Source organism: Bacillus sp. NS1, from assembly GCF_058248265.1.
In genome coordinates this window covers 1-55,312 of record NZ_JBZAZF010000008.1, presented here as the reverse complement: position 1 = coordinate 55,312, position 55,312 = coordinate 1, and the positions used below count along the sequence as shown (strand labels likewise).

59 protein-coding genes, 2 tRNA genes and 1 rRNA gene are annotated in these 55,312 nt (G+C 42.5%); 61 read left to right on the top strand and 1 reads right to left on the bottom strand.

What is annotated here, in order from left to right; translation table 11 throughout:
- The 14 genes from rrf to rsmI all read left to right on the top strand — a co-directional run.
- Window positions 1-75, top strand: a 5S ribosomal RNA gene (gene rrf / locus AC4CV5_RS20115); the annotation flags it as partial.
- A 179-nt stretch (window positions 76-254) separates the two neighbouring features.
- Complete coding sequence (gene csfB / locus AC4CV5_RS20110) at window positions 255-449, top strand: anti-sigma-G factor (RefSeq protein WP_166854546.1); 195 nt, start codon at window positions 255-257, stop codon at window positions 447-449.
- Between the two features lie 132 nt (window positions 450-581).
- Entirely contained in the window at window positions 582-1,196 is a 615-nt protein-coding gene (locus AC4CV5_RS20105; RefSeq protein ID WP_166854545.1) for a 5-bromo-4-chloroindolyl phosphate hydrolysis family protein, read from the top strand.
- An 18-nt stretch (window positions 1,197-1,214) separates the two neighbouring features.
- Window positions 1,215-2,372 carry a toxic anion resistance protein gene (locus AC4CV5_RS20100; protein ID WP_490923708.1) on the top strand — a complete coding sequence of 386 codons (1,158 nt, stop codon included), beginning with the start codon at window positions 1,215-1,217 and terminating at the stop codon, window positions 2,370-2,372.
- A gap of 81 nt (window positions 2,373-2,453) precedes the next feature.
- Window positions 2,454-3,896, top strand: a complete 1,443-nt coding sequence (locus AC4CV5_RS20095) for an aminotransferase class I/II-fold pyridoxal phosphate-dependent enzyme (protein ID WP_490923707.1) — start codon at window positions 2,454-2,456, stop codon at window positions 3,894-3,896.
- Window positions 3,893-4,531: a dTMP kinase gene (tmk, locus tag AC4CV5_RS20090; protein ID WP_166854542.1), complete on the top strand. Its 639-nt coding sequence runs from the start codon at window positions 3,893-3,895 to the stop codon at window positions 4,529-4,531. The genes AC4CV5_RS20095 and tmk overlap by 4 nt, the downstream gene beginning before the upstream one ends.
- A gap of 74 nt (window positions 4,532-4,605) precedes the next feature.
- The gene (gene darA / locus AC4CV5_RS20085) at window positions 4,606-4,935 is read left to right on the top strand and encodes a cyclic di-AMP receptor DarA (protein WP_003218295.1); all 330 of its coding nucleotides are present in this window, start codon (window positions 4,606-4,608) and stop codon (window positions 4,933-4,935) included.
- Window positions 4,936-4,947: 12 nt separating this feature from the next.
- Window positions 4,948-5,388, top strand: a complete 441-nt coding sequence (locus AC4CV5_RS20080) for a YaaR family protein (protein WP_166854541.1) — start codon at window positions 4,948-4,950, stop codon at window positions 5,386-5,388.
- Between the two features lie 11 nt (window positions 5,389-5,399).
- A complete protein-coding gene (holB, locus tag AC4CV5_RS20075) occupies window positions 5,400-6,389 on the top strand; it encodes a DNA polymerase III subunit delta' (protein WP_166854540.1) in 990 nt (329 codons plus the stop codon).
- A gap of 2 nt (window positions 6,390-6,391) precedes the next feature.
- Window positions 6,392-7,219 (top strand): competence/sporulation regulator complex protein RicT, encoded by an 828-nt coding sequence (gene ricT / locus AC4CV5_RS20070; RefSeq protein WP_490923706.1) that lies wholly within the window; start codon window positions 6,392-6,394, stop codon window positions 7,217-7,219.
- 14 nt (window positions 7,220-7,233) lie between these two features.
- Window positions 7,234-7,593, top strand: coding sequence for a DNA replication initiation control protein YabA (gene yabA, locus AC4CV5_RS20065; protein ID WP_003218308.1), 360 nt, complete (start codon window positions 7,234-7,236; stop codon window positions 7,591-7,593).
- A gap of 58 nt (window positions 7,594-7,651) precedes the next feature.
- Complete coding sequence (locus AC4CV5_RS20060) at window positions 7,652-8,395, top strand: tRNA1(Val) (adenine(37)-N6)-methyltransferase (protein ID WP_490923705.1); 744 nt, start codon at window positions 7,652-7,654, stop codon at window positions 8,393-8,395.
- Window positions 8,382-8,681: a GIY-YIG nuclease family protein gene (locus AC4CV5_RS20055; protein WP_166854539.1), complete on the top strand. Its 300-nt coding sequence runs from the start codon at window positions 8,382-8,384 to the stop codon at window positions 8,679-8,681. Before AC4CV5_RS20060 ends, AC4CV5_RS20055 begins: the two co-directional genes overlap by 14 nt.
- The gene (gene rsmI / locus AC4CV5_RS20050; RefSeq protein ID WP_166854538.1) at window positions 8,656-9,534 is read left to right on the top strand and encodes a 16S rRNA (cytidine(1402)-2'-O)-methyltransferase; all 879 of its coding nucleotides are present in this window, start codon (window positions 8,656-8,658) and stop codon (window positions 9,532-9,534) included. The genes AC4CV5_RS20055 and rsmI overlap by 26 nt, the downstream gene beginning before the upstream one ends.
- A gap of 48 nt (window positions 9,535-9,582) precedes the next feature.
- Here rsmI and abrB read toward each other — a convergent pair whose 3' ends face one another.
- Complete coding sequence (gene abrB, locus AC4CV5_RS20045) at window positions 9,583-9,873, bottom strand: transition state genes transcriptional regulator AbrB (RefSeq protein WP_003226760.1); 291 nt, start codon at window positions 9,871-9,873, stop codon at window positions 9,583-9,585.
- Between the two features lie 493 nt (window positions 9,874-10,366).
- Between abrB and metG the strand changes: the two genes are divergently transcribed.
- The 47 genes from metG (at window position 10,367) to lysS (ending at window position 54,967) form a co-directional block, all read left to right on the top strand.
- Window positions 10,367-12,361, top strand: a complete 1,995-nt coding sequence (metG, locus tag AC4CV5_RS20040) for a methionine--tRNA ligase (protein WP_166854537.1) — start codon at window positions 10,367-10,369, stop codon at window positions 12,359-12,361.
- 78 nt (window positions 12,362-12,439) lie between these two features.
- Window positions 12,440-13,207, top strand: coding sequence for a TatD family hydrolase (locus tag AC4CV5_RS20035; protein ID WP_166854536.1), 768 nt, complete (start codon window positions 12,440-12,442; stop codon window positions 13,205-13,207).
- A gap of 155 nt (window positions 13,208-13,362) precedes the next feature.
- Window positions 13,363-14,676, top strand: coding sequence for a ubiquitin-like domain-containing protein (locus AC4CV5_RS20030; protein WP_166854535.1), 1,314 nt, complete (start codon window positions 13,363-13,365; stop codon window positions 14,674-14,676).
- Window positions 14,677-14,820: 144 nt separating this feature from the next.
- Complete coding sequence (gene rnmV, locus AC4CV5_RS20025; protein WP_166854534.1) at window positions 14,821-15,381, top strand: ribonuclease M5; 561 nt, start codon at window positions 14,821-14,823, stop codon at window positions 15,379-15,381.
- Complete coding sequence (gene rsmA / locus AC4CV5_RS20020) at window positions 15,374-16,252, top strand: 16S rRNA (adenine(1518)-N(6)/adenine(1519)-N(6))-dimethyltransferase RsmA (protein ID WP_166854533.1); 879 nt, start codon at window positions 15,374-15,376, stop codon at window positions 16,250-16,252. Before rnmV ends, rsmA begins: the two co-directional genes overlap by 8 nt.
- A gap of 161 nt (window positions 16,253-16,413) precedes the next feature.
- Complete coding sequence (gene prtG, locus AC4CV5_RS20015) at window positions 16,414-17,286, top strand: sporulation-specific protease PrtG (RefSeq protein WP_166854532.1); 873 nt, start codon at window positions 16,414-16,416, stop codon at window positions 17,284-17,286.
- Window positions 17,287-17,496: 210 nt separating this feature from the next.
- The gene (veg, locus tag AC4CV5_RS20010; RefSeq protein ID WP_003218330.1) at window positions 17,497-17,757 is read left to right on the top strand and encodes a biofilm formation stimulator Veg; all 261 of its coding nucleotides are present in this window, start codon (window positions 17,497-17,499) and stop codon (window positions 17,755-17,757) included.
- 162 nt (window positions 17,758-17,919) lie between these two features.
- Entirely contained in the window at window positions 17,920-18,105 is a 186-nt protein-coding gene (locus AC4CV5_RS20005; RefSeq protein ID WP_003218333.1) for a small, acid-soluble spore protein, alpha/beta type, read from the top strand.
- Window positions 18,106-18,251: 146 nt separating this feature from the next.
- Complete coding sequence (gene ispE / locus AC4CV5_RS20000) at window positions 18,252-19,121, top strand: 4-(cytidine 5'-diphospho)-2-C-methyl-D-erythritol kinase (RefSeq protein ID WP_166854750.1); 870 nt, start codon at window positions 18,252-18,254, stop codon at window positions 19,119-19,121.
- A gap of 55 nt (window positions 19,122-19,176) precedes the next feature.
- Window positions 19,177-20,034: a pur operon repressor gene (gene purR, locus AC4CV5_RS19995; RefSeq protein ID WP_003218342.1), complete on the top strand. Its 858-nt coding sequence runs from the start codon at window positions 19,177-19,179 to the stop codon at window positions 20,032-20,034.
- Complete coding sequence (gene ridA, locus AC4CV5_RS19990) at window positions 20,031-20,408, top strand: 2-iminobutanoate/2-iminopropanoate deaminase (RefSeq protein WP_003218344.1); 378 nt, start codon at window positions 20,031-20,033, stop codon at window positions 20,406-20,408. Before purR ends, ridA begins: the two co-directional genes overlap by 4 nt.
- 195 nt (window positions 20,409-20,603) lie before the next feature.
- Window positions 20,604-20,897 carry a septation regulator SpoVG gene (gene spoVG, locus AC4CV5_RS19985; protein ID WP_003218346.1) on the top strand — a complete coding sequence of 98 codons (294 nt, stop codon included), beginning with the start codon at window positions 20,604-20,606 and terminating at the stop codon, window positions 20,895-20,897.
- Between the two features lie 192 nt (window positions 20,898-21,089).
- Complete coding sequence (gene glmU, locus AC4CV5_RS19980; protein ID WP_222143872.1) at window positions 21,090-22,460, top strand: bifunctional UDP-N-acetylglucosamine diphosphorylase/glucosamine-1-phosphate N-acetyltransferase GlmU; 1,371 nt, start codon at window positions 21,090-21,092, stop codon at window positions 22,458-22,460.
- A gap of 22 nt (window positions 22,461-22,482) precedes the next feature.
- Complete coding sequence (locus tag AC4CV5_RS19975) at window positions 22,483-23,436, top strand: ribose-phosphate diphosphokinase (protein WP_003218353.1); 954 nt, start codon at window positions 22,483-22,485, stop codon at window positions 23,434-23,436.
- A gap of 84 nt (window positions 23,437-23,520) precedes the next feature.
- The gene (locus tag AC4CV5_RS19970) at window positions 23,521-24,138 is read left to right on the top strand and encodes a 50S ribosomal protein L25/general stress protein Ctc (protein WP_014112303.1); all 618 of its coding nucleotides are present in this window, start codon (window positions 23,521-23,523) and stop codon (window positions 24,136-24,138) included.
- Window positions 24,139-24,245: 107 nt separating this feature from the next.
- Window positions 24,246-24,812, top strand: coding sequence for an aminoacyl-tRNA hydrolase (gene pth, locus AC4CV5_RS19965; protein WP_490923704.1), 567 nt, complete (start codon window positions 24,246-24,248; stop codon window positions 24,810-24,812).
- A gap of 59 nt (window positions 24,813-24,871) precedes the next feature.
- Window positions 24,872-25,102 (top strand): anti-sigma-F factor Fin, encoded by a 231-nt coding sequence (gene fin / locus AC4CV5_RS19960; RefSeq protein WP_166854530.1) that lies wholly within the window; start codon window positions 24,872-24,874, stop codon window positions 25,100-25,102.
- A gap of 69 nt (window positions 25,103-25,171) precedes the next feature.
- Window positions 25,172-28,705 (top strand): transcription-repair coupling factor, encoded by a 3,534-nt coding sequence (gene mfd, locus AC4CV5_RS19955; protein WP_166854529.1) that lies wholly within the window; start codon window positions 25,172-25,174, stop codon window positions 28,703-28,705.
- A gap of 135 nt (window positions 28,706-28,840) precedes the next feature.
- Complete coding sequence (spoVT, locus tag AC4CV5_RS19950; RefSeq protein WP_166854528.1) at window positions 28,841-29,377, top strand: stage V sporulation protein T; 537 nt, start codon at window positions 28,841-28,843, stop codon at window positions 29,375-29,377.
- Window positions 29,378-29,558: 181 nt separating this feature from the next.
- Window positions 29,559-31,157, top strand: coding sequence for a putative polysaccharide biosynthesis protein (locus tag AC4CV5_RS19945; RefSeq protein ID WP_166854527.1), 1,599 nt, complete (start codon window positions 29,559-29,561; stop codon window positions 31,155-31,157).
- Complete coding sequence (yabN, locus tag AC4CV5_RS19940; protein WP_373924409.1) at window positions 31,147-32,616, top strand: bifunctional methyltransferase/pyrophosphohydrolase YabN; 1,470 nt, start codon at window positions 31,147-31,149, stop codon at window positions 32,614-32,616. Before AC4CV5_RS19945 ends, yabN begins: the two co-directional genes overlap by 11 nt.
- Before the next feature lie 2 nt (window positions 32,617-32,618).
- Window positions 32,619-32,879: an RNA-binding S4 domain-containing protein gene (locus tag AC4CV5_RS19935; protein ID WP_003218370.1), complete on the top strand. Its 261-nt coding sequence runs from the start codon at window positions 32,619-32,621 to the stop codon at window positions 32,877-32,879.
- A gap of 78 nt (window positions 32,880-32,957) precedes the next feature.
- The gene (gene yabP, locus AC4CV5_RS19930; RefSeq protein ID WP_003226714.1) at window positions 32,958-33,260 is read left to right on the top strand and encodes a sporulation protein YabP; all 303 of its coding nucleotides are present in this window, start codon (window positions 32,958-32,960) and stop codon (window positions 33,258-33,260) included.
- Entirely contained in the window at window positions 33,257-33,892 is a 636-nt protein-coding gene (yabQ, locus tag AC4CV5_RS19925) for a spore cortex biosynthesis protein YabQ (RefSeq protein ID WP_166854525.1), read from the top strand. The genes yabP and yabQ overlap by 4 nt, the downstream gene beginning before the upstream one ends.
- A 17-nt stretch (window positions 33,893-33,909) precedes the next feature.
- Window positions 33,910-34,287, top strand: a complete 378-nt coding sequence (divIC, locus tag AC4CV5_RS19920) for a cell division protein DivIC (protein WP_166854524.1) — start codon at window positions 33,910-33,912, stop codon at window positions 34,285-34,287.
- A gap of 80 nt (window positions 34,288-34,367) precedes the next feature.
- Window positions 34,368-34,754, top strand: coding sequence for a S1 domain-containing RNA-binding protein (locus tag AC4CV5_RS19915; protein WP_003218379.1), 387 nt, complete (start codon window positions 34,368-34,370; stop codon window positions 34,752-34,754).
- Between the two features lie 166 nt (window positions 34,755-34,920).
- Window positions 34,921-34,997 (top strand) — tRNA-Met (locus AC4CV5_RS19910).
- A 9-nt stretch (window positions 34,998-35,006) separates the two neighbouring features.
- Window positions 35,007-35,078: transfer RNA gene (locus AC4CV5_RS19905), tRNA-Glu, on the top strand.
- Window positions 35,079-35,277: 199 nt separating this feature from the next.
- On the top strand, window positions 35,278-37,761 hold the full coding sequence (gene spoIIE / locus AC4CV5_RS19900) for a stage II sporulation protein E (protein ID WP_490923703.1): 2,484 nt from the start codon (window positions 35,278-35,280) through the stop codon (window positions 37,759-37,761).
- An 84-nt stretch (window positions 37,762-37,845) separates the two neighbouring features.
- Window positions 37,846-38,583, top strand: coding sequence for a vWA domain-containing protein (locus AC4CV5_RS19895; protein WP_061187557.1), 738 nt, complete (start codon window positions 37,846-37,848; stop codon window positions 38,581-38,583).
- Window positions 38,549-39,565, top strand: coding sequence for a serine/threonine protein kinase PrkT (prkT, locus tag AC4CV5_RS19890; RefSeq protein ID WP_222143868.1), 1,017 nt, complete (start codon window positions 38,549-38,551; stop codon window positions 39,563-39,565). The genes AC4CV5_RS19895 and prkT overlap by 35 nt, the downstream gene beginning before the upstream one ends.
- A gap of 103 nt (window positions 39,566-39,668) precedes the next feature.
- The gene (gene tilS, locus AC4CV5_RS19885; RefSeq protein ID WP_490923701.1) at window positions 39,669-41,087 is read left to right on the top strand and encodes a tRNA lysidine(34) synthetase TilS; all 1,419 of its coding nucleotides are present in this window, start codon (window positions 39,669-39,671) and stop codon (window positions 41,085-41,087) included.
- Window positions 41,084-41,626 (top strand): hypoxanthine phosphoribosyltransferase, encoded by a 543-nt coding sequence (gene hpt, locus AC4CV5_RS19880; RefSeq protein WP_019713025.1) that lies wholly within the window; start codon window positions 41,084-41,086, stop codon window positions 41,624-41,626. Before tilS ends, hpt begins: the two co-directional genes overlap by 4 nt.
- A gap of 97 nt (window positions 41,627-41,723) precedes the next feature.
- On the top strand, window positions 41,724-43,637 hold the full coding sequence (ftsH, locus tag AC4CV5_RS19875) for an ATP-dependent zinc metalloprotease FtsH (RefSeq protein ID WP_003242099.1): 1,914 nt from the start codon (window positions 41,724-41,726) through the stop codon (window positions 43,635-43,637).
- A 192-nt stretch (window positions 43,638-43,829) separates the two neighbouring features.
- Window positions 43,830-44,606, top strand: coding sequence for a type III pantothenate kinase (locus tag AC4CV5_RS19870; RefSeq protein ID WP_003218395.1), 777 nt, complete (start codon window positions 43,830-43,832; stop codon window positions 44,604-44,606).
- Between the two features lie 11 nt (window positions 44,607-44,617).
- Window positions 44,618-45,493 (top strand): redox-regulated molecular chaperone HslO, encoded by an 876-nt coding sequence (hslO, locus tag AC4CV5_RS19865; RefSeq protein ID WP_166854519.1) that lies wholly within the window; start codon window positions 44,618-44,620, stop codon window positions 45,491-45,493.
- Between the two features lie 49 nt (window positions 45,494-45,542).
- Window positions 45,543-46,436: a peptidyl-prolyl cis-trans isomerase gene (locus AC4CV5_RS19860; protein ID WP_490923700.1), complete on the top strand. Its 894-nt coding sequence runs from the start codon at window positions 45,543-45,545 to the stop codon at window positions 46,434-46,436.
- A 75-nt stretch (window positions 46,437-46,511) separates the two neighbouring features.
- Window positions 46,512-47,438 carry a cysteine synthase A gene (cysK, locus tag AC4CV5_RS19855; protein ID WP_326222787.1) on the top strand — a complete coding sequence of 309 codons (927 nt, stop codon included), beginning with the start codon at window positions 46,512-46,514 and terminating at the stop codon, window positions 47,436-47,438.
- A gap of 166 nt (window positions 47,439-47,604) precedes the next feature.
- Window positions 47,605-49,017: an anthranilate synthase component I family protein gene (locus AC4CV5_RS19850; RefSeq protein ID WP_456520659.1), complete on the top strand. Its 1,413-nt coding sequence runs from the start codon at window positions 47,605-47,607 to the stop codon at window positions 49,015-49,017.
- Between the two features lie 13 nt (window positions 49,018-49,030).
- The gene (gene pabA, locus AC4CV5_RS19845) at window positions 49,031-49,615 is read left to right on the top strand and encodes an aminodeoxychorismate/anthranilate synthase component II (RefSeq protein ID WP_166854515.1); all 585 of its coding nucleotides are present in this window, start codon (window positions 49,031-49,033) and stop codon (window positions 49,613-49,615) included.
- Window positions 49,615-50,496, top strand: coding sequence for an aminodeoxychorismate lyase (pabC, locus tag AC4CV5_RS19840; protein WP_373924419.1), 882 nt, complete (start codon window positions 49,615-49,617; stop codon window positions 50,494-50,496). The genes pabA and pabC overlap by 1 nt, the downstream gene beginning before the upstream one ends.
- Entirely contained in the window at window positions 50,478-51,335 is an 858-nt protein-coding gene (folP, locus tag AC4CV5_RS19835; RefSeq protein ID WP_166854514.1) for a dihydropteroate synthase, read from the top strand. The genes pabC and folP overlap by 19 nt, the downstream gene beginning before the upstream one ends.
- Window positions 51,328-51,690, top strand: a complete 363-nt coding sequence (gene folB / locus AC4CV5_RS19830) for a dihydroneopterin aldolase (protein WP_166854513.1) — start codon at window positions 51,328-51,330, stop codon at window positions 51,688-51,690. The genes folP and folB overlap by 8 nt, the downstream gene beginning before the upstream one ends.
- The gene (gene folK / locus AC4CV5_RS19825) at window positions 51,687-52,190 is read left to right on the top strand and encodes a 2-amino-4-hydroxy-6-hydroxymethyldihydropteridine diphosphokinase (RefSeq protein WP_490923698.1); all 504 of its coding nucleotides are present in this window, start codon (window positions 51,687-51,689) and stop codon (window positions 52,188-52,190) included. Before folB ends, folK begins: the two co-directional genes overlap by 4 nt.
- A complete protein-coding gene (locus AC4CV5_RS19820) occupies window positions 52,142-52,360 on the top strand; it encodes a helix-turn-helix domain-containing protein (protein ID WP_490923696.1) in 219 nt (72 codons plus the stop codon). Before folK ends, AC4CV5_RS19820 begins: the two co-directional genes overlap by 49 nt.
- A gap of 13 nt (window positions 52,361-52,373) precedes the next feature.
- Window positions 52,374-53,375 carry a tRNA dihydrouridine synthase DusB gene (gene dusB, locus AC4CV5_RS19815; RefSeq protein WP_166854510.1) on the top strand — a complete coding sequence of 334 codons (1,002 nt, stop codon included), beginning with the start codon at window positions 52,374-52,376 and terminating at the stop codon, window positions 53,373-53,375.
- A 92-nt stretch (window positions 53,376-53,467) separates the two neighbouring features.
- Window positions 53,468-54,967 carry a lysine--tRNA ligase gene (gene lysS / locus AC4CV5_RS19810; protein ID WP_014112326.1) on the top strand — a complete coding sequence of 500 codons (1,500 nt, stop codon included), beginning with the start codon at window positions 53,468-53,470 and terminating at the stop codon, window positions 54,965-54,967.
- Window positions 54,968-55,312: the final 345 nt, after the last annotated feature.

The window sequence follows — 55,312 nt, the reverse complement described above, 5'->3', positions numbered from 1 at the left end:
GAACACGGAAGTTAAGCTCTTCAGCGCCGATGGTAGTCGGGGGTTTCCCCCTGTGAGAGTAGGACGCCGCCAAGCAAGGTTAAAACCCAGCTCAATGAGCTGGGTTTTTTGTTTATTCAAGATCGATAAAATCAAACAAATACAAACACCGACAGCTTATATAGCCCATATACTGATTTCAAGTTTCGAAAAGATCTAAATAGTGTATACAATATCCGGTTTAAGGGAAGGCTAATTGTACGGAGGTGGGGACGATGGACGAAACTGTTAAATCTAATCATACATGTGTGATTTGTGATCAAGAGAAGAATAGAGGCATTCATCTTTATACGAAATTCATATGCTTAGATTGTGAGAGAAAAGTAATTTCTACATCAACTTCTGATCCTGACTATGCCTTTTACGTAAAAAAACTAAAGAGCATTCATACACCGCCATTATATTCTTAGACCTGAAAAGGTCTTTTTTTGTACTCTTTCATAAGGAATGGGTTAATAAAAAGAAGATGAAACTTGTTTAGGGATAGAACGTAGTAGATAATAATAGTAAAACTGAGCATATACACAGGAGTCGATTAACTCATGCAGAGATTTTTTCACTTTTTGATATGGAGTTTAACAAGCAGTGCGACTTTTGTTTTTATAGGGATATTGAGCTTTTTCGGTTTAAATCAGTCGCTTTTCCTATCTTTTGTTTATGGGCTCGCTTCAGGGGCAGTCGTATATACAGCTGGCATTTGGAATGCGAGACGGTTGTTTCTTAAAAGGCATGAACTGACAGGAAGAGAATATGCCTACATTAAGAAAAACCTCGAGGAAGCAAGGCAGAAAATCATACGCCTTCGAAAAGCTTTGTTTCAGGCAAAAAGCATTCAAATGTTTAAACAAAATGCAGAAATGCTGAGACTTGTCAGAAGGATTTATATCCTCACAAAAAAAGAGCCTAAACGGTTTTATCAGGCTGAGCGCTTTTTTTACCAAACTCTCGATTCAGTTGTTGAATTGACAGAGAAGTATGCCTTTTTATCATCTCATCCGAAAAAAAGCAAAGAATTGTCGTTGTCGTTGAGTGAGGCGCGTATCACACTTGCGGAATTGACAAAGCGATTAGAGGAAGATTTAACTCAAGTAATGGGTGATGAAATTGACGAACTGCAATTTGAATTAGATGCAGCAAAGCATTCATTAAAGAAATAATGGAAGAGGGTAAGAGCGATGAATCGAGATCAAAGCGACCTTCATATAGATGAATTATTGGCGGACCCTTTTGGTGATATAGAGATATCTAGGGCGGAGGATATAAAAGCAGAGAACAAGCAAGTACGCCTTGTTGATGTTCTTCCCGAGGAAAACAAGGAAAAAGCAATTCAGCTCGCTGGGCAGATCGATCATAAAAATATGCAAAGTATTGTCTTATACGGTTCACAAGCCCAATCTAAACTGCTGAATTTTTCTCATACTATGATTGATCATGTTCAAAAGAAGGATGTCGGAGAGATTGGCGAAATCCTTGGAGAGCTGATGAAAAAGCTGGATCAAGTAAATCCTGATGATCTTCAGTCTAAGAAAAAGGGTTTTTTGGCACGCATGTTTGGAAGAGTATCGAATTCTCTTCAGGAGGTGCTGTCTAAATATCAAAAGACCAGTGTACAGATAGACAGAATCAGTTTGAAGCTGGAGCACTCTAAAAATGCTTTAATCAGTGACAATAAGCTGTTAGAGCAGTTATATGAAAAAAACAAAGAGTACTTCGCCGCGCTGAATGTTTACATTGCTGCAGGAGAACTGAAGCTCGAGGAATTAAAAACAAAAACGATTCCTGAACTGAAGCAAATGGCCGAATCAAGTGCACATAACCAAATGGCCGTTCAGGAAGTAAACGATTTGCTTCAATTTGCGGACCGGTTAGATAAAAGGTTGCACGATTTGCTTCTGAGCAGGCAAATTACAATCCAAAGCGCTCCGCAAATCAGGCTGATCCAGAATACAAACCAAGCGTTAGCTGAAAAAATTCAGTCATCCATTGTGACAGCAATTCCGCTTTGGAAAAACCAAGTAGCAATTGCGCTGACGCTTTTAAGGCAGCGCAATGCAGTGGATGCGCAACAGAAAGTATCTGATACAACCAACGAGCTATTGTTGAAAAACGCGGAGCTTTTGAAAACCAATACGATTGAAACCGTGCGGGCGAATGAACGAGGCCTTGTTGATATCGATACTTTAAAGAAGGTGCAGGAAAGCTTAATCAGCACGCTTGAAGAAACGCTGACCATACAAGAAGAAGGACGAATCAAACGCCGTCAAGCAGAAGAAGAGCTCATGATGATGGAAGGCGATCTGAAGCAAAAGCTGCTTACAATAAAGGAAAGATAGTTACCAGTAAGTCTAGCTTTAAGTTCTGTCAGAGGCACGATATAATAAAGTATAAGAAGACACATTCAAAGGATTGTTTTAATGAACACACCTTTATATAAAGCATTGATTCAACATGCGAGAAGAAATTCTCATTCATTTCATGTTCCGGGACATCACAATGGAGATGTCTTTTTTGATGACGCTAAGTCGATATTCGATCCGCTTCTCACCATTGATGTAACTGAACTGGCAGGACTGGACGATCTCCATCATCCTTCTGGGGTGATTAAGGAAGCTCAAGAGCTTGTCAGTCAATTATATGGATCGGCGGAAAGTTTTTTTCTGGTGAATGGTACGACTGTCGGGAACTTAGCAATGATTTTATCTGTTTGTGAACCGGGTGATACAGTTCTGGTTCAAAGAAACTGTCATAAATCTGTATTTCATGCAGTTGATTTGGCTGGTGCTGAGCCTGTTTATCTCGCACCTGACATTGATGAAGCGATGCATGTGCCTACGCATGTTCCGCTTATTACAATTAAAAAAGCTTTGGCAGCATATCCAGATGCAAAAGGCTTAGTGCTGACCAATCCGACATATTACGGGCATAGTGCTGATTTGACCGAAATCATTTCAGAGGCCCATCATTACGGGATTCCTGTTTTGGTGGATGAAGCGCATGGCGCACATTTTGTTTTAGGGGAGCCTTTTCCGGTCTCAGCTTTAAAAATGGGGGCAGATATTGTTGTTCAGTCGGCTCATAAAACGCTGCCTGCCATGACGATGGGTTCTTATTTACATCTCAACAGCAGCTGCAGAATTGATCGGAATCGGGTGGCAGAGTATTTAAACCGATTACAAAGCAGCAGCCCGTCTTATCCGATTATGGCTTCATTAGACATTGCCCGCGCATATGTACAGCATATTATAGAAGAACAAAAGCTTTCTGACATTCTGCAGCAGATCCAATCACTTAAACAAACGTTTGATTCACTTTCAAATGCAGAAGCAGTCACACCGGCAGATCCACGGATGATAACAGATCCGCTGAAGCTCACAATTCGTTCAAAACGAGGCCATTCTGGGTATACGCTGCAAAGCATATTAGAGCGTGCCAACATGTTCACTGAGCTTGCTGATGAAAATCAAGTACTGCTCGTTCTCCCATTGGGAGGAAAACGCAGAATAAACGCTGAAACGATTAAAAACATTGATGAAGAGATTGAAAAAGCGCCCCCAGATCAGATGTTTGTTTTTGCAGAATGGAGAGCGCAGCCCATTACTGTCTTGCCTTATCAAAAAAAAGTCTTACAAACGTTCAAGAAAGAATATGTGAACTTTGATGAAGCAGCAGGCCGGCTGAATGCAGAGGATATCATCCCTTATCCTCCGGGTATCCCCATGATCATGGCGGGAGAAAGAATTACAAAAGAAAGTGTGCAAAAGCTCAGCCGCTTGATCAGCATGAAAACGCATGTTCAAGGGAATATGAAAATCAAAGAGAAACAACTACTTGTTTATATAGAAGAGGAGAAATCATGAGCGGTTTATTTATTACATTCGAAGGTCCTGAAGGTGCGGGGAAAACGACAGTTCTGCAGGAAATCAAAAACATACTGACAGCAGAAGGCCTTCAGGTTACAGCAACTCGAGAGCCAGGCGGCATAGATATTGCGGAACAAATTCGAGAGGTCATTTTGAATGAGAACAATACTTTAATGGATCCAAAAACAGAGGCTCTTTTATATGCGGCTGCAAGACGTCAGCATTTAGTTGAAAAAGTAAAACCTGCTTTAGAACAGGGGCATGTTGTTCTTTGTGACAGATTCATAGACAGTTCGCTTGCATACCAAGGATACGCAAGAGGACTTGGGATTGATGAGGTACTGTCAATTAATGAGTTTGCCATCGGAGATATGATGCCCCATGTGACGGTTTATTTTTCAATTGACCCGGAAGAAGGACTGAAACGTATTCACGCAAACGGTTCGCGGGAGAAAAACAGGCTTGATTTAGAAAAATTAAGCTTCCATACAAAGGTACGGGAAGGTTACCAAGAACTGATGAAGCGATTCCCAAAAAGATTTCACTCAGTTGATGCCAGCCAACCCAAAGACCTCGTCGTTCAGGACGTCCTAAAAGTGATCAATGAAGCGTTGAAAAAAATTCAATTGTGACCTGTTTCCCAATAGTTGATATAATAATGTAAACGAGATCATTGTTGTTTCCAATCTAAAGGAGGCCTTCACAGATGAAATTGATAGTGGCAGTTGTACAAGATCAGGACAGCAACCGGCTTTTGAAAACCTTAACGGATCACAACTTTAGAGTTACAAAGCTTGCGACGACGGGAGGATTTCTTAAATCAGGCAATACAACATTTATGATTGGTGTCGAGGATATACGCGTCGATAAGGCATTGAGTCTCATTAAAGAAAACGGACAGAAACGTGATCAGATGATTGCCCCTGTATCTCCAATGGGCGGAAATGCTGATTCATATGTCCCTTATCCAGTCGAAGTTGAAGTTGGCGGAGCGACAGTATTTGTCCTTCCAGTCGATGAATTTCATCAATTTTAAGGATTTGAAACTGTGAAAATTAATAAAGATATACGTACATTTATAGATAATAAGCAGCTTCCTTCTGTGAAAACATCTGAGATCACAGCGTCGTTTAAAACATCAATGGAAAACCAAAGCAGCAAATTGAAATTTGATCAGCTTACCAGGCTCTTATCGGATATAGAAGCGTTTGGAAAAAGACTGACGAAATCCCGAAATTTTAAAGACTTAGCGAGATTTAAAGGACTTGTGAAACGTTTTGTCAAAGAAGCTGTAGACAACGGTCTTTCACACGAAACATCGAAAAGCTTTGACCTGTATGGAAACAGCAGAACGCTGGGACTTGTGAAAGAAATAGATGACAAATTGATACAGCTTACGGAAGAGATGATGGATCAGGAAAAACCGGCAATTGATTTGCTGGAGCGTATTGGCGAAATAAAAGGTTTATTGATTAACCTTTACACATAGAGAGTGATACAATGGCAATATCCTGGAAGGAAATGAACGAGCTTCAGCCCAGAGTGATGAAGCTCTTATATAATAGTATTGAGAAGGACAGATTATCACACGCTTATTTGTTTGAGGGGAAAAAAGGAACAGGCAAGCTTGATGCCGCATTGCTTCTAGCGAAAAGCTTTTTTTGCCTGGAGGACGGCGCGGAGCCTTGTGAGAACTGCCGAAACTGTAAACGGATAGAGTCGGGGAACCATCCTGATCTCCATCTTGTTCAGCCTGATGGTTTATCGATCAAAAAGGCGCAAATTCAAGCGCTGCAAGAAGAGTTTTCTAAGACAGGGCTTGAATCGCATAAAAAGCTGTATATTATTTCGCACGCAGATCAAATGACAGCAAATGCGGCGAACAGCCTGCTGAAATTTTTAGAAGAACCGAATAAAGACACAATGGCCATCCTCATTACTGAGCAGCCCCAAAGGTTATTGGACACCATCATTTCAAGATGCCAAACCCTTCCATTTCAGCCTTTGCAGCCGGAAGCAATTGAAGACAGACTGATCGAACAGGATGTTTCGCCTCATATCGCAAGGCTTCTGGCCAACATGACCAACAATGTAGCAGAAGCAGTCGAATTAAGTCGAAATGATGAGTTTGCAGAGTCTAGAGCGAAAGTGATAAAATTGTATGAAGTCCTACACCAGCGGAAAGGACATGCTTTTTTCTTTATTCAAGATCAATGGATGCCCTTTTTCAAAGAAAAAACCCATCAAGAAATGGGTCTTGATATGCTCTTATTGATATATCGTGATGTGTTGTCCATCCAAATAGGAAATGAAGATAAATTGATTTATCAAGACTTATTCCAATCAATAAAACAGCATGCGCTACAATCAACACAACAAAGCGTTACGAATCAGATACTTGCTGTTTTAGAAGCAAAGAAACGGCTTCATTCCAATGTGAATGTACAAGGATTAATGGAGCACTTGGTGTTAATGTTGCAGGAGGGATAAGCTTGTACAATGTAATTGGTGTCCGCTTTAAGAAAGCGGGTAAAATATATTATTTTGATCCGAATGGATTTCATATAGAACAGGACAGCTGCGTAATTGTAGAAACTGTCAGAGGCGTAGAGTACGGCCAGGTCGTAATTGCAAATAAACAGGTGGATGAGCATGATGTCGTGCTTCCCCTGCGAAAAGTGATACGTGTGGCTGACGAGCGCGACCTTCTCATCGTAGAAGAAAATAAACAGGAAGCTTTATCAGCATTTGATATCTGCCAAAAGAAAGTGGTTGAACATGGCTTGGATATGAAGCTGGTCGATGTTGAATTCACGTTTGATCGCAATAAAGTCATTTTTTACTTCACTGCTGACGGCCGAGTAGACTTTAGAGAGCTTGTAAAAGATTTAGCTTCTATCTTTAAAACAAGAATTGAGCTGCGCCAAATCGGGGTAAGGGATGAGGCGAAAATGCTCGGAGGAATCGGTCCTTGCGGAAGAATGCTTTGCTGTTCAACGTTCCTTGGAGATTTTGAACCCGTTTCCATTAAAATGGCCAAGGATCAGAACTTGTCTTTAAATCCTACGAAGATTTCAGGTCTTTGCGGACGCTTGATGTGCTGTCTAAAATATGAGAACGATGAGTATGAGACGGCAAAAGAACAGCTTCCCGATATAGGAGAAACGATTACAACAGCAAACGGCCCCGCAAAGGTCGTCGGACTTAATATTCTGGAACGGGTGCTTCAGGTGGAACTGATAAACCGTGAAAAAGTGATAGAATATACTTGGGAAGAGCTCTTGGAAGAGGGCGTCGTATCCGCACAAACCACAGATTAACGAGGTGTGGAACCTTGGATAAAAAAGAGTTATTTGATACAGTCATTAACTTAGAAGAACAAATTGGCTCACTGTACCGGCAGCTGGGGGATTTGAAGCAGCATATCGGTGAGATGATTGAGGAAAATCATCACTTACAGCTTGAAAACAAGCATTTGCGCAAACGGCTGGACGATACGACGCAGCAGATTGAAAAGTTCAAAGCTGATAAAAAAGAATCAAAAACACAGAAGACAGAGCAAACTGATATAGGGGAAGGGTATGATAATCTGGCACGTCTGTATCAAGAAGGGTTTCATATCTGCAATGTCCACTATGGAAGTGTCCGAAAAGAAGATTGTCTTTTCTGTCTGTCATTCTTAAATAAAAAATAAGGAAAAGGCTTCCGCATAAGACGGGAGCCTTTTTCAAAGGTACTGAAAGGATAAGAAGATGGTTTCATTACGTGATGATGAAAGATTAGATTATTTGCTGGCAGAGGACATGAAAATCATACAAAGTCCAACGGTGTTTGCTTTTTCATTGGACGCTGTGCTTCTGTCCAAATTTGCGTACGTTCCGATTCAAAAAGGAAAAATTGTTGATCTATGTACCGGCAATGGCATTGTGCCGCTGCTGCTCAGTACAAGATCAAAAGCAGACATTCTTGGAGTCGAAATTCAAGAAAGGCTGCATGATATGGCTGTTCGCAGTGTGGAGTATAATAAGCTGCAGGATCAGATTCAGATTATACATGATGACCTGAAAAACATGCCGGAGAAGCTCGGACATAATCGATATGATATTGTCACCTGCAATCCGCCGTATTTTAAAACGCCAAAACAAACTGAACAAAACATGAATGAGCATCTTAGAATTGCAAGACATGAAATTCACTGCACACTGGAGGATGTCATTTCAGTCAGCAGCAAGCTGCTCAAACAAGGTGGAAAGGCAGCCCTTGTTCACAGGCCGGGACGGCTTCTGGAGATTTTTGAACTGATGAAAGCTTACCAAATTGAGCCGAAGCGTGTGCAATTTGTTTATCCGAAGCAAGGGAAAGAGGCCAATACCATTTTGGTTGAAGGCATCAAAGGCGGGCGTCCGGATTTAAAAATTCTTCCCCCTCTGTTCGTTTATGACGAACAAAATGAATATACAAAAGAAATCAGGACCATTTTATATGGAGACAAATAATCATTTCTTCTATGTCGTGCAATGCAAGGACAATAGCTGGTATGCCGGGTATACTAACGATCTGCAGAAACGGGTGAAAACTCACAATGATGGAAAGGGCGCAAAGTATACCAAAGTTAGACGTCCAGTTGAATTGATTTTTGCCGAAGCTTTCACAACGAAGCGGGAAGCCATGCAGGCGGAATATTATTTCAAAAAACTAACTCGAAAGAAAAAAGAGCTTTATATAGAAGAAAAGCGGAACAGCAAGGAGGCTGTATATGTTAAGGCGCCAAATGAGCTTTAATGGAAAGTCGGACATGGGGATTCTTTATTTGGTCCCAACCCCAATCGGAAATTTAGAGGATATGACATTCCGGGCGATCAACACGCTAAAATCAGTGGATGCAATTGCTGCGGAAGATACGAGACAAACGAAAAAGCTTTGTCATGTATATGAAATTGAAACACCACTCGTTAGTTATCACGAACATAATAAAGAAAGCAGCGGGCACAAAATCATTGAATGGCTGAAATCGGGAAAAAACATTGCCCTTGTCAGTGACGCCGGGCTGCCGACGATTTCTGATCCTGGAGCTGAAATCGTGAAGGATTTTACGGAGATAGGCGGTTATGTTGTTCCGTTGCCGGGAGCAAATGCTGCATTAACAGCTCTAATCGCTTCAGGTATTGTACCGCAGCCTTTCTTCTTTTACGGTTTTCTCAACAGACAGAAAAAAGAAAAGAAGAAGGAGCTTGAGGGTCTTAAAAAACGGAAGGAAACGATCATCTTTTATGAAGCGCCTCACAGATTGAAGGAAACTTTGTCAGCGATGGCGGAGATATTAGGAGATCGAGAAATTGCTGTAACGCGTGAACTCACAAAAAAATATGAAGAGTTTATCAGAGGCACGATATCCGAGGTCATTGAATGGGCAAATGAGGATCAGATACGCGGTGAGTTTTGTCTCGTCGTAGAAGGCAGTAAAAATGAAGAATCAGATGAGGAAACACAATGGTGGGAAACCCTCACGGCGAAAGAACATGTCGAGCATTACATCTCGAAAGGCGCTACTTCTAAAGAAGCTATTAAAAAAGCAGCAGTCGATCGCAATGTTCCAAAGCGTGAAGTATACGATGCTTACCATATTCAGCAATAAAAAAACGTTCTTGTGTCATAACAAGAACGTTTTTTGTATAAGAAACGATTATTTAAGGTTTTGAAGCTGGTTTTGGATTTCGCTGATGATTTGCTCAGCGCCTTCTTTACTAAGAACCAATTTACCGCCTGCAAGTTTAAGGTTATCATCAGAAACTTCACCAGTTACTTGGCAAGTCATGTTTGGTTTATATTTTTTAAGGATGATTTTTTCGTCATCAACATAAATTTCAAGAGCATCTTTTTCTGCGATTCCAAGAGTACGACGCAATTCGATAGGAATAACTACACGTCCTAATTCATCAACTTTACGTACAATACCAGTAGATTTCATAAACATTCTCCTCCCAAGAGATAATTATTGTTTAAATTATATTTTTCTTCGTCATTATTCGACAAAATCCTTACCTTCATAGCATAACAAGGTTTCCAATAATCGTCAATCATTTTGTTTACTATTCATTGTAAGAATTAGTTCTTATAGTCAGTAATGTCTTGGAAACTACCGGAATAACAGCATTTTATAAATATTTAATAAAGCTATTATCCTACTAAAAATCCTTTTAAATCAAGACTTTCGAACCAAGGTTTTTTATTTCATTTGATTATATACGACAAAATTCGACATGAACAGACTTTTTTTACTTTCATTAAAGATTTTTAATTTTAATTATTCTTTTTCAGGGCATACGTATATATTCTTGATCTTAAAGGCTAAGATGGTATCATAGATAAAGGATAAATATAAATAATAATCATATATGATTTGCACTTATCGCCGCTCTCGTCCTTTGGGCGGGAGCTTTTTGACATTCTGATTGGGAGGTTTCAAGATGCCGCAAGAAAACAATACATTTTACATTACAACACCGATTTATTATCCAAGCGGAAAATTACATATCGGCCATGCATATACGACAGTCGCGGGAGATGCGATGGCACGCTACAAAAGATTAAAAGGGTTCGATGTTCGCTATTTAACAGGAACGGACGAGCATGGGCAAAAGATCCAGCAAAAAGCTGAACAGGAAAACATTACACCTCAGGAGTATGTGGATCGTGCAGCGGCAGATATTCAGAAACTGTGGAAGCAGCTTGAAATCTCAAACGACGATTTTATCCGTACGACAGAAAAACGGCATAAAGTTGTGATTGAAAAGGTGTTTCAAAAGCTTCTTGATAACGGAGACATCTATCTTGATGAATATGAAGGCTGGTACAGTATCCCGGATGAAACATTCTACACGGAAACTCAGCTGATTGATATCGAGCGAAATGAAAAGGGAGAGGTCATCGGAGGAAAAAGCCCTGACAGCGGTCACCCAGTTGAATTGATCAAAGAGGAATCTTATTTCTTCCGTATGGGTAAATATGCGGATCGTCTTCTGAAATACTATGAAGAAAACCCGACATTCATTCAGCCGGAATCACGCAAAAACGAAATGATTAACAACTTTATCAAGCCTGGACTTGAGGATTTGGCTGTATCACGTACCACTTTTGACTGGGGAGTGAAGGTGCCGGAAAATCCAAAGCACGTTGTATATGTTTGGATCGACGCGTTATTTAACTATTTAACAGCACTCGGTTATGATACAGAAAACGATGAGCTTTATCAAAAATATTGGCCTGCCGATGTTCATTTAGTTGGTAAGGAGATTGTAAGGTTCCATACCATTTACTGGCCAATTATGCTAATGGCGCTTGATCTTCCGCTGCCAAAGCAAGTATTTGCGCATGGCTGGCTTTTGATGAAAGACGGAAAGATGTCGAAATCAAAAGGGAACGTTGTGGATCCGGTCACATTAATTGAACGCTACGGTTTAGATGAGCTTCGTTATTACCTGCTTCGCGAAGTGCCATTCGGATCTGACGGTGTATTCACGCCGGAAGGTTTTGTTGAGCGGATTAACTATGATTTAGCGAATGATTTAGGAAACCTATTGAATCGTACGGTTGCGATGATCAATAAGTATTTTGACGGACAAATTGGTTCTTACAAGGGTGCCGTGACGGAATTTGACCAAACGCTCACTTCAGTCGCTGAAGAAACGGTGAAGGCTTACGAGAAAGCAATGGAAAACATGGAATTCTCGGTGGCTCTTTCGACATTGTGGCAGCTAATCAGCCGCACAAATAAATACATTGATGAGACAGCTCCATGGGTGCTTGCGAAAGATCCGGCAAAAGAAGAAGAACTGCAATCAGTTATGTACCACCTTGCTGAATCATTACGTATTTCAGCTGTGCTGCTTCAGCCGTTCTTAACAAAGACACCGGAAAAAATGTTCGAGCAGCTGGGCATTACTGAAGAAGCTTTAAAAGCTTGGGACAGCATTACAGCTTTCGGCCAACTGAAAGATACAAAAGTACAAAAAGGCGAGCCGTTGTTCCCTCGCTTAGAGGCAGAAGAAGAAATTGCTTACATCAAAGGGAAAATGCAGGGCTCAGCACCAGCTAAAGAAGAAACAAAAGAAGAAGAGCCGCAAGAGGTTGATCGTTTACCTGAAATTACGATTGATCAATTCATGGATGTAGAACTTCGCGTGGCTGAGGTCATTCAGGCAGAGCCTGTGAAAAAAGCGGACCGTTTATTGAAGCTGCAGCTGGATCTTGGTTTTGAAAAACGCCAAGTCGTATCTGGTATTGCGAAGCATTATACGCCTGAAGAGCTTGTTGGGAAAAAACTCGTTTGTGTAACAAATCTAAAACCGGTTAAACTGAGAGGAGAGCTTTCTCAAGGTATGATCCTTGCGGGGGAAGCAGACGGCGTATTAAAAGTCGTGTCTATCGATCAGTCGTTACCAAAAGGCACAAGAATTAAATAGTGATAAACAAAAGGTGTTTCACGTGTAACAATTCGTCGAACACCTTTTGTGTTTCGACAAGAAAGGAGTTTTTGACTTATGTTGTTTGACACACACGCGCATTTAAATGCAGAACAATATGATACTGATCTGGAAGAGGTTATTGAACGGGCAAAAGCTGAAAAAGTAGAACGGATTGTTGTAGTTGGTTTTGACCGTCCGACCATTACTCGTGCGATGGAAATGATTGAGGAATATGATTTTATTTATGCAGCCATCGGTTGGCATCCTGTTGACGCAATTGATATGACAGAGGAAGATTTAGCGTGGATTAAAGAGCTTTCTGCTCATGAGAAAGTGGTAGCGATAGGTGAAATGGGACTGGATTACCATTGGGATAAATCTCCTAAAGATGTTCAAAAAGAGGTGTTCAGAAAACAAATCGGCTTAGCAAAGGAGGTCAATCTTCCTATTATCATTCACAACCGTGATGCGACGGAGGATGTTGTGACGATTTTGAAAGAAGAAGGCGCAGAAGCTGTGGGCGGAATCATGCACTGCTTTACAGGAAGTGCAGAAGTGGCGAGAGAATGCATGAAAATGAATTTTTATTTATCATTTGGGGGACCGGTGACTTTCAAAAATGCGAAGAAGCCGAAGGAAGTTGTGAAGGAAATTCCGAATGACCGGTTGCTGATTGAAACTGACTGCCCGTTTCTCACACCTCATCCTTTTCGTGGAAAAAGAAATGAGCCAAGCTATGTGAAATATGTGGCAGAGCAAATCGCTGAATTAAAAGGAATGACTTTCGAAGAAGTTGCTTCAATCACGACTGAAAATGCAAAAAGACTTTTCCGTATAAACTGACAAAAAACGCTAGCGGGTTTTGTAAGAGCTTGTCCCTTACAGCGTTTTTCTATAAAAGTTCTACATGCTTTCTTCTCCTCATAGGATAGGTTTGTCGACAAGTCTTTCTTCCGTTTCTCAGTGTAATTCAGGATAATGAAGAAGATACTGAGCTTTTGGGAGAAAGAGAGGGGAGGGTTGACAGCCTTTTAGATACTCTATATAATCTCTCCGAGGAGAAGGAGGCGTTTTTCATCACACAAAAAATGAAAAAGCTGTTTTCCGTAAAGCTTAGCAAAAGCAAAGTCATTCTGGTTGCTGCTTGTTTGCTTTTGGCAGGAAGCGGGACTGCATACGCGGCTCATGAGCTGACAAAACAATCAGTCTCAGTTTCTATCAATGGCAAAAAGAAACATATACGCACACATGCAAAAACAGTCGGTGATCTTTTAGATACGCTTGATATAAAGACAAGAGACGAAGACAAGATCACACCTGCTAAACAGACAAAGATCACAGCAGATATGGATGTTGTGTATGAGGCTGCAAAACCTGTGAAGCTTACAATAAACGGTGAAGAAAAGACATTATGGTCAACAGCAAAAACGGTCGGTGCATTACTGGACGAACAAAATGTTGATGTGAAAGAACAAGATCAAATTGATCCCGCAATAGATACAGATATTTCGAAAGACATGAAGATTAACATAGAACCCGCATTCCAAGTTACTGTGAATGATGCAGGAAAACAAAAGAAGATCTGGACGACTTCGACTACGGTCGCTGACTTTTTAAAACAGCATAAGATGAACATAAAAGACGAAGATAAAATCAAGCCTGCGTTAGATGTAAAGCTGACGAAAGGAAAGGCTGATGTTACAATTACTCGTATCGAAAAGGTCACCGATGTAGTTGAAGAGAAAATCGCGTTCGATGTGAAAAAGCAAGAAGACGCTTCTCTTGAAAAAGGGAAAGAAAAGGTCGTCCAAAAAGGGAAAGAAGGCAAGCTTAAAAAACATTTCGAAGTCGTGAAAGAAAACGGCAAAGAAGTGTCCAGAGAGCTTGTAAAAGAAGAAACAGCTGAACAAAGCAAAGATAAAGTGATTGCTGTCGGCACAAAACAAAGCAGTCCAAAGATTGAAAAGGTCAGTGCTTCCGGTGATTCAAAAACAGTTGTGTCCCGCAGCAATGAATCAACAGGCAAAGTCATGACTGTATCATCTACGGCTTATACGGCAAGCTGCAGCGGTTGTTCAGGTCATACAGCTACAGGCGTCAATTTAAAAAATAACCCGAATGCCAAAGTTATCGCTGTAGATCCAAATGTCATTCCGCTAGGCTCCAAAGTCCATGTTGAGGGCTATGGATATGCCATTGCTGCGGATACTGGTTCAGCAATTAAAGGGAACAAAATAGACGTCTTTTTCCCGGAGAAATCATCGGCGTACCGATGGGGAAATAAAACAGTCAAAATTAAAATCTTAAATTAATATATACTTATGTATTCAGAGGGTTTTGCGCCCTCTGTTTTTTTCGTTATAATAGACAAAGTGTATTTTCTGCTTATTAGACGCTCGACATAAGAAAAAGTTTCATGAATATACAAAAGTTTTTATTTTGTCTTGGAGGAAATAATGAAAATTAAAGAGATCATTGTGGTCGAGGGGCGTGATGATACGGCCCGCATCAAATTGGCTGTTGATGCAGACACAATTGAAACAAATGGTTCAGCCATCGATGATCAAGTGATTGACCAAATCCGTTTGGCCCAGAAGACCAGAGGCGTCATCATTTTAACGGATCCGGACTTCCCTGGAGAGAAGATCCGCAAAACCATTTCAGAGGCTGTACCCGGCTGTAAGCATGCATTTTTGCCTAAACATCTTGCCAAACCTAAAAACAAGCGGGGAATTGGTGTGGAGCATGCATCGATTGAAAGCATTAGGGCATGTTTAGAAAACGTGCACGAGGAGATGGAATCGCAGCCGAGTGACATTTCAGCTGAGGATTTGATTCATGCTGGACTGATTGGCGGATCTGCGGCCAAACGCCGGCGCGAACGACTGGGTGATCTGTTGAAAATCGGCTATACAAATGGCAAACAACTTCAAAAACGGCTGCAAATGTTTCAAATTAAAAAAAGTGATTTTATGAGTGCGCTCGATACCGTTAAGCGGGAGGAACAGAATGAGTAAAGATATTGCGACACCGATTAGAACGAAAGAGATACTGAAGAAATATGGTTTTTCTTTTAAAAAGAGCTTAGGACAGAATTTCTTAATTGATACGAACATTTTAGACAGAATTGTCGATCACGCGGAAGTGACGGAGAAAACAGGTGTCATAGAAATCGGCCCGGGAATCGGGGCATTGACCGAACAGATTGCCAAGCGGGCGAAAAAGGTCGTGGCATTTGAAATTGACCAGCGATTATTGCCGATTCTGAAGGATACGCTGTCACCTTACGACAATGTCACTGTCATTCATCAGGACGTGTTAAAGGCTGATGTCAAATCGGTCATTGAAGAACAATTTCAAGACTGCGATGAGATCATGGTTGTAGCCAACCTTCCTTATTACGTGACAACGCCGATTATCATGAAACTGCTTGAAGAACATCTTCCGCTGAAAGGGATTGTGGTCATGCTGCAAAAAGAAGTGGCAGAGCGCATGGCGGCAGACCCTTCATCTAAGGAATACGGCTCCCTTTCGATCGCGGTGCAATTTTATACAGAAGCCAAAACGGTGATGACCGTTCCGAAAACTGTGTTTGTTCCTCAGCCTAATGTAGATTCCGCAGTCATTCGGCTGATTCTCCGCGACGGCCCGGCAGTGGACGTGGAAAACGAAGCCTTTTTCTTTCAGTTAATCAAGGCAAGCTTTGCTCAGCGCCGTAAAACGCTGCTCAATAACTTAGTCAACAACTTGCCTGATGGAAAAGCACAAAAAACAGCGATTGAGCAAGTTTTGGAAGAAACAAATATTGACGGCAAGCGCCGAGGTGAATCCCTGTCTATCGAGGAGTTCGCAGCGCTGTCTAACGGATTGTATAAAGCCCTTTTCTAAAAGGGCTTTTTGTTTTGCGCACCACATGGACTGCCGCTACATAGGCTAGAGAAGGACCTTTCATTCAATGATAAGAAAAAACTTGGACTCAGCGAAAAAAGGCGCTTTCTCAAGGCTCTTTCTTTCATGATGAGGCTTAGTCTATGTGTGGAGTGAGGAACTTGCAATTTCAAATAGGGGATATGGTAGCCAGAAAATCCTATCAAATGGATGTTTTGTTTCGCATTATAGGAATAGAGCAAACAAGCAAAGGAAATTCAATCGCTATTTTGCATGGTGATGAAGTCAGGCTGATTGCTGATTCGGATTTTTCTGATCTGGTAGCAGTGAAAAAAGATGAGCAGATGATGCGGAAAAAGAAAGATGAGAGCAGAATGAACGAATCGCTCGAATTGCTCCGCCAGGATTATAAGCTGCTCAGAGAAAAGCAGGAGTACTATGCGACAAGCCAATATCAGCATCAGGAGCATTATTTTCATATGCCGGGCAAGGTGCTACATCTGGACGGTGATGAAGCATATCTGAAAAAATGCCTGAATGTCTATAAAAAAATAGGAGTGCCGGTCTACGGCATCCATTGCCATGAAAAGAAAATGTCTGCTTCTATTGAAGAATTGCTCGACAAATATCGACCTGACATACTGGTGATAACAGGGCATGATGCGTATTCGAAGCAAAAGGGCAGCATTGATGATTTGAACGCATACAGACATTCAAAGCATTTTGTTGAAACAGTTCAAAACGCCCGAAAAAAAATCCCTCACTTAGATCAGCTTGTTATTTTTGCGGGGGCCTGCCAATCCCATTTTGAATCACTCATAAGAGCGGGGGCAAATTTCGCGAGTTCACCATCAAGAGTCAACATTCATGCGCTTGATCCGGTATATATCGTCGCGAAAATCAGCTTTACGCCGTTTATGGAACGAATCAATGTATGGGAAGTGCTCCGAAATACGCTGACAAGAGAGAAAGGGCTTGGAGGTATTGAAACAAGAGGAGTGCTGAGAATTGGAATGCCTTATAAGTCTAATTAACAGTTGAAAACCTGTATAGGAGATCTATGCGGGTTTTTTATTTTACATATTGATACATAATTTACCGAAACTTGCGGAAAATAATTGAGGAATCATAGAATTTTGTCAAAATAATTTTATTGACAACGTCTTATTAACGTTGATATAATTTAAATTTTATTTGACAAAAATGGGCTCGTGTTGTACAATAAATGTAGTGAGGTGGATGCAATGGCGAAGACGTTGTCCGATATTAAAAGGTCGCTTGATGGGAATTTAGGTAAACGGCTGACGTTAAAAGCAAACGGTGGCCGCCGAAAAACGATTGAGCGTTCGGGCATTTTAGCTGAGACGTACCCTTCTGTTTTTGTGATACAACTAGATCAAGACGAGAACTCGTTTGAAAGAGTTTCATACAGTTATGCTGATATTTTGACTGAGACTGTTGAGCTGACATTTAATGATGACGCCGCAAGCTCAGTGGCATTTTAACGGGCAGTGAACCTTTTGTTTACTGCTTTTTGTTTTGCCCTTTTTTGGTTTCCAGTAATTTTAACGAAAGTTCCATCTGATTTAGCAAAAGATATAACGGTCACACCATATTATCGTGACGTGCACGAATGGCTATCACTTCTAAAAAAGGGGTTGTTTCGTTTGGGCAGACGTCGTGGAGTTATGTCAGATGAGTTTAAATATGAGCTGGCTAAAGACCTTGGTTTTTATGACACAGTCAAAAATGGAGGCTGGGGCGAAATTCGGGCCCGCGATGCCGGTAACATGGTAAAGCGCGCCATCGAAATCGCCGAACAGCAAATGGCTCAGAACCAGAATAACCGATAAGGATGTGACCCGGGGAACATGGCGTTCCCCGGTTTTTGTGTTGGATATAAATACATAATTGGCTGCAATATGGATATGTTCATCCTGTACTTCAAATGTGATACAATGTTCATACTTATGTTTAGATGGAGAAGTAGGTGAAAGCTATGCGTATTTTAGAAAAAGCGCCAGCCAAGATCAATCTGTCACTTGACGTCACCCGAAAACGCCCGGATGGCTATCATGAAGTCGAAATGATCATGACGACGATTGATTTAGCAGATCGGATTGAATTGATGGAGCTGGCAGAGGATGAAGTGAGGGTTTCCTCCCACAACCGTTTTGTGCCCGATGACCAAAGAAACTTAGCTTATCAGGCTGCCAAGCTGATCAAGGACAGATACAATGTGAAAAAGGGAGTTTCCATCATGATTACGAAGGTGATTCCGGTGGCTGCCGGTCTTGCCGGCGGAAGCAGTGATGCGGCGGCGACCCTTAGAGGGCTGAACAGACTGTGGAATTTAAATCTTTCAGCAGAAACGCTTGCTGAGCTGGGAGCAGAAATTGGCTCCGACGTTTCATTTTGTGTCTATGGCGGAACTGCACTAGCAACAGGACGCGGCGAGAAAATTAAACACATCAGCACGCCTCCGCACTGCTGGGTCATTTTAGCGAAGCCGACAATCGGTGTTTCAACTGCTGAAGTGTACAGACAGCTGAAGCTGGATGATGTAGAGCATCCCGATGTACATGGCATGATTGAGGCTATAGAGGAAAAGAGTTTTCAAAAGATGTGCAGCCGTTTAGGCAATGTCCTTGAATCTGTAACGCTAGATATGCATCCTGAAGTTGCGATGATCAAAAACCAGATGAAACGCTTTGGTGCAGATGCCGTGTTAATGAGCGGGAGCGGCCCGACAGTGTTTGGACTGGTTCAGTATGAGTCGAAGGTACAGAGAATTTATAACGGGTTAAGAGGCTTCTGCGATCAGGTTTATGCGGTGAGAATGATCGGCGAACAGAACGCTCTTGATTAAATCCGTATGTTAAGTTATATTGATCTTAAAATATTCGGATTTTGGGGGTAAGTTCATGAAGTTTCGTCGCAGCGGCAGATTGGTGGACTTAACAAATTACTTGTTAACCCATCCGCACGAATTAATACCGCTAACCTTTTTTTCTGAGCGGTATGAATCTGCAAAATCATCGATCAGTGAAGATTTAACAATTATTAAGCAAACCTTTGAGCAGCAGGGGATCGGTACTTTGCTTACTGTTCCCGGAGCTGCCGGAGGCGTCAAATATATTCCGAAAATGAAGCAGGCTGAGGCTGAAGAGTTTGTGCAGACACTTGGACAGTCGCTGGCAAATCCTGAGCGTATCCTTCCGGGCGGTTATGTATATTTAACGGATATCTTAGGAAAGCCATCTGTACTCTCCAAGGTAGGGAAGCTGTTTGCTTCTGTGTTTGCAGAGCGCGAAATTGATGTTGTCATGACCGTTGCCACGAAAGGCATCCCTCTGGCGTACGCAGCTGCGAGCTATCTGAATGTGCCTGTCGTTATCGTTCGCAAAGACAACAAGGTAACAGAAGGCTCCACAGTCAGCATTAATTACGTCTCAGGCTCATCAAACCGCATTCAAACGATGTCACTTGCGAAAAGAAGCATGAAAACGGGTTCAAACGTACTCATTATCGATGACTTTATGAAAGCAGGCGGCACAATTAATGGTATGATTAACCTGTTGGATGAGTTTAACGCAAATGTGGCGGGGATCGGCGTTTTGGTTGAAGCCGAAGGAGTAGATGAACGTCTTGTTGATGAATATATGTCACTGCTTACTCTTTCAACCATCAACATGAAAGAGAAGTCCATTGAAATTCAGAATGGCAATTTTCTGCGTTTTTTTAAAGACAATCTTTTAAAGAATGGAGAGACGGAATCATGACAAAAGCAGTTCACACAAAACATGCCCCAGCGGCAATCGGACCTTACTCACAAGGGATTATCGTAAACAATATGTTTTACAGCTCAGGCCAAATTCCTTTGACTCCTTCAGGCGAAATGGTGAACGGTGATATTAAGGAGCAGACCCATCAAGTATTCAGCAACTTAAAAGCGGTGCTGGAAGAAGCAGGTGCTTCTTTAGAAACAGTTGTAAAAGCAACTGTATTTATCGCGGATATGGAACAGTTTGCGGAAGTAAACGAAGTGTACGGACAATATTTTGACACTCACAAACCGGCGAGATCTTGTGTTGAAGTCGCGAGACTCCCGAAGGACGCACTGGTTGAGATTGAAGTAATTGCATTGGTAAAATAATAAGAAAAAGTGATTCTGGGTGAGCTCGGAATCACTTTTTTATTTACCTTATGCCCGAAATGAAAGCTTTATGACCTAATTGTGTAACTATATCCTATTTTTTCAAAAAATATTTTAAAAACGAGCAGGATTTCAGAAAAAATCGTGGAATTGATACACTAATGCTTTTATATAGGGAAAAGGTGGTGAACTACTGTGGAAGTTACTGACGTAAGATTACGCCGCGTGAATACCGATGGTCGCATGAGAGCGATTGCATCCATCACGCTGGATCACGAATTTGTTGTTCATGATATTCGTGTGATTGATGGAAACAATGGTCTTTTCGTTGCGATGCCGAGTAAACGCACCCCTGATGGAGAGTTCCGCGATATCGCTCATCCTATTAATTCAAGCACGCGAGGTAAGATTCAAGATGCCGTGTTAAATGAGTATCATCGTCTGGGTGACACTGAAGCATTAGAATTCGAAGAAGCTGGAGCTTCTTAAAAAATAACCAAAAAGCAAGGACTGCTGAAAGGGCTGACAAAAGCCTTTTTCCGGCGGTCCTTTTTTAATTCTGATTTTTCAAACTTAATTGTACTCAATAGAAAATTCTTGCACTTCATCAAGTCTCCTTGAAATCATAAGATATTTAGGATATATTTTTCTATGGATAAAAGGGATATTGGAGGCCAATAAATGGATAAGCGGTTTGCAGTTGTTTTAGCGGCTGGACAAGGAACGAGAATGAAATCAAAGCTTTATAAAGTCCTTCATCCAGTTTGCGGTAAGCCTATGGTAGAGCACGTCGTAGACGAAGCCTTAAAGTTATCTTTATCGAAGCTTGTCACGATTGTCGGACATGGTGCGGAAGAAGTGAAAAAGCAGCTTGGTGATAAAAGCGAGTACGCGCTTCAAGCAGAACAGCTTGGCACTGCTCATGCTGTAAAACAGGCACAGCCATTTCTTGCTGACGAAAAAGGCGTTACAATTGTCATTTGCGGAGATACGCCGCTTTTAACAGCAGAGACAATGGAACAGATGCTGAAAGAACATACACAAAGAGAAGCGAAAGCTACGATTTTAACTGCGGTTGCAGAAGATCCAACCGGATACGGCCGCATTATCCGCGGTGAAAACGGAGCGGTTCAAAAAATCGTTGAGCACAAGGACGCCTCTGAAGAAGAACGTCTTGTGACTGAGATCAATACCGGTACGTATTGTTTTGATAATGAAGCGCTGTTCCGGGCCATTGATCTGGTGTCTAATGATAATGCTCAAGGCGAGTACTATTTGCCGGATGTCATAGAGATTCTTAAAAACGAAGGCGAAACTGTTGCCGCTTACCAGACTGGTAATTTCCAAGAAACGCTCGGAGTTAATGATAGAGTTGCTCTTTCTCAGGCAGAACAATTTATGAGAGAGCGTATTAATAAACGGCATATGCAAAATGGCGTAACGCTGATTGACCCGATGAACACGTATATTTCTCCTGACGCTGTCATCGGAAGCGATACTGTAATTTATCCTGGAACCGTGATTAAAGGTGAGGTGCAAATCGGAGAAGATACGATTATCGGCCCTCATACGGAGATTATGAATAGTTCCATTGGCAGCCGTACGGTTATTAAACAATCGGTAGTCAATCACAGTAAAGTGGGGAATGATGTAAACATAGGACCTTTTGCTCACATCAGACCTGATTCTGTCATCGGGAATGAAGTGAAGATCGGGAATTTTGTTGAAATCAAAAAGACTCAATTCGGAGACCGAAGCAAGGCTTCTCATTTAAGCTATGTCGGTGATGCTGAGGTAGGCACAGATGTAAACTTGGGCTGCGGTTCAATAACTGTCAATTATGATGGAAAGAATAAATATTTGACGAAAATTGAAGACGGCGCGTTTATCGGCTGCAACTCCAACTTGGTTGCCCCTGTCACAGTCGGAGAAGGCGCTTATGTTGCTGCAGGTTCAACTGTTACGGAAGATGTACCTGGAAAAGCACTTGCTATTGCCAGAGCGAGACAAGTAAATAAAGACGATTATGTGAAAAATATTCATAAAAATTAATCCTAAATTCGGAGGTTTATCCATGTCTAATCAATACGGAGATAAGAATTTAAAGATTTTTTCTTTAAATTCGAATCCAGAGCTTGCAAAAGAAATCGCAGATATAGTTGGAGTTCAATTAGGGAAATGTTCTGTCACAAGATTTAGTGATGGGGAAGTCCAAATTAATATCGAAGAAAGTATTCGCGGATGTGACTGTTATATCATCCAGTCTACAAGTGACCCCGTTAACGAGCATATTATGGAACTGTTGATTATGGTAGATGCATTAAAACGCGCTTCTGCAAAAACGATTAACATTGTGATTCCTTATTACGGTTATGCACGTCAAGACAGAAAAGCAAGATCCCGTGAGCCAATTACAGCAAAACTTTTTGCTAACCTGCTTGAAACAGCCGGTGCGACTCGTGTGATTGCACTTGACCTGCATGCGCCGCAAATTCAAGGATTCTTTGATATACCGATTGACCACTTAATGGGTGTTCCGATTTTAGGAGAATATTTTGAAGGTAAAAACCTTGAAGATATCGTCATTGTTTCACCAGACCACGGCGGTGTGACACGCGCCCGCAAACTGGCTGACCGATTAAAAGCGCCGATTGCAATTATCGATAAGCGCCGTCCGCGTCCAAACGTGGCGGAAGTCATGAATATTGTAGGTAATATCGAAGGGAAGACCGCTATCCTTATCGATGACATTATCGATACTGCAGGTACCATTACACTTGCTGCTAATGCGCTCGTAGAAAACGGAGCGAAAGAAGTATATGCATGCTGTACGCACCCTGTATTGTCAGGCCCTGCTGTTGAACGGATTAATAATTCAACAATTAAAGAGCTTGTTGTGACGAACAGCATCAAGCTTCCTGAAGAAAAGAAAATTGAACGGTTTAAGCAGCTTTCAGTCGGACCGCTTCTGGCTGAGGCAATTATTCGCGTTCATGAGCAGCAATCAGTCAGCTATCTATTCAGCTAAACCGTTACTTTGAGGTTTAAATCCTTATCGTTATGGGTATTGTTTGTAATAGGACAATAAAACGATAATAGGATGGTGCTGAATATGGCAACTTTAACGGCAAAAGAAAGAACGGACTTTACTCGTTCGTCTCTTCGGAATATCCGTACTTCAGGACATGTTCCAGGTATCATATATGGGAAAGACACGGGAAACAAACCTGTATCATTAGACAGTGTGGAGCTGATCAAAACGCTGAGGGATGAAGGAAAAAATACAGTCATCACGCTTGACGTCAGCGGAGAAAAACATTCTGTCATGGTAACAGACCTGCAAACGGACCCGCTGAAAAATGAAATTACTCATGCTGACTTTCAAGTGGTCAATATGAGTGAAGACATTGAGGTGGAAGTTCCGATTCACCTGACTGGAGAAGCCATTGGAGTGAAAAACGGAGGCGTGTTGCAGCAGCCGCTATATGCACTTACTGTAAAGGCTAAGCCAAAAGCCATTCCGCAAACGATTGAGGCTGATATTTCAAACCTCGATGTAAATGAAGTACTGACTATAGCGGATTTGCCTGCTGGCGGTGACTACTCCTTTAATCATGAATCAGATGAGGTCGTGGCGTCTATTCTTCCTCCGCAGCAGCAGGAAGCAGCTGAGATAGATGAAGAGGAATCCGCTGATGCTCAGCCTGAAGGTGAAAACAAAGAACAATAATAGCTTAAGGCGTAACCCTCCCGCGGTTACGTCTTTTGTGCTAGAATGAGAAGAATTATAGCCCGCTTATGCAGACGGGAGTTTATGTGACTAAGGGAGGATTCGCCATGCTTGTGATAGCCGGTCTCGGAAACCCGGGGAAGAACTATGAAAATACTCGGCATAATGTCGGATTTATGGTGATAGATCAGCTTGCAAAGGAATGGAATATTGAGCTGAATCAAAATAAATTTAACGGATTATACGGAACCGGATTTGTTTCCGGCAAAAAGGTTCTACTTGTTAAACCGCTTACATATATGAATTTATCAGGAGAATGTTTGCGGCCTTTAATGGACTACTATGATGTCGATAACGAAGATTTGACTGTCATTTACGACGATCTTGATCTTCCGACTGGCAAGATCCGTTTAAGAACGAAAGGAAGCGCCGGAGGACACAATGGCATCAAATCACTGATCCATCATCTTGGAACATCCGAGTTTGACCGGATCCGCATCGGAATCGGCCGGCCTGTAAACGGCATGAAGGTCGTTGATTATGTGTTAGGCTCTTTCACCAAGGAGGAGGCACCCGACATTGATGGAGCGATCGATAAGTCTGTGAAGGCTTGTGAAGCTTCTCTGAGCAAACCGTTTTTAGAAGTCATGAACGAATTTAACGCGAAGGTATAAAATGAATCAACAAAGTCCATACTACACCAAAATGACTTTTTCATCAGGAGGTCCCTTGTATGGCTTTGCATTATTATTGTCGTCATTGCGGAGTGAAAGTAGGCAGTCTCGAATCTTCTATGGTATCGACTGACTCACTTGGATTTCAGCACTTAACAAACGAGGAAAGAAACGATATGATTTCTTATAAAGAAAATGGAGATGTCCATGTTTCGACGATATGTGAAGATTGCCAAGAGGCGCTTGACCGAAATCCGCATTACCACGAACATCACACATTTATTCAATAAAAAGCTTTGGTGTAGATACTAGACCAAAGCGTTTTTCTGTTCTCACAGGAAACAGAGAGGAGGGGCCATATGGACAACATTCAAACCTTTATAAAAGAAAGCGATGACTTTAAATCCATCATCAACGGTTTACACGAGGGGCTGAAGGAACAGCTGCTCGCGGGTCTGTCGGGTTCCGCGCGTTCTGTTTTTACTTCTGCCCTGGCTAATGAAACGAATAAGCCTATCTTTCTAATCACCCATAATTTATATCAAGCCCAAAAAGTAACGGATGATCTGACTTCACTTCTAGAGGATCGGTCTGTCCTTTTGTACCCTGTCAATGAACTCATTTCATCAGAAATCGCAGTCGCAAGCCCTGAATTGCGGGCGCAGCGATTAGATGTCATTAATAGATTAACGAGTGGAGAAGCGCCAATTGTCGTTGCTCCTGTAGCTGCACTCAGAAGAATGCTGCCGCCTGTAGAGGTCTGGAAAAACAGCCAAATGCTCATTCAAGTGGGCCATGACATCGAACCTGACCAGCTTGCATCACGTCTGGTAGAGGTAGGATATGAGCGTTCTGATATGGTTTCTGCACCTGGGGAATTCAGTATTCGCGGAGGAATCATTGATATTTACCCGCTGACGTCAGAGCACCCAGTTAGAGTTGAACTTTTTGACACTGAAGTGGATTCAATCCGCAGCTTTAACTCAGATGATCAGCGGTCAATTGAGACTCTTACCTCGATCAATATCGGTCCTGCAAAGGAATTGATTATCAGACCTGAAGAAAAAGCGCGGGCGATGGAGAAAATCGATAAAGGCCTTGCCGCAAGCCTGAAAAAATTAAAGGTCGACAAGCAAAAAGAAATTCTTCATGCGAATATTTCTCACGATAAAGAACGCTTGTCAGAAGGCCAGACAGATCAGGAGCTGGTGAAGTATCTCTCATATTTCTATGAAAAGCCTGCTAGTTTACTAGATTATACTCCTGAGAATACACTTCTGATTTTGGATGAAGTCAGCCGGATCCATGAGATGGAAGAGCAGCTTCAAAAAGAAGAAGCGGAGTTCATAACAAACCTTCTTGAGGAAGGGAAGATTTTGCATGACATCAGTTTGTCATTCAGCTTCCAAAAAATAGTGGCTGAGCAAAAACGGCCTCTGCTGTACTATTCTTTATTTTTACGGCATGTACACCATACGAGTCCGCAAAATATCGTCAATGTATCAAGCAGACAAATGCAGAGTTTCCATGGCCAAATGAACGTGCTTGCTGGTGAAATGGAACGTTTTAAAAAATCCAACTTCACCGTTGTGTTCTTAGGAGCAAACAAGGAACGTACACAGAGATTATCTTCAGTTCTGGCTGATTATGAAATCGAAGCGGCCATGACAGATAGCAAAAAGGCGCTTGTTCAGGGACAGGTCTATATTATGGAAGGCGAGCTCCAATCGGGATTTGAGCTGCCGTTAATGAAGCTTGCGGTTATTACGGAAGAAGAACTGTTTAAAAACCGTGTGAAAAAGAAGCCTCGAAAACAGAAGCTTACTAATGCAGAGCGCATCAAAAGCTATTCCGAGCTTCAAATCGGTGATTATGTCGTTCATATTAATCACGGGATCGGAAAGTACTTAGGGATTGAAACCCTTGAAATTAATGGTATCCATAAAGACTATTTAAATATTCATTACCAGGGAAGCGACAAGCTTTACGTCCCTGTAGAACAAATTGATCAGGTTCAAAAATATGTCGGCTCCGAAGGAAAAGAGCCGAAGCTGTATAAATTAGGCGGAAGCGAATGGAAGCGGGTCAAGAAAAAAGTAGAAACATCCGTTCAGGATATTGCTGATGACTTAATTAAGCTGTATGCCGAAAGGGAAGCAAGCAAGGGCTATGCGTTTTCTCCTGACCATGAGATGCAGCGTGAATTCGAATCAGCGTTCCCTTATCAAGAGACTGAGGATCAGCTTCGTTCCATTCACGAAATCAAAAAGGACATGGAAAGAGAACGTCCGATGGACCGCTTGCTATGCGGAGATGTCGGCTACGGTAAAACAGAGGTTGCCATACGTGCCGCGTTTAAGGCGATAGGTGATGGAAAGCAGGTAGCCCTGCTCGTTCCGACAACTATTTTGGCACAGCAGCACTATGAAACCATTACCGAGCGCTTCCAAGACTATCCGATTAATATCGGCCTTCTCAGCAGATTCAGAACGAGAAAAGAAGCGAACGAAACGATCAAAGGATTGAAAAATGGCACTGTTGATATCGTTATCGGGACGCACCGGCTGTTATCAAAAGATGTCGTTTATAAAGACTTAGGGCTCCTCATTATTGATGAAGAGCAGCGCTTCGGTGTAACCCATAAAGAAAAGATCAAGCAAATTAAAGCCAATGTTGATGTATTAACATTAACAGCGACACCGATTCCGCGTACGCTGCATATGTCTATGCTTGGCGTAAGGGATCTTTCAGTCATCGAGACTCCGCCGGAAAACCGCTTTCCCGTACAGACGTATGTTGTGGAATACAACGGCGCCCTTGTCAGAGAGGCGATTGAACGCGAGCTTGCACGCGGAGGACAGGTCTATTTCTTGTACAACCGGGTAGAGGATATCGAGCGGAAAGCGGATGAGATCTCAATGCTTGTCCCTGACGCTAAGGTAGCGTATGCACATGGGAAAATGACAGAAAATGAATTAGAAACCGTTATGCTGAATTTCCTTGAAGGAGAATCAGACGTTCTCGTCAGCACAACCATTATTGAAACAGGCGTAGACATCCCGAACGTCAATACGCTGATTGTATTTGACGCCGACAAGATGGGTCTTTCTCAGCTTTATCAGCTGCGGGGGCGTGTCGGCCGTTCTAATCGGGTGGCGTATGCGTACTTCACGTACCGCCGGGATAAAGTGCTGACAGAAGTGGCTGAAAAAAGGCTGCAGGCTATTAAAGAGTTCACAGAGCTCGGTTCCGGTTTTAAAATCGCAATGCGTGACTTAACGATTCGCGGAGCCGGGAATCTTCTTGGCGCCCAGCAGCACGGCTTCATCGATTCGGTCGGATTTGACCTCTATTCACAAATGCTGAAGGAGGCCATTGAAGAGCGTAAAGGAGATACAGCGAAGACAGTGCAGTTTGAAACAGAAATTGATGTCGAGCTTGACGCGTATATTCCTGAAACCTATATTCAAGACGGCAAACAGAAAATTGATATGTATAAACGCTTCAGGTCTGTGGCTACAATCGAAGAGAAGAATGAACTTCAAGACGAAATGATCGACCGGTTTGGAAACTATCCAAAAGAAGTCGAATACTTGTTTACTGTTGCAGAAATGAAGGTTTATGCGAAACATGAACGTGTTGAACTGATTAAGCAGGATAAAGATGCGGTCAGATTGACGATTTCTGAAGAAGCAAGTGCAGAAATTGACGGCCAGAAGCTGTTTGAGCTTGGCAATAAATATGGCAGACAAATCGGGCTGGGAATGGAAGGAAAAAAACTCAAAATCTCCGTACAGACAAAAGGCCGCAGTGCCGATGAATGGCTCGAAACGGTGCTGGGCATGCTGAAGGGTTTAAAAAATGTGAAAAAGCAAACCATTTCATCAACGTAAATTTTGTTACTCTCTGGTGTATATTACATTTGATGTGACGGATACTAATTTCAAGCGAGGCGGAAGGTACATAAAGTAACTGCTTTAGGTCTTTCCCACATGTATATACCATCAAATGAAAGAGAGGCACCAGAGATGAAAGCAACCGGTATCGTACGTCGTATTGATGACTTAGGTCGGGTCGTAATTCCTAAAGAAATTCGCAGAACTCTTAGAATCAGGGAAGGCGATCCGCTTGAGATTTTTGTAGATCGTGACGGAGAAGTGATTTTGAAAAAGTACTCTCCGATCAGTGAGCTTGGAGACTTTGCAAAGGAGTATGCAGACGCGCTTTACGACAGTCTCGGCCATTCAGTGCTGATTTGTGACCGTGATGTATATATTGCCGTGTCAGGCAGCTCGAAAAAAGACTACTTAAATAAGTCAATCAGCGAAATGCTGGAAAAAACAATGGATCAGCGCAGTTCCGTCCTTGAGAGTGATGCAAAATCAGTACAGCTTGTTAATGGCATAGATGAGGACATGAATTCTTATACTGTCGGCCCGATTGTGGCGAATGGCGATCCGATAGGCGCTGTGGTGATTTTTTCAAAGGATCAGACAATGGGCGAAGTAGAGCATAAAGCCGTTGAGACAGCAGCTGGATTTTTGGCTCGTCAAATGGAACAGTAGGTCTTATTCCTTTTATCGAAAATAGGTATGAAAAGAACAGCTCTCCTTGGGACGCTGTTCTTTTTTATGCATGCCCAAAAAGGATTCCAAGGGTTGGGATGTGGTATAATAACCTCGTTTTTATTTGTGCCGCGGTAATATGTAAACCGTATTGCCCCTGACGTTGGGAAGGAGCTTTTGGATGGACGATTCAATAGGCGTTAAACGGCATTGGATTTGGCAGGGGGCTTTTGTTTTAATCCTGGCAGGAGTCATCTCAAAAATATTAAGTGCCGTTTACAGAGTCCCGTTTCAAAACATTGTCGGAGATGTTGGATTTTATATATATCAGCAGGTGTATCCCTTTCTTGGTATTGCAGTCATGCTGTCCACATCAGGATTTCCGGTCATTATTTCGAAACTGATGAATGATTATAGTGAAAAAAGTCATCACACCATATTAAAAATATCAGCGTTATTTTTGTCTTTAATCGGTGTTTTATTATTTCTTTGCTTATATATGGGTGCTGTTCCAATCGCACTTTTTATGGGAGATTCACATCTCGCCATGTTAATTCAAGTGACTGCATATGCATTTCTGCTGTTCCCGTTTGTCGCGTTGCTTAGAGGAGGTTTTCAAGGGCGGCACGATATGCTCCCGTCAGCCTTATCGCAAATGACAGAGCAGTTTCTGCGGGTTGCGGTGCTCTTGGGCTTATCTTTTTGGCTCGTCAAAAAGGGAGCCTCGCTCTATATTGCGGGAGCGGCAGCTGCTTCTGGATCTCTTGCCGGAAGTTTTGTTGCGTTGATCATACTCGGATTTTTTTGGTTTAAAGCGAAAAGTGACAATCAAACGGACAGGCAAAATGAAAATGTCATAACAATAAAAGAATTGACGAAAAAACTGTTTTTATATTCGGTTACAATTTGTGTAAGCAGTTTGCTGCTTTTGTTTATCCAGCTTGTGGATGCTTTGAATTTATATGCTTTGCTTTCGGGCGGTGAAGCAAGCGAAGAAGCGAAACGCCTAAAGGGGATTTATGATCGGGGGCAGCCCTTGCTGCAGCTCGGTTCGGTTTTCGCGGTGAGCATTGCGACGTCACTCGTTCCGTATATTTCTAAGGCTGTAAAGAACAAAGAGCTGAAGATTATGAAAGAAAAAGTTGCGTCCTCTTTAAAACTATGTCTTGTGCTGGGTACAGGGGCGTCAGCTGGACTAATTTGCATTCTTGAGCCGGTCAATATCATGCTATTTCAAAATGGTGAAGGGACAGCTGCGTTACAAGTTTTCAGCTGCTCTATTTTGTTTGCATCCTTGGCAGTTACGGCAGCCGCAGTTTTACAGGGCGCGGGATACACAGTTTTTCCTGCGATAGCGGTAGGTGCAGGTGTTGCAGTGAAATGGGTGTTAAATACTCTTTTGGTTCCGCACTATGGGATTGAAGGTGCATCACTTGCAACAGCGGCTTCCTTTGCGGCTGTCGCCGGACTTAACTTGTATCGGCTTCGGCAAAAGGAATGGCTTGGTAAGCTCAAAGGCATTATGATTCCGGTCATTGGATCTGCCCTTTTGATGTCGGCTGTCTTGCTTGCATATATGCGTCTCTGGACTTTTTTGATTCCTGCAGCAGGAAGAGGAGCGGCAGTTATTGAAAGTCTTTCTGCTGTTGCCATTGGTGGCGCGGTGTTTATTTATTGTATGATGAAATTGGGAATATTTACGGATGAAGAGCTGAACAGTGTGCCTTTTGGCAGCAAGTTAAGCAAAATCGTGAGAAGGAGAGAACAAAATGGCAGGTAATATTACAGTCGTCGGACTTGGTGCCGGAGACATGGACCAATTGACAATTGGTATACATAGGCTGCTGACGAAAGCAGATACGCTGTATGTCAGAACCAAGGATCACCCTTTAATTCAAGAGCTTGAAAAAGAAACGAAGAACATCCGTTTTTTTGACGATATATATGAAAAACATGACCAATTCGATGCGGTTTATGAAGAAATTGCAGATATCCTCTTTGAGGAGGCGCAGCGTGAGGACGTGGTTTATGCTGTGCCGGGACATCCTTTTGTCGCAGAAAAAACAGTACAACTGCTGACGGAGCGGCAGGAAGAGGAAAATGTTCAAGTAAAAGTCGCGGGAGGACAAAGTTTTCTTGATGCCACATTCAATGCCTTGCAAATCGACCCGATTGAAGGTTTTCAATTTGTGGATGCCGGCACGTTGTCCGCGGATGAGCTTGAGCTCAGACATCACCTGATCATTTGTCAGGTTTATGACCAAATGACCGCTTCTGAAGTCAAGCTGACATTAATGGAGAAGCTGCCTGATGATTATGAGGTTGTGATCGTGACTGCGGCTGGAAGCCGTGACGAGGAGATCCAGACAGTGCCTTTATTTGAGCTGGACCGCAATGTCGCATTGAATAACTTAACAAGTGTGTATATTCCGCCGATTAAAGAAGAGAAGCTGCTTTATCACGAATTCTCCGCGTTCCGAAGCATTATCAGAGAGCTTCGCGGGCCAAATGGATGTCCGTGGGATAAAAAGCAGACGCATCAATCATTAAAACAGTACATGATTGAAGAATGTTATGAACTTCTCGAAGCAATTGACGAAGAAGACACAGACCATATGATCGAAGAGCTTGGCGACGTTTTGCTTCAAGTCTTACTTCACGCGCAAATTGGTGAAGATGAAGGTTATTTCACAATTGATGATGTCATAAAAGGAATCAGTGAAAAAATGGTCCGAAGACATCCCCATGTGTTTAAAGATGTTAAGGTTCAGGATGAAAACGATGTTTTGGCAAATTGGGAAGACATAAAAAAGGCCGAAAAAAACACATATGAAGCATCGTTATTAGACAGCGTGCCGAAAACCCTTCCAGCCCTTTCGAAAGCCGCTAAACTTCAGAAAAAAGCAGCAAAGGTAGGTTTTGATTGGGAAGACGTCAGCGATATTTGGGAAAAAGTAAGCGAGGAAATGAAGGAGTTTTCTTCTGAGGTTTCTGAAGATCCTCATGAACACAATCTCAAGGCTGAGTTTGGCGACATTTTGTTTGCACTGGTGAATGTAGCCCGCTTTTACAAAATAGAACCGGAGGAAGCATTGGCCATGACCAATGACAAATTCCGAAGACGGTTCTCGTATATTGAGGAAACAGCGAAAGAAAAGGGAATCGAGCTGGCTGACATGTCTCTTGAGGACATGGACAAACTGTGGAATGAAGCAAAAGAAACTGAGAGGAGATCGTAAATATGAGATTAGATAAATTTTTAAAAGTATCACGGCTGATTAAACGACGTACACTAGCAAAGGAAGTAGCTGACCAGGGGCGCATCGCTATTAACGGTAACCAGGCCAAAGCAAGCTCTGACGTAAAACCGGGAGATGAACTAACGGTCCGCTTCGGCCAAAAGCTTGTAACGGTTCAAGTAAATGAGTTGAAAGACACGACGAAAAAAGAAGAAGCTGCAAACATGTATACCATCCTAAAGGAAGAAAAACTCGGCGAATAGGCTTGTTCTAAAAAAATCCCCTGCCTCATACAATGCAGTAATAATGCTAAAAGTATCGAGGATATGGGGGCTGAATAGATGAATTCATATTATGATCAAAAAGGTTCTTCGTCTGTTCCGGAACAGCATGATGTGACAATGAAAGGCCGGAAGCATTTAGATATTTCTGGAGTGAAGCATGTAGAGAGCTTTGATAACGAAGAATTCCTGCTGGAAACGGTGATGGGAATGCTCTCAGTCAGAGGCCAAAACCTCCAGATGAAAAATCTAGATGTAGAAAAAGGGATTGTTTCTATTAAAGGCAGGGTATTTGATTTAGTGTACTTAGACGAACAACAAGGGGATAAAGCTAAAGGGTTTTTTAGCAAGTTGTTTAAATGACGCTAACGACACAATTCTATACAATGCTGGCGATGTCCGGTATGGGCCTCTGGCTTGGGGCGTCGCTTGATACATACCGGCTCTTTGTCATTCGTGCCAAAACAGCCAGATGGCTATTATTTATTCATGATATTCTTTTCTGGATTGTGCAAGGGCTGCTTTTCTTTTATGTCTTGCTACATGTAAATGAGGGAGAATTCAGGCTTTACATCTTTTTAGCGGTTCTGCTGGGTGTTGCGACGTATCAGAGCCTTTGCAAACGAATCTATATAAAAATACTGAAATTCATCATTTACCTTGTTGTTTCTGTTTATCAATTCTTCAAAAAACTCATTCAGCACGTGTTATTTCGTCCTATTGTATGGACATTCGGAGCGATCATCTGGTTGGGTGCGTTTCTATTAAAGAAAACATACCGCCTAATCATTTTTCTCTTGTTGTGTCTATATAAAATAGTCATGGTTCTGTGTTTTCCGATCCGTTTTATCGCAAAACAATGTTTGAAACTTCTTCCTGTAAGAATGCGTCTAACTTTTAGACGTTATTTTGAAAAAGGTGCAGGATTTCTCAAAAAGAAGAAGAAACTATTGGTAACCATAAGAACGACCATTACACGTTTTTTGAAGAGATGAAAGGAGGACCGTCTGGTTTGAATTTTTCCAGAGAACGAACGATATCTGAAATACAAAATGACTATAAAGAACAAGTAGAGCGGCAGAATCAGCTGAAGAAAAGAAGACGCAAAGGGCTATACAGACGGTTGACTGTATTCGGCGCCCTAGTATTCCTGACGGCAATTGTGCTGGCAAGCTCTGTATGGTCCCAAACATCTTCCCTTAGCGCAAAAGAAGAAAAGAAAGAACAACTTGAAAAAGAACTGAAAAGTTTAAAGGCAAAACAAACGGATTTAAAAGAAGAAATATCCAAATTGAAGGATGAGGATTACGTCACAGAGCTTGCCAGAAGAGACTTATTCATGTCTGGAGACGGAGAAATTATCTTCAATGTGGAGAAGAAGAGCAAGTAGCCTTGTTGACACTTAAATTTTTATTTAGGTATAATTAAGCAAACGATCTTTTTATAAGCCTAAGGAGGAGCACTTTTTTTATGTCGATTGAAGTTGGCAGCAAGTTGCAAGGGAAAATTACAGGTATTACAAATTTTGGAGCATTTGTTGAATTGCCTGGAGGCTCAACCGGTCTCGTTCACATCAGTGAGGTAGCTGATAACTATGTCAAAGACATTAATGATCACTTAAAAGTCGGCGACCAAGTTGAAGTGAAAGTCATCAACGTTGAAAAAGACGGGAAAATTGGTTTATCTATTAAAAAAGCTAAAGACCGTCCGCAAGCCAGACCTAGAAATGATTTCCGTCCGAAAGAATCTTTTGAACAGAAAATGAATAAGTTTTTAAAAGACAGCGAAGATCGCTTGTCATCTTTAAAACGCAACACGGAATCAAAACGTGGAGGGCGCGGAGCAAGAAGAGGATAACTTGCTGCTTTCTATAAATAAACGAAGCATCCGTTCATCCCGCGGATGCTTTTTTTATTATCCTCACACGCTTTAAGAGTCAGAAAATTATAACATTAAAGTTTCTATTGACGAAAAGGACAAACCTTTGTATTATATAACTTGTGCTTAGAAGCACCAATAATATGGCGGTGTAGCTCAGCTGGCTAGAGCGTACGGTTCATACCCGTGAGGTCGGGGGTTCGATCCCCTCCGCCGCTACCATATTTGTTTGGCCCGTTGGTCAAGCGGTTAAGACACCGCCCTTTCACGGCGGTAACACGGGTTCGAATCCCGTACGGGTCATCCTAAAAAATCGGTTTCTCTTGTAGAAGCCGATTTTTTTCATTTTTAGACAACATTCCGGAAATTCTTTTGAGAAACGAATATCAAGGCAGAAACCGTCGAAGATTTCTTTGGTATTGTTACCTTCTTTTGACAAAATCCTATCTGTGCTTTCGCTATAATGACAGGCAACGAATATAACAGGTGGGAGATGAGAGGAATGGAAAAAGCAGAAAGAAGAGTGAACGGGCCAATGGCGGGACAAGCTTTTGAAAAACTCCAATCGTTTTTTAACAGGGGCACGAAGCTGGTGACTCATCATTTGCATTCACTGTTTTTCTATAAAGGATTCATTTATGTTGTCATCGGATTTTTGCTTGGACGGGCTTTCATATTATCCGAGGTGCTTCCTTTCGCACTTCCTTTCTTTGGAGCAATGCTTCTCATCAGAAGAGACAAGGCGCTTTATGCGGTGCTGGCTGTGCTTGCAGGTGCGCTGACCATTTCTCCGAAGCACTCATTGCTCATACTAGCGGCATTACTGGCATTCTTCATATTTTCTAAAGTGGCCGCCTTCATCACCGACGATCGCGTGAAAGCACTCCCGATTGTCGTGTTCTTCTCCATGACTGCAGCAAGAGCCGGGTTTGTTTACGCTCAACATGGCGCATTTACAACCTATGATTATGTGATGGCTGTCGTTGAAGCTGGACTATCCTTTATTTTAACGCTGATTTTTCTTCAGAGCCTTCCGATTTTCACTGTGAAAAAAGTAAAACAGTCTTTAAAAATAGAGGAAATCATTTGCTTTATGATACTTATTGCTTCTGTTTTGACAGGGCTTGCCGGCTTGTCCTATCAAGGGATGCAGGCAGAACATATACTGGCTCGTTATGTTGTATTGAGTTTTTCCTTTATTGGCGGAGCGAGTATTGGCTGTACGGTTGGTGTGGTGACCGGTCTGATTCTTGGATTGGCGAATATTGGAAACCTCTATCAAATGAGTTTGCTCGCTTTTTCCGGTTTATTAGGCGGTTTGCTGAAGGAAGGGAAAAAAGCGGGCGCAGCAATCGGGCTGATCGTTGGATCACTTCTTATTTCTTTATATGGTGAAGGCTCTGCCGGTCTGATGACAACACTTTATGAGTCATTAATCGCAGTCGGCCTGTTTTTGCTTACACCTCAATCGATTACAAAGAAAGTGGCGAGATATATTCCGGGAACTGTGGAGCATCTTCAAGAGCAGCAGCAATATGCAAGAAAAATCAGAGATGTTACTGCTCAAAAGGTAGACCAGTTCTCCAATGTGTTCCACGCGCTGTCTGAAAGCTTTGCAACCTTTTATCAAGCATCAGACGATCAGACAGATGACAGCGAAGTTGATTTGTTTTTAAGCAAGATCACAGAGCATTCCTGTCAGACGTGCTACAAGAAAAACAGGTGCTGGGTAGAGAACTTTGATAAAACATATGACTTAATGAAACAAGTTATGCTTGAAACAGAAGAAAAAGAATATGCGTCGAACCGAAGGCTGAAAAAAGAGTTTCATCAGCACTGCTCTAAATCAAAGCAAGTTGAAGAGCTGATTGAGGATGAACTCTCACATCATCATGCTCATTTGACGCTTAAGAAAAAAGTGCAGGACAGCAGGCGTCTTGTTGCTGAACAGCTTTTAGGTGTTTCTGAGGTCATGGCAGACTTTTCTCGGGAAATAAAAAGAGAGCGGGAACAGCACTTTCTGCAGGAAGAGCAAATCATAGAGGCGCTTCAGCATTTTGGAATCGAGATTCAGCATGTGGAGATATATAGTCTTGAACAAGGAAATATTGATATCGAAATGACCATTCCATTCAGCGGACATGGAGAAAGTGAAAAAATCATTGCCCCTATGCTTTCTGACATTCTGGAGGAACAAATTCTTGTAAAAGCCGAACAGCACTCTCCGCATCCGAATGGATACAGTCATGTCGCCTTTGGATCAACAAAATCTTACAGGGTGTCTACAGGTGCGGCTCACGCTGCGAAGGGCGGCGGCCTTGTCTCTGGCGACAGCTACAGCATGATGGAGCTAGGAGCCAGAAAATATGCTGCGGCAATCAGTGACGGAATGGGCAATGGCGCAAGGGCACACTTCGAAAGCAATGAAACGATCAAGCTTCTGGAGAAAATCCTTGAATCCGGCATTGATGAAAAAATAGCAATTAAAACGATCAACAGCATACTGTCCCTGAGGACAACTGACGAGATATATTCCACGCTTGACCTATCTATTATCGATCTTCAAGATGCCAGCTGTAAATTTTTAAAGGTCGGATCGACGCCTAGCTTTATCAAACGGGGCGACCAGGTAATGAAAGTTCAAGCGAGCAATCTGCCAATCGGTATTATTAATGAATTTGATGTGGAGGTTGTGAGTGAACAGCTGAAAGCGGGTGACCTCTTGATTATGATGAGTGACGGCATTTTTGAGGGCCCTAAGCATGTAGAAAATCATGATTTATGGATGAAACGCAAAATGAAGGGGTTAAAAACAAATGATCCGCAGGAGATTGCCGATTTACTCATGGAGGAAGTCATCCGCACGAGATCCGGCCAAATTGAGGACGATATGACAGTTGTTGTCGTCCGGATTGACCACAATACACCGAAGTGGGCATCTATACCTGTTCCTGCCATCTTTCAAAACAAACAAGAAATTTCATAACGCTTCCGTATAAATCAAATTTCTTCTGGCGAAGATGGGAATATATGAATCTGAGAATCCTCGTATTCTCCAGGAGGAATGAATGTGAATAACGGACATTTAAATCAAATTTTGCTGATAACGGATGGCTGCTCGAACCATGGGGAAGACCCGCTAGCAATGGCTGCTTTTGCTAAAGAGCAGGGGATTACGGTAAATGTCATAGGTATAATGGAAGAAAACCAAATTGACCCTGAGGCAATGAAGGAAGTCGAAGGGATTGCGCTTGCCGGAGGGGGCGTGCATCAGGTCGTTTATGCATCTCAGCTTTCTCAAACCGTACAAATGGTAACAAAAAAAGCAATGACGCAAACATTACAAGGTGTAGTCAATCAAGAGCTGAAACAAATTCTAGGAAAGAATGTGGAAATGGAGGAGCTTTCACCCGAAAAACGCGGCGAAGTCATGGAAGTGGTAGACGAGCTCGGAGAAACGGTGCATCTTCAGGTTTTGGTTCTGGTTGATACAAGCGCAAGTATGGCGCCTAAGCTTCCTACAGTAAAAGAGGCGCTGATTGATTTGTCTGTCAGCCTCAATTCCCGAATCGGGAATAACGAATTTGCGATGTGTATATTTCCCGGGAAAAAACAAGAGGTCGAGCTTGTGCTGAACTGGACACCAAAGCTGCAATCTCTTTCCACACTCTTTGCAAAGCTTTCAACAGGCGGCATCACGCCGACAGGTCCGGCGATACGTGAAGCGACGCAGCAATTTGAAAAAATCCGCTCAAGAAGGAGCATGCTGGCAGATGATGAACGACGCTTTGACGAGTTTGGCATGTAGCCTTAGGCCTGGTACGACAATCAAAGGCAAGTGGAACGGAAACACTTATACATTGCGTAAACAGCTTGGAAAAGGGGCCAATGGAATTGTGTATTTGGCAGAAGCATCAGATGGACATGTTGCCTTAAAGGTGAGCGATGACAGCCTGTCTATTACTTCTGAAGTGAATGTCTTGAAATCTTTCTCAAAGGCCCAGTCTGTTACGATGGGGCCTTCTTTTTTTGATACGGATGATGCCTACATCCCAAGTGCCAATACGAAAGTTTCGTTTTATGCAATGGAATACATAAAAGGCCCGTTGCTTTTGAATTATGTCAATGATAAAGGAGCAGAATGGATACCGGTATTGATGATTCAACTGTTATCCAGCTTATCGGTGCTTCACCAGCAGGGATGGATATTTGGCGATCTTAAACCTGATAATCTGATCGTAACCGGTCCGCCCGCTAGAATCCGCTGCATTGATGTAGGCGGCACGACAAAGGAAGGCCGGGCGATAAAAGAGTATACCGAGTTTTACGACAGAGGGTATTGGGGGTATGGAACAAGAAAAGCAGAGCCAACCTACGATCTGTTTGCAGTTGCCATGATTATGATCAACAGTGTGCATAAAAAAGAATTCAAGAAAACAAACCAGCCTAAGGAACAGCTCAGGTCTCTAATCGAAGGGCACCCTTTGCTGAAAAAGTATAAAAAAGTGCTTTTTTCAGCATTGAACGGAGATTATCAATCCGCAGATGAAATGAAGAAGGATATGCTCGACGCGGGGCAAAAAGCAGTACAGAGAAAACAAGCTGTAAAAGCAGCGCCGCAGCCTGTTACAAGACAAGCACAGCAAAAACCGCGCCAAGGAAAAGTAACGAAAACGCGATATACTCCTAAACAGAAGCCGCCTAAGTCGGGGGGGTTATTTGAAACAACACTTATCGTGATCAGCGTTTTGGCGCTTTATTTCGCCTACATTATCTTTTTCTTAATCTGAATGGCACAATCTGCAAAGCCTATGCTTCTTCTTTGCTTGGAAGGATTGAAAGTGATAGGATATGAATATCTTTAAAAAACCTGCTCATTGTGAGGAGGACATTGTGAAAAGTGTCAAAGATTTTTTAAACAAATACAATCTTACGTTAAAAGGGGCGACAATCATTGTAGGCGTTTCCGGCGGTCCGGACTCAATGGCTCTTCTTCACGCACTGCATAAGCTATGCGGCCGTTCAGCGAATATTATTGCAGCTCATGTCGACCATCGGTTCAGGGGCGCGGAATCTGAGGAAGACATGCGTTTTGTCCAAGCTTATTGTGAAGCTGAACAGCTCACGTGCGAAACGGCTCAAATCAATGTAACAGCATATTCGCAGGAAAAAGGTCTCAATAAGCAGGCTGCGGCACGTGATTGCCGCTATCAGTTTTTTGAGGAAATCATGTTGAAGCATCAAGCGGACTATCTGGCGCTTGCGCATCATGGTGATGACCAGGTTGAAACGATGCTTATGAGATTGGCTAAGGGCACGCTTGGAGCGGGACTTGCGGGAATGCAGCCGGTCAGACGTTTTGGGACGGGGCGGATCATCAGGCCGTTCTTAACCATTACAAAGGAAGAGATCCTTCACTATTGCCGTGAAAACGGCTTGGGCTACCGGACGGATGAAAGCAACGCCAAAGATGACTACACAAGAAACAGATTCAGAAAAACAGTGCTCCCGTTTTTGAAACAGGAGTCGCCGGATGTGCATAAAAGGTTTCAGAAAGTGAGTGAGGCACTGACGGAAGATGAGCAATTCTTACAGTCATTAACGAAAGATGAAATGAATAAAGTAATCACAAGCCAGTCTAATACATCAGTTGAAATCAATTCCTCTCAATTGCTTGCCCTCCCGATGCCTTTACAAAGAAGAGGAGTTCAACTAATATTAAACTATCTTTATGAAAACGTTCCATCATCCTTTTCAGCTCATCACATTCAGCAGTTTCTCGATTGGGCGGAAAAGAGCGGCCCTTCAGGAATATTGGACTTTCCAAAAGGGCTGAAGGTGGTCAAATCATATCAGACATGTTTGTTTACATTTGAACAATGGCAGTGCAAAAATGTTCCCTTTGAATACCAAATAAGCGGAGCTGCTAATGAAACGGCAGTGCTCCCTAATGGATTTCTGATAGAGGCAAAGCATTATGCGGATCCGCCTGAAGAACATGGGAATGCTGTTTTTATCACAAGTGAAAAAAAGGTGCGGTTCCCCTTAACGATCCGGACGAGAAAAGCTGGAGACCGGATCAAACTAAAAGGGATGAACGGCTCGAAAAAGGTAAAGGATATATTTATTGATAAGAAATTGCCTCTCCGAGAAAGAGACAACTGGCCGATTGTAACGGACGCAAACGGTGAAATTATCTGGATACCTGGCTTGAAAAAATCAATTTTTGAAGATCTTGTGATTCCAAACAGCGACCGCATTGTATTACAATATAGACAGCATGAAAAGTGTAGGGGGCAAGCAAAATCATGATGAAACATGATATCGAGAAAGTACTGATCTCAGAGGAAGAGATACAAGAGAAAGTAAAAGAGTTAGGCGCAGAATTAACGAGCGAGTATCAAGATACATTTCCGTTGGCAATCGGTGTGTTAAAAGGAGCACTTCCTTTTATGGCGGATCTTATCAAGCATATTGATACATATTTGGAAATGGATTTCATGGATGTATCAAGCTACGGAAATTCTACGGTTTCTTCTGGAGAAGTAAAAATCATTAAAGATTTGGATACATCTGTAGAGGGCCGGGACATCTTAATTATTGAAGATATCATCGACAGTGGGTTAACCTTAAGTTATCTAGTAGAGCTCTTCCGATACCGTAAAGCAAAATCAATTAAGATTGTTACCCTTTTGGATAAACCGAGCGGAAGAAAAGCGGACATCAAAGCAGACTTTGTAGGCTTTGAAGTTCCTGACGCGTTTGTAGTGGGTTACGGACTTGATTATGCTGAGCGCTATCGCAATCTGCCTTATATCGGAGTGTTAAAACCGGCAGTTTATGAAAGCTGATCGGCAGCCTGCTTCCGAGATGGTTATTGTTTGTATTGGAATGATTTTCTATGGTACTATTGAACATAGTTGTGCTTACTGTGGGAGGAGGTAAGGAATGAATCGGGTCTTCCGTAATACCATTTTTTATTTACTTATTTTATTAGTAGTAATCGGGGTTGTGAGCTACTTCCAGACCTCAAATCCGAAAACAGAAAATATGTCGTACAGTACGTTCATCAAAAACCTGGATGACGGGAAAGTTGATAGCGTATCGGTTCAGCCTGTCAGGGGTGTTTATGAGGTGAAAGGGCAGCTGAAAAACTACGACAAAGATCAATACTTTTTGACTCATGTTCCTGAAGGAAAGGGAGCAGACCAGATATTTAATGCTTTGAAAAAGACAGACGTAAAGGTTGAGCCCGCTCAAGAAACAAGTGGATGGGTAACATTCCTGACGACCATCATCCCGTTTGTCATTATCTTTATTCTGTTTTTCTTCCTGCTCAATCAGGCTCAAGGCGGCGGCAGCCGTGTCATGAACTTTGGTAAGAGCAAGGCGAAGCTGTATACAGAGGAAAAGAAACGCGTCAAATTTAAAGACGTTGCAGGGGCTGACGAAGAAAAGCAAGAACTCGTTGAAGTTGTTGAGTTTCTGAAAGATCCTCGCAAGTTTGCCGAGCTTGGTGCGAGAATACCAAAAGGCGTGCTTTTAGTCGGACCTCCGGGTACCGGTAAAACATTGCTGGCAAAAGCTTGTGCAGGTGAGGCCGGCGTACCTTTCTTCAGCATCAGCGGATCTGATTTCGTTGAAATGTTTGTAGGTGTCGGTGCTTCCCGTGTGCGTGACTTGTTTGAAAATGCAAAAAAGAATGCGCCTTGTTTGATCTTCATCGATGAAATTGACGCAGTCGGACGCCAGCGTGGCGCGGGTCTCGGCGGCGGACACGATGAACGTGAACAGACGCTTAACCAATTGCTTGTTGAAATGGACGGATTCAGCGCCAATGAAGGAATCATTATCATTGCTGCGACGAACCGTGCGGACATCTTGGACCCAGCCTTACTTCGTCCGGGACGTTTTGACCGTCAAATCACAGTGGATCGCCCAGATGTTATTGGCCGTGAAGCTGTATTGAAAGTCCATGCGAGAAACAAACCGCTGGATGAAACGGTTAACCTGAAATCAATTGCTATGAGAACGCCAGGCTTCTCAGGCGCGGACTTAGAAAATCTATTGAATGAAGCTGCTCTTGTGGCGGCTCGTCAAAACAAGAAAAAAATCGATGCGCGTGATATTGACGAAGCGACGGACCGTGTGATTGCCGGACCAGCTAAGAAGAGCCGTGTCATCTCCAAGAAAGAACGCAATATTGTAGCTTATCACGAAGGTGGACACACCGTTATCGGACTCGTTTTAGATGAGGCTGATATGGTTCATAAAGTAACGATTGTTCCTCGGGGCCAGGCTGGCGGTTATGCCGTTATGCTTCCAAGGGAAGACCGTTACTTCCAGACAAAGCCGGAGCTGCTTGATAAAATTGTCGGCCTCTTGGGCGGACGTGTCGCTGAAGAAATTATCTTCGGTGAAGTCAGCACAGGAGCGCACAATGACTTCCAGCGTGCGACGAATATTGCAAGACGAATGGTTACAGAATTCGGTATGTCAGAAAAACTGGGACCGTTGCAATTTGGACAGTCTCAGGGCGGTCAGGTTTTCTTAGGCCGTGATTTCAACAACGAACAGAACTACAGTGATCAAATCGCTTACGAAATTGATCAGGAAATTCAGCGCATTATCAAAGAATGTTATGAGCGCGCGAAACAAATTCTGACTGAAAATCGTGACAAGCTTGAATTGATTGCTCAAACGCTTCTGAAAGTTGAAACGCTTGACGCTGAACAAATCAAACACCTTGTCGATCATGGAACATTGCCTGAGCGCAATTTCTCAGATGATGAAAAGAACGATGATGTGAAAGTAAACATTCTGACAAAAACAGAAGAAAAGAAAGACGATACAAAAGAGTAATTCGTTTTCTCTCTAAAAACTGCCGGTTAACGCTGGCAGTTTTTTTATGTAAATCAATGGCTCGGCTGCGGCTTTTACAATCATCCATTTCTGGTATCGATTTGTTTACAAATGAGCCGCAGATCGTGTATGTTATTGTAGAATGTTTGTAAAAAGTAAAGTAGAGAAACTATTCAAAAGTGGTGATAGAGGTTGTTACTGGTTATCGATGTGGGGAACACCAATACTGTACTTGGTGTATATCATGATGGAAAATTAGAATATCACTGGCGTATAGAAACAAGCAGGCATAAAACAGAAGATGAGTTTGGGATGATTTTGCGCTCCTTATTTGAGCATTCCGGGCTTATGTTTGAACAGATAGATGGCATTATTATTTCTTCAGTAGTGCCGCCAATTATGTTTGCATTAGAAAGAATGTGCACAAAATACTTTCATATCGAACCGCAAATTGTCGGTCCGGGTATGAAAACGGGTTTAAATATAAAATATGACAATCCGAAAGAAGTAGGAGCAGACAGAATTGTAAATGCTGTCGCTGCGATACATTTATACGGCAATCCATTAATTGTTGTTGATTTTGGAACTGCAACAACGTACTGCTATATTGATGAAAACAAACAATACATGGGCGGGGCGATTGCTCCTGGGATTACGATTTCGACAGAGGCGCTTTACTCGCGCGCGGCAAAGCTTCCGCGTATCGAAATCACCCGGCCTGACAATATTATTGGAAAAAACACTGTAAGCGCGATGCAATCTGGAATTTTATTTGGCTATGTCGGTCAAGTGGAAGGAATCGTCAAGCGAATGAAATGGCAGGCAAAACAGGAACCAAAGGTCATAGCGACAGGAGGCCTTGCGCCACTCATTGCAAACGAATCAGATTGTATAGATATCGTTGATCCGTTCTTAACCCTAAAAGGGCTGGAATTGATTTATGAACGAAACCGCGTAGGAAGTGTATAGGAGGTTTTGCAATGGATTATTTAGTAAAAGCACTTGCGTATGATGGGAAAGTTCGCGCTTATGCAGCGAGAACAACTGATATGGTAAATGAAGGGCAAAGACGCCATGGTACATGGCCGACAGCATCCGCTGCACTGGGCCGCACAATGACAGCCTCACTTATGCTCGGCGCAATGCTGAAGGGCGATGATAAGCTGACAGTGAAAATCGAGGGCGGAGGTCCGATCGGAGCAATTGTAGCTGATGCTAATGCAAAAGGGGAAGTCAGAGCATACGTTTCTAACCCGCAGGTTCATTTTGATTTAAATGAACAAGGCAAGCTTGATGTCAGACGTGCGGTTGGAACAAGCGGAACGTTAAGTGTCGTAAAAGATTTAGGTTTGCGCGAGTTCTTCACAGGACAAGTAGAAATTGTTTCAGGGGAATTGGGCGATGATTTCACTTACTATCTTGTGTCATCTGAGCAGATTCCTTCATCAGTGGGCGTAGGTGTGCTCGTAAATCCTGACAACACCATTCTTGCGGCAGGAGGCTTTATCATTCAGCTTATGCCGGGAACAGATGATGAAACCATCACAAAAATTGAACAGCGTCTATCCCAAGTAGAGCCAATTTCTAAGCTCATACAAAAAGGCCTGACACCAGAAGAGATTTTAGAAGAAGTCCTAGGCGAGAAGCCTGAGATTTTGGAAACGATGCCTGTTAAATTCCATTGTCCTTGTTCAAAAGATCGTTTCGAAACAGCCATTTTAGGACTAGGCAAAAAAGAAATTCAAGATATGATAGAAGAAGATGGACAAGCCGAAGCAGTATGCCATTTTTGTAATGAAAAGTACTTATTTACAAAAGAAGAGCTGGAAGGGCTTCGTGATCAAACTACCCGCTAAGCTCTTTAGCGGGTTTTTTTGAATTTGAGAAAAGGGGCTGAAAGCAGACTTGAAATCAAGAACAATCTGGACGATTATTTTAGGGGCGCTGTTGGTTTGCTGTATTTCCGTTGCATATACGCTGACGAAATCCCAAGCCGGCGCATCGGCTTCCGGTGAGTCTATTGCGACCATTGGAGGCAAAAGCGTGACAAGAGAAGAATGGCTGAAAGAAATGGAAGACCAATATGGAAAGTCGACACTTGAAGATATGATCAATGTTCGAGTCGTCGAGCAGCTAGCCAAAAAGAACAACCTCAAAGTATCTAAAAGCGAAATTGATCGTGAGTTTTTACTGATTAAAGCGGTCAACAATTCTTTTTACGAAGATGAACATACAACTGAGAAAGAGTGGAAAGACCAAATTCGTTATAATATCCTTCTTGAAGAATTGTTAACAAGGGATATTGATATCTCAAACAAAGAACTGAAATCATTCTATAATAAAAATAAAGAACTGTATCAGTTTGATGATTCGTATCGAATTCGGCACATTGTTGTAAAAGATGAAGAAGAAGCGAGAGAAGTCCTGAAAGAACTGAAAGGCGGCTCAAGCTTTGAAGCTGTCGCGGCGGAAAGGTCTACAGACAGATATACATCACCATACGGCGGAGATTTAGGTTTTGTCACAGAAGCATCAGACAACATTCCGTCAGCATATTTTGAAGAAGCAAAAACACTCAAAGAGGATGAATGGTCTGACGAACCGATAAAGGTCAGTAACGGATATGCGGTTATCCAGCTGAAAGAAAAACTAAAGGCAAGAACATTTTCAAATGATGAAGTAAAGGATCAGATCAGACGGCAAATCGCAATGGATCAGCTAGGCGATAAAGCGACAGTCAAAACACTTTGGAAAGAAGCCGATGTATCGTGGTTTTATGGGGAAAAAAGTACTAAGTGATTGACAAAAAATTTTGAAATTGATAGATTATATACATAATACCAATAAAAATAGTCGGAAATTGAGGTGTCGAGAATGGTACGTGTAGCAAACTCCATTACTGAATTAATTGGGAATACGCCAATCGTTAAATTAAATCGCCTTGCAGATGAAAACAGTGCGGATGTATATCTAAAGCTTGAATACATGAACCCTGGAAGCAGTGTAAAAGACCGTATCGGTTTAGCTATGATTGAAGCTGCTGAAAAAGAAGGGAAATTAAAAGCCGGTGATACAATCATTGAACCGACAAGCGGAAATACTGGAATCGGGCTGGCGATGGTTGCTGCTGCTAAAGGATTAAAAGCCATTTTGGTTATGCCTGATACAATGAGCATGGAGCGCCGCAACCTTCTTCGCGCATACGGTGCTGAGCTTGTGCTTACTCCTGGTGCGGAAGGCATGAAAGGCGCCATTAAGAAAGCTGAAGAGCTTGCTGAGAAGCACGGATACTTTGTGCCGCAGCAGTTTAATAACCCTTCTAACCCAGAAATTCACCGTCAAACAACGGGTAAAGAAATCGTTGAGCAATTCGGTGAGGAGCAGCTTGATGCATTTGTAGCGGGGATCGGTACAGGCGGAACGATTACAGGAGCGGGCGAAGTTCTGAAGGAAGCATACCCTTCCATCAAAATTTACGCTGTTGAACCGTCAGATTCCCCAGTGCTTTCAGGAGGAAAACCAGGCCCCCACAAAATTCAGGGAATCGGAGCTGGATTTGTACCGGACATCTTAAATACTGAAGTATATGATGAAATCTTCCCTGTGAAGAATGAAGAAGCATTCGAATATGCGCGCAGAGCTGCACGTGAAGAAGGAATTCTCGGGGGCATCTCATCAGGCGCGGCCATTTATGCTGCTCTTCAAATAGCGAAAAAACTCGGAAAAGGCAAAAAAGTATTGGCCATCATTCCAAGTAACGGCGAACGTTATCTGAGCACGCCGCTTTATCAATTTGATTAAAAAAAAGCCAAACTCCCGGTTCACCGGGAGTTTTTTTATATTCGTGCATCAAATATGCCATGTCTGCGACGAATGTTATTCTTGGAAGAGAAATTCACTTTTTTCACTAACAAGATTGCTTTACAATAAAAAAACAAGCAAAAAAGAAAATAGAGGAATGATATAAATGGCACAACGCAGACCGGCAGGCAAAAAAGTACCTTTTCAAAAAGACTCATTCTTACAACAATTTGAGAAACTTGCGCAATCCAAAAAACAGCATGTACTTCTTGAAAGTGCAAGAGGCGGCAGATACAGTATAGCCGGTCTTGATCCAATTGCGACTGTAAAAGGAAAAGACGGAATTACCACGATTAAGCATGGAGATGAGATGCTGTTTAAAGAAGGTGATCCATTACGCGCCTTCCATAGCTGGTTTAAAACGCTGGAAACAGAAACAGATCACGAGCTTCCGGATTTTCAAGGCGGGGCAATTGGGTTTCTCAGCTATGATTACGCACGTTACATTGAAAATTTTAAAATGCTCTCATTAGATGATCTGGAAACACCAGATATTTATTTTCTTGTTTTTGATGATATAGCAGTTTATGACCATCAAGAAGAGTCTCTGTGGCTGATTACTCATGTTAATAGTACTGATAACGATTCTGCTGACGTGAAGCTATCTGAGCTGGAGCGGATGTGGCTGGCTGAGCCTCCTGCTGTCCCTTCGCGAGAGATAAAGCATGAAACAGACGGTTCCTTCGCGGCACCATTTACCGAGGATGGATTCACACAAGCTGTAGAGAAAATCAAACAATACATTGCCAGCGGAGATGTGTTTCAAGTCAATCTATCAATTAGGCAATCACAGTCACTGTCTGCCCACCCATATCAAATTTACAAGACCCTGAGAGAAGTAAATCCTTCGCCGTATATGGCCTATCTAGAAACACCTGATTTCCAAATTATTTGCGGATCGCCTGAACTGCTTGTCAGCAAAAAGGGCAAGCTATTGGAGACGAGACCGATAGCGGGCACCCGTTCCAGAGGGAAAACTGATGATGAAGACGAAGCGCTCGCAAACGAATTGATCCACAATGAAAAAGAACGCGCTGAACATGTCATGCTGGTTGATCTTGAGCGAAATGATCTGGGAAGAGTATCACGTTACGGGTCTGTGCGCGTGAACGAATTCATGGCGATTGAAAAATACTCGCATGTGATGCATATTGTGTCTAACGTTCAAGGTGAACTGCAGGATGGGTATGATGCTGTAGATATTATTCATGCTGTGTTTCCCGGAGGAACCATTACGGGTGCTCCCAAAGTAAGAACGATGGAAATTATAGAAGAACTTGAGCCGACACGCCGCGGGCTTTATACTGGATCTATAGGATGGTTTGGATATAATCACGATCTGCAGTTTAATATCGTCATTCGAACCATCTATGCAACCGGAGGGCAGGCATTTATGCAGTCCGGCGCAGGAGTTGTGATTGATTCTGTGCCAAAGCACGAGTACAGAGAATCATTCAAAAAAGCTTTTGCAATGCAAAAGGCATTAGAGCTGAGCAAAGAAGAGACAAAAATTAGATGAGGTGAGCGGAGAAATGATTTTAATGATTGATAACTACGATTCATTCACGTACAACTTGGTACAATATTTGGGAGAGCTTGGGGAAGAGCTGATTGTGAAACGCAATGACGACATCACGATCGAAGAAATCGAAGAGCTTTCTCCTGATTTTTTGATGATATCACCTGGACCATGCAGTCCTGATGAGGCAGGGATCAGCCTGGAAGCAATTAAACATTTCGCAGGGAAAATTCCCGTTTTTGGTGTATGCCTCGGACATCAGTCCATCGCACAAGTGTTTGGTGGTGACGTGATTAGGGCAGAACGGCTTATGCACGGGAAAACCTCAGATATCGAGCATGACGGCAAGACAATTTTTGAAGGTTTAAAAAATCCCCTTGTTGCGACCCGTTACCACTCGCTGATCGTAAAACCTGAGACGCTGCCAAGCTGTTTCACAGTAACAGCACAAACGAAAGAAGGAGAAATCATGGCCATTCGCCACAATGACCTCCCGATAGAGGGCGTGCAATTTCACCCAGAGTCCATTATGACCTCCTTTGGGAAAGAAATGCTCAGAAATTTCATTGAGACATACCGCAAGGAAGTTATTGCGTGATGATATATGTTAACGGCCGGTATATAGAGGAGAAAGATGCAGTTCTTTCTCCTTTTGACCATGGTTTTTTATATGGGATCGGTGTTTTCGAAACCTTCAGGCTCTACGAAGGCTGCCCATTTTTGCTTGATTGGCATATAGAAAGGCTTGATCGCGCTCTTAAGGATCTGCAAATCGAATATACTGTTTCGAAGCATGAGATTCTTGAGATGCTGGACAAGCTGCTTCGGCTGAATAATATCAAGGATGGCAATGCCCGCGTCAGGCTGGACATATCAGCCGGAATCAGCGATAAAGGCTTTGTTGCCCAGACTTACGATAAGCCAACCGTTTTATGCTTTGTGAACCAACTGAAACCAGAGAGTCTTCCTTTACAAAAAGAAGGAAAGATTTTATCGATACGGAGAAACACACCGGAGGGGCCGTTCCGGTTAAAATCTCATCATTATTTAAATAATATGTATGCGAAGCGGGAAATCGGAAATGATCCGCATGTTGAAGGGATTTTCCTAGCGGAGGATGGAGCTGTTGCGGAGGGCATCATATCAAATGTTTTCTGGAGAAAAGACAGCTGCATCTATACCCCTTCTCTTGATACAGGTATTCTGGACGGTGTCACGAGACGTTTTGTCATGGAGAATGCAAAGAAAATAGGGCTGGAACTCAAAACGGGCCGATATGAGCTGAAAGCCCTTTTGACAGCTGACGAAGCGTGGATGACGAACTCGGTTCTTGAGATCATCCCGTTTACTAATATAGAAGAAGTAAACTATGCGGGCCAAAGCGGAGAAGCAGCATCTGCTCTTCAAACGCTATACAAAAAAGAAATAAAGAACATGATTCATGAAAAGGGAGGAAGAGAATGGCGCAGCAAACGATAGACCAAACACAAGTAATCCACACCAAGCCCAGCGCTTTATCATATAAAGAGAAGACACTGGTGATGGGGATTTTAAACGTAACGCCTGACTCTTTCTCAGACGGCGGAAAATATGACAGCTTGGACAAGGCGCTCCTGCATGCGAAAGAGATGATCGATGACGGTGCCCATATCATTGATATCGGAGGAGAATCAACAAGGCCTGGCGCTGAATATGTCTCAGAGGATGAGGAAATGTCCAGAGTAATTCCGGTAATTGAGCGGATTACAAAAGAACTGGGCGTGCCGATTTCTGTAGATACCTACAAGGCTTCTGTCGCAGATGAAGCTGTTAAAGCCGGCGCATCTATCATCAATGATATTTGGGGAGCGAAACATGATCCGAAGATGGCTTCCGTTGCAGCCGAACATAATGTTCCCATTGTTCTCATGCATAACCGCCCTGAGAGAAATTACAATGACTTATTACCGGATATGCTGTCGGACTTAATGGAGAGTGTAAAAATCGCTGTTGAGGCGGGAGTAGAGGAGAAGAACATTATTCTTGATCCCGGTATCGGTTTCGCAAAAACCTATCACGATAATTTGGCAGTGATGAACAAACTCGAGATTTTAAGCGGACTGGGGTATCCGGTTCTTCTGGCAACCTCCCGAAAAAGATTCATCGGACGTGTTCTGGATCTTCCGCCCGAGGAGCGGGCTGAGGGCACAGGTGCCACCGTGTGTCTCGGCATTCAAAAAGGCTGTGACATTGTCAGGGTCCATGACGTGAAACAAATGGCCAGAATGGCGAAAATGATGGACGCGATGCTGAATAAGGGAGGGGTGCACCATGGATAAAGTCTTTGTAGAAGGAATGGAGTTTTACGGATATCACGGTGTGTTTAAAGAAGAAAATAAGCTTGGACAGCGGTTTAAAGTTGATTTAACCGCTGAGCTGGATTTAAGCAAAGCCGGACAAACAGACGATCTTGAACATACAATTAACTATGCTGAGCTTTATCACGTATGTAAAGATATCGTAGAAGGGGAGCCTGTGAAATTGGTGGAAACGCTGGCAGAACGTATTGCTGACACAGTCCTCAAGAAATTTCAGCCGGTGCAGCAATGTACTGTGAAAGTGATTAAGCCAGATCCGCCGATTCCCGGACACTATAAATCAGTAGCAATTGAAATCACGAGAAAAAAATCATGAACAACATAGCTTATATTGCACTTGGATCTAACATTGAAGATAGAGAAACGTATTTAAGGCAAGCAGTGGCATTGTTGCACCAGCATGATGCAGTGACAGTCACTCAAGTGTCGTCCATTTACGAAACTGACCCGGTTGGATACGAAGATCAAGATGAATTTTTGAATATGGCTGTTGAAATCAAGACATCGCTGAACCCATTTGATCTACTTGAACTAACGCAGCATATAGAAAATGAATTAGGCAGAACGAGGGAAGTAAGATGGGGTCCGCGGACGGCAGACCTTGACATTTTGCTGTTTAATCGTGAAAATATTGAAACAGAGCAACTAATTGTTCCGCATCCGAGAATGTATGAGCGTTTGTTTGTCCTTGCGCCGCTTGCGGAGATTTGCCCGCAGGTTGAAAAAGAGGCAACAAGCGCGGAAACAGACCAAGAAGGTGTAAGAGTATGGAAGCAGAAATCTGGGGTAGACGAATTCGTGCATTCAGAAAGCTGAAAGGTTATACTCAAGAAGGATTTGCAAAAGCGTTAGGTATATCAGTTTCTATTCTCGGCGAAATTGAACGCGGAAACCGATTGCCGTCAGCTGCCATCATTCAAGGTGCAGTTGATGTTTTAAATATAAGCGCGGACGAATTAGCGCCGCCAGAAAAAGATAACAAATGAAGGGGGGGCAATAATGTTTAAAATCGGTGATATTCAATTGAAAAACAGGGTTGTGCTTGCCCCTATGGCTGGTGTCTGCAACTCAGCATTCAGATTGACTGTAAAGGAATTCGGAGCTGGGTTGGTATGTGCTGAAATGGTCAGTGACAAAGCGATCCTTTACAACAATGCAAGAACCATGGGTATGCTGTACATTGATGAACGTGAAAAACCGCTCAGCCTTCAAATTTTTGGAGGGAAAAAGGAAACCCTTGTGGAAGCGGCGAAGTTTGTAGACCAAAACACAACTGCTGATATTATTGATATAAATATGGGATGTCCTGTACCAAAGATTACAAAATGTGATGCGGGTGCGAAATGGCTTCTTGATCCAGATAAGATCTATGAAATGGTTTCTGCAGTAGTGGATGCCGTTGATAAACCAGTTACTGTGAAAATGAGAATGGGCTGGGATGAAGACCACGTTTTCGCAGTGAAAAACGCACAAGCTGTAGAACGTGCGGGCGGAAAAGCCGTTGCACTTCACGGCCGTACAAGAGTGCAGATGTACGAAGGAACGGCTAACTGGGACATTATCAAAGAAGTAAAACAATCAGTATCAATTCCGGTTATCGGAAACGGTGATGTGAAGACACCGCAAGATGCTAAGCGTATGCTCGATGAAACAGGAGTAGACGGTGTCATGATCGGTCGCGCCGCACTGGGCAATCCGTGGATGATTTACCGTACAGTTCAATACCTTGAAACAGGTGAATTAAAAGAAGAGCCGCAAGTACGTGAAAAAATGGCGGTATGCAAACTGCATCTTGACCGCCTGATTAACTTAAAAGGTGAGAACGTAGCGGTAAGAGAAATGAGAAAGCACGCTGCGTGGTATTTGAAAGGCGTAAAAGGCAATGCAAAGGTTCGTAATGAAATCAATCATTGCGAGACAAGAGAAGAGCTTGTACAGCTTTTAGATGCATTTACTGTTGAAGTTGAGGCAAAAGAGCTTCAAGACGCAAAAGTAGGATAATACTTACCTCTATTTGCTGCTCACTGCCAGTTTTTGCGCTGGCAGTTTTTCTGCTTTTTTCATGAAATAATATCTGTAATGGAGTGATAACAATGAGTCAAGAAGAGCATAACCATGAAGAATTGAATGACCAGCTGCAAGTCAGACGCGATAAAATGAATCAGTTAAGAGATAACGGCATCGATCCGTTCGGCGCCCGTTTTGAAAGAACTCATCAATCTCAGGAAGTTATTTCGGCATATCAAGATCTTACAAAAGAAGAGTTAGAAGAAAAAGCAATTGAAGTCACAATCGCAGGCCGTATGATGACAAAACGCGGCAAAGGAAAAGCCGGCTTTGCGCATCTTCAGGACTTAGAAGGCCAAATCCAAATCTACGTAAGAAAAGACAGTGTCGGTGACGATCAATACGAAATCTTCAAGTCTTCTGACCTCGGTGATCTTATCGGCGTAACCGGAAAAGTCTTCAAAACAAATGTAGGCGAATTGTCTGTTAAAGCAACTTCTTTTGAATTGCTGACAAAAGCGCTTCGTCCGCTTCCTGACAAATACCATGGTTTAAAAGACGTTGAGCAGCGCTACCGTCAGCGCTACCTGGATCTTATCGTGAATCCAGACAGCAAACATACGTTCATCGCACGAAGCAAGATCATTCAAGCTATGAGAAGATACCTTGATGATCACGGATACTTAGAAGTAGAAACACCAACAATGCACAGCATTCCCGGGGGAGCTTCTGCACGTCCGTTTATCACTCACCACAACGCGTTAGATATTCCGCTCTACATGCGTATTGCAATCGAATTGCACCTAAAACGCCTAATTGTCGGCGGTTTAGAAAAAGTATATGAAATCGGCCGTGTTTTCCGTAATGAAGGTGTCTCTACACGCCATAACCCTGAATTCACGATGATTGAGTTATATGAAGCATATGCGGACTATAAAGATATCATGAGCTTAACTGAAAACCTTGTTGCTCATATCGCCCAAGAAGTACTTGGAACAACTACGATCCAATACGGCGAAGAACAAATCGACCTTAAACCTGAGTGGAAAAGAATTCATATGGTTGATGCAGTTAAAGAAGCGACTGGCGTTGATTTCTGGGAAGAGGTTACTGTTGAGCAGGCGCGTGAATATGCAAAAGAACATGGCGTAGAGATTAAAGATTCTATGACAGTAGGCCATATCATCAACGAATTCTTCGAACAAAAAATTGAAGAAACGCTTATTCAGCCAACGTTTATTTACGGACATCCTGTAGAAATTTCTCCTCTAGCTAAGAAAAACCCAGAGGATCCGCGCTTTACAGACCGTTTTGAGCTGTTTATCGTTGGCCGTGAACATGCAAACGCGTTTACAGAGCTGAATGATCCTATTGATCAAAGAGAACGCTTTGAAGCACAATTAAAAGAGCGTGAAGCCGGTAACGATGAAGCTCATCTAATGGATGAAGACTTTGTTGAAGCCTTGGAATACGGTATGCCGCCAACAGGAGGTTTAGGCATCGGTATCGACCGTCTGGTTATGCTGCTGACGAATGCTCCTTCTATTCGCGATGTGCTGTTATTCCCGCAGATGAGACAACGCTAATAAAGAAGAGCGGCATCCTTTCTTTTATGAAGGGATGCCGCTCTTTTTAAATTCCTAAGTATTTCTTCAAAAAAACTATTGCACTATTATTTACAAGGTGGTATATTATTATTCGTTGCCGCTAAACATGGTGATAACGAAAAAAAGAACTTCAAAAAAAGTTATTGACTTCACTGATTCAACGAGTTATAATAATAAAGTCGCTTGAACGAAGTGAACAAAATGATCTTTGAAAACTAAACAAGACAAAACGTACCTGTTAATTCATTTTTTTATAAAATCGCACAGTGATGTGCGTAGTCAGTCAAACTACTTTATCGGAGAGTTTGATCCTGGCTCAGGACG

Excerpts from the sequence above, each read along its gene's own strand:
- rnmV (WP_166854534.1), top strand. The coding sequence starts at position 14,821 with ATGAAAATTAAAGAGATCATTGTGGTCGAGGGGCGTGATGATACGGCC.
- darA (WP_003218295.1), top strand. The coding sequence starts at position 4,606 with ATGAAATTGATAGTGGCAGTTGTACAAGATCAGGACAGCAACCGGCTT.
- yabP (WP_003226714.1), top strand. The coding sequence starts at position 32,958 with ATGAATTCATATTATGATCAAAAAGGTTCTTCGTCTGTTCCGGAACAG.
- holB (WP_166854540.1), top strand. The coding sequence starts at position 5,400 with ATGGCAATATCCTGGAAGGAAATGAACGAGCTTCAGCCCAGAGTGATG.
- cysK (WP_326222787.1), top strand. The coding sequence starts at position 46,512 with ATGGTACGTGTAGCAAACTCCATTACTGAATTAATTGGGAATACGCCA.
- AC4CV5_RS20095 (WP_490923707.1), top strand. The coding sequence starts at position 2,454 with ATGAACACACCTTTATATAAAGCATTGATTCAACATGCGAGAAGAAAT.
- ftsH (WP_003242099.1), top strand. The coding sequence starts at position 41,724 with ATGAATCGGGTCTTCCGTAATACCATTTTTTATTTACTTATTTTATTA.
- AC4CV5_RS19945 (WP_166854527.1), top strand. The coding sequence starts at position 29,559 with ATGGACGATTCAATAGGCGTTAAACGGCATTGGATTTGGCAGGGGGCT.
- pabA (WP_166854515.1), top strand. The coding sequence starts at position 49,031 with ATGATTTTAATGATTGATAACTACGATTCATTCACGTACAACTTGGTA.
- AC4CV5_RS20105 (WP_166854545.1), top strand. The coding sequence starts at position 582 with ATGCAGAGATTTTTTCACTTTTTGATATGGAGTTTAACAAGCAGTGCG.
- veg (WP_003218330.1), top strand. The coding sequence starts at position 17,497 with ATGGCGAAGACGTTGTCCGATATTAAAAGGTCGCTTGATGGGAATTTA.
- hpt (WP_019713025.1), top strand. The coding sequence starts at position 41,084 with ATGATGAAACATGATATCGAGAAAGTACTGATCTCAGAGGAAGAGATA.
- rsmI (WP_166854538.1), top strand. The coding sequence starts at position 8,656 with ATGTTAAGGCGCCAAATGAGCTTTAATGGAAAGTCGGACATGGGGATT.
- folB (WP_166854513.1), top strand. The coding sequence starts at position 51,328 with ATGGATAAAGTCTTTGTAGAAGGAATGGAGTTTTACGGATATCACGGT.
- folP (WP_166854514.1), top strand. The coding sequence starts at position 50,478 with ATGGCGCAGCAAACGATAGACCAAACACAAGTAATCCACACCAAGCCC.
- AC4CV5_RS20055 (WP_166854539.1), top strand. The coding sequence starts at position 8,382 with ATGGAGACAAATAATCATTTCTTCTATGTCGTGCAATGCAAGGACAAT.
- purR (WP_003218342.1), top strand. The coding sequence starts at position 19,177 with ATGAAGTTTCGTCGCAGCGGCAGATTGGTGGACTTAACAAATTACTTG.
- folK (WP_490923698.1), top strand. The coding sequence starts at position 51,687 with ATGAACAACATAGCTTATATTGCACTTGGATCTAACATTGAAGATAGA.
- dusB (WP_166854510.1), top strand. The coding sequence starts at position 52,374 with ATGTTTAAAATCGGTGATATTCAATTGAAAAACAGGGTTGTGCTTGCC.
- AC4CV5_RS19935 (WP_003218370.1), top strand. The coding sequence starts at position 32,619 with ATGAGATTAGATAAATTTTTAAAAGTATCACGGCTGATTAAACGACGT.
- lysS (WP_014112326.1), top strand. The coding sequence starts at position 53,468 with ATGAGTCAAGAAGAGCATAACCATGAAGAATTGAATGACCAGCTGCAA.
- metG (WP_166854537.1), top strand. The coding sequence starts at position 10,367 with ATGCCGCAAGAAAACAATACATTTTACATTACAACACCGATTTATTAT.
- hslO (WP_166854519.1), top strand. The coding sequence starts at position 44,618 with ATGGATTATTTAGTAAAAGCACTTGCGTATGATGGGAAAGTTCGCGCT.
- AC4CV5_RS19850 (WP_456520659.1), top strand. The coding sequence starts at position 47,605 with ATGGCACAACGCAGACCGGCAGGCAAAAAAGTACCTTTTCAAAAAGAC.
- AC4CV5_RS19970 (WP_014112303.1), top strand. The coding sequence starts at position 23,521 with ATGGCAACTTTAACGGCAAAAGAAAGAACGGACTTTACTCGTTCGTCT.
- spoVT (WP_166854528.1), top strand. The coding sequence starts at position 28,841 with ATGAAAGCAACCGGTATCGTACGTCGTATTGATGACTTAGGTCGGGTC.
- AC4CV5_RS19915 (WP_003218379.1), top strand. The coding sequence starts at position 34,368 with ATGTCGATTGAAGTTGGCAGCAAGTTGCAAGGGAAAATTACAGGTATT.
- ridA (WP_003218344.1), top strand. The coding sequence starts at position 20,031 with ATGACAAAAGCAGTTCACACAAAACATGCCCCAGCGGCAATCGGACCT.
- mfd (WP_166854529.1), top strand. The coding sequence starts at position 25,172 with ATGGACAACATTCAAACCTTTATAAAAGAAAGCGATGACTTTAAATCC.
- csfB (WP_166854546.1), top strand. The coding sequence starts at position 255 with ATGGACGAAACTGTTAAATCTAATCATACATGTGTGATTTGTGATCAA.
- rsmA (WP_166854533.1), top strand. The coding sequence starts at position 15,374 with ATGAGTAAAGATATTGCGACACCGATTAGAACGAAAGAGATACTGAAG.
- ispE (WP_166854750.1), top strand. The coding sequence starts at position 18,252 with ATGCGTATTTTAGAAAAAGCGCCAGCCAAGATCAATCTGTCACTTGAC.
- prkT (WP_222143868.1), top strand. The coding sequence starts at position 38,549 with ATGATGAACGACGCTTTGACGAGTTTGGCATGTAGCCTTAGGCCTGGT.
- glmU (WP_222143872.1), top strand. The coding sequence starts at position 21,090 with ATGGATAAGCGGTTTGCAGTTGTTTTAGCGGCTGGACAAGGAACGAGA.
- pth (WP_490923704.1), top strand. The coding sequence starts at position 24,246 with ATGCTTGTGATAGCCGGTCTCGGAAACCCGGGGAAGAACTATGAAAAT.
- abrB (WP_003226760.1), bottom strand. The coding sequence starts at position 9,873 with ATGTTTATGAAATCTACTGGTATTGTACGTAAAGTTGATGAATTAGGA.
- AC4CV5_RS20060 (WP_490923705.1), top strand. The coding sequence starts at position 7,652 with ATGGTTTCATTACGTGATGATGAAAGATTAGATTATTTGCTGGCAGAG.
- AC4CV5_RS20035 (WP_166854536.1), top strand. The coding sequence starts at position 12,440 with ATGTTGTTTGACACACACGCGCATTTAAATGCAGAACAATATGATACT.
- AC4CV5_RS20100 (WP_490923708.1), top strand. The coding sequence starts at position 1,215 with ATGAATCGAGATCAAAGCGACCTTCATATAGATGAATTATTGGCGGAC.
- AC4CV5_RS19820 (WP_490923696.1), top strand. The coding sequence starts at position 52,142 with ATGGAAGCAGAAATCTGGGGTAGACGAATTCGTGCATTCAGAAAGCTG.
- yabN (WP_373924409.1), top strand. The coding sequence starts at position 31,147 with ATGGCAGGTAATATTACAGTCGTCGGACTTGGTGCCGGAGACATGGAC.
- AC4CV5_RS19975 (WP_003218353.1), top strand. The coding sequence starts at position 22,483 with ATGTCTAATCAATACGGAGATAAGAATTTAAAGATTTTTTCTTTAAAT.
- spoIIE (WP_490923703.1), top strand. The coding sequence starts at position 35,278 with ATGGAAAAAGCAGAAAGAAGAGTGAACGGGCCAATGGCGGGACAAGCT.
- yabQ (WP_166854525.1), top strand. The coding sequence starts at position 33,257 with ATGACGCTAACGACACAATTCTATACAATGCTGGCGATGTCCGGTATG.
- fin (WP_166854530.1), top strand. The coding sequence starts at position 24,872 with ATGGCTTTGCATTATTATTGTCGTCATTGCGGAGTGAAAGTAGGCAGT.
- tmk (WP_166854542.1), top strand. The coding sequence starts at position 3,893 with ATGAGCGGTTTATTTATTACATTCGAAGGTCCTGAAGGTGCGGGGAAA.
- pabC (WP_373924419.1), top strand. The coding sequence starts at position 49,615 with ATGATATATGTTAACGGCCGGTATATAGAGGAGAAAGATGCAGTTCTT.